Annotated in this window: 51 protein-coding genes and 3 rRNA genes (2 of these 54 running past the window's edge); 46 read left to right on the top strand and 8 right to left on the bottom strand. The window is 46.7% G+C overall.

The genetic code is table 11. From position 1 onward, the window contains the following. The 6 genes from DCC85_RS09780 to DCC85_RS09805 form a co-directional block, all read left to right on the top strand. Positions 1-823, top strand: partial view of a methyl-accepting chemotaxis protein gene (locus DCC85_RS09780; RefSeq protein WP_108465422.1) — the end only. Its footprint begins 1,229 nt before the window's first position; only the last 823 of its 2,052 coding nucleotides appear in the window; its start codon lies beyond the left edge, outside the window; the stop codon is at positions 821-823. 164 nt (positions 824-987) lie between these two features. Continuing rightward, positions 988-2,199 carry a GTP-binding protein gene (locus DCC85_RS09785; RefSeq protein ID WP_108465423.1) on the top strand — a complete coding sequence of 404 codons (1,212 nt, stop codon included), beginning with the start codon at positions 988-990 and terminating at the stop codon, positions 2,197-2,199. 92 nt (positions 2,200-2,291) lie between these two features. Then, entirely contained in the window at positions 2,292-2,456 is a 165-nt protein-coding gene (gene rpmG / locus DCC85_RS09790) for a 50S ribosomal protein L33 (protein WP_267896071.1), read from the top strand. 49 nt (positions 2,457-2,505) lie between these two features. Then, positions 2,506-3,225, top strand: coding sequence for a metal ABC transporter ATP-binding protein (locus tag DCC85_RS09795; RefSeq protein ID WP_108465425.1), 720 nt, complete (start codon positions 2,506-2,508; stop codon positions 3,223-3,225). Beyond that, entirely contained in the window at positions 3,159-4,013 is an 855-nt protein-coding gene (locus tag DCC85_RS09800) for a metal ABC transporter permease (RefSeq protein ID WP_108465426.1), read from the top strand. Before DCC85_RS09795 ends, DCC85_RS09800 begins: the two co-directional genes overlap by 67 nt. Before the next feature lie 24 nt (positions 4,014-4,037). Further along, positions 4,038-5,051, top strand: coding sequence for a metal ABC transporter substrate-binding protein (locus DCC85_RS09805; RefSeq protein WP_108465427.1), 1,014 nt, complete (start codon positions 4,038-4,040; stop codon positions 5,049-5,051). A gap of 85 nt (positions 5,052-5,136) precedes the next feature. Here DCC85_RS09805 and DCC85_RS09810 read toward each other — a convergent pair whose 3' ends face one another. Both DCC85_RS09810 and DCC85_RS09815 read right to left on the bottom strand, forming a co-directional pair. Further along, positions 5,137-6,159 carry a CobW family GTP-binding protein gene (locus DCC85_RS09810; RefSeq protein WP_159081836.1) on the bottom strand — a complete coding sequence of 341 codons (1,023 nt, stop codon included), beginning with the start codon at positions 6,157-6,159 and terminating at the stop codon, positions 5,137-5,139. 84 nt (positions 6,160-6,243) lie between these two features. Beyond that, positions 6,244-6,564, bottom strand: a complete 321-nt coding sequence (locus DCC85_RS09815; RefSeq protein ID WP_108465429.1) for a winged helix-turn-helix transcriptional regulator — start codon at positions 6,562-6,564, stop codon at positions 6,244-6,246. Between the two features lie 295 nt (positions 6,565-6,859). Here DCC85_RS09815 and zwf point away from each other — a divergent pair, with 295 nt between their 5' ends. From zwf to DCC85_RS09830, 3 genes are all read left to right on the top strand, one after another. Next, complete coding sequence (gene zwf / locus DCC85_RS09820) at positions 6,860-8,311, top strand: glucose-6-phosphate dehydrogenase (RefSeq protein ID WP_108465430.1); 1,452 nt, start codon at positions 6,860-6,862, stop codon at positions 8,309-8,311. A 35-nt stretch (positions 8,312-8,346) separates the two neighbouring features. Further along, on the top strand, positions 8,347-9,240 hold the full coding sequence (gene gnd / locus DCC85_RS09825; protein WP_108465431.1) for a phosphogluconate dehydrogenase (NAD(+)-dependent, decarboxylating): 894 nt from the start codon (positions 8,347-8,349) through the stop codon (positions 9,238-9,240). A gap of 156 nt (positions 9,241-9,396) precedes the next feature. Next, positions 9,397-10,776, top strand: a complete 1,380-nt coding sequence (locus DCC85_RS09830; RefSeq protein ID WP_108465432.1) for an MATE family efflux transporter — start codon at positions 9,397-9,399, stop codon at positions 10,774-10,776. Positions 10,777-10,860: 84 nt separating this feature from the next. On the opposite strand, the gene DCC85_RS09835 is transcribed toward DCC85_RS09830, so the two are convergent. Together DCC85_RS09835 and DCC85_RS09840 are read right to left on the bottom strand one after the other, a co-directional pair. Then, positions 10,861-12,369 carry a sensor histidine kinase gene (locus DCC85_RS09835; RefSeq protein ID WP_108465433.1) on the bottom strand — a complete coding sequence of 503 codons (1,509 nt, stop codon included), beginning with the start codon at positions 12,367-12,369 and terminating at the stop codon, positions 10,861-10,863. Beyond that, positions 12,366-13,052, bottom strand: coding sequence for a response regulator transcription factor (locus DCC85_RS09840; protein WP_108465434.1), 687 nt, complete (start codon positions 13,050-13,052; stop codon positions 12,366-12,368). Before DCC85_RS09840 ends, DCC85_RS09835 begins: the two co-directional genes overlap by 4 nt. Positions 13,053-13,319: 267 nt before the next feature. On the opposite strand from DCC85_RS09840, the gene DCC85_RS09845 reads away from it, so the two are divergent. From DCC85_RS09845 to galU, 4 genes are all read left to right on the top strand, one after another. Beyond that, positions 13,320-15,488, top strand: a complete 2,169-nt coding sequence (locus DCC85_RS09845; RefSeq protein ID WP_108465435.1) for an ArnT family glycosyltransferase — start codon at positions 13,320-13,322, stop codon at positions 15,486-15,488. After that, entirely contained in the window at positions 15,485-16,480 is a 996-nt protein-coding gene (locus DCC85_RS09850; RefSeq protein WP_108465436.1) for a glycosyltransferase family 2 protein, read from the top strand. Before DCC85_RS09845 ends, DCC85_RS09850 begins: the two co-directional genes overlap by 4 nt. Next, a complete protein-coding gene (locus tag DCC85_RS09855) occupies positions 16,473-16,787 on the top strand; it encodes a GtrA family protein (protein ID WP_325048410.1) in 315 nt (104 codons plus the stop codon). Before DCC85_RS09850 ends, DCC85_RS09855 begins: the two co-directional genes overlap by 8 nt. 88 nt (positions 16,788-16,875) lie before the next feature. Beyond that, complete coding sequence (gene galU / locus DCC85_RS09860) at positions 16,876-17,757, top strand: UTP--glucose-1-phosphate uridylyltransferase GalU (RefSeq protein WP_108465437.1); 882 nt, start codon at positions 16,876-16,878, stop codon at positions 17,755-17,757. A 74-nt stretch (positions 17,758-17,831) separates the two neighbouring features. Here galU and DCC85_RS09865 read toward each other — a convergent pair whose 3' ends face one another. Continuing rightward, positions 17,832-18,593 carry an SDR family oxidoreductase gene (locus DCC85_RS09865; protein ID WP_108465438.1) on the bottom strand — a complete coding sequence of 254 codons (762 nt, stop codon included), beginning with the start codon at positions 18,591-18,593 and terminating at the stop codon, positions 17,832-17,834. Positions 18,594-18,718: 125 nt separating this feature from the next. Between DCC85_RS09865 and DCC85_RS09870 the strand changes: the two genes are divergently transcribed. From DCC85_RS09870 to DCC85_RS09905, 8 genes are all read left to right on the top strand, one after another. Further along, positions 18,719-18,913 carry an H-type small acid-soluble spore protein gene (locus DCC85_RS09870; RefSeq protein ID WP_108465439.1) on the top strand — a complete coding sequence of 65 codons (195 nt, stop codon included), beginning with the start codon at positions 18,719-18,721 and terminating at the stop codon, positions 18,911-18,913. A 489-nt stretch (positions 18,914-19,402) separates the two neighbouring features. Then, the gene (locus DCC85_RS09875; RefSeq protein ID WP_234414405.1) at positions 19,403-21,184 is read left to right on the top strand and encodes an LTA synthase family protein; all 1,782 of its coding nucleotides are present in this window, start codon (positions 19,403-19,405) and stop codon (positions 21,182-21,184) included. Between the two features lie 424 nt (positions 21,185-21,608). Continuing rightward, positions 21,609-23,165, top strand: a 16S ribosomal RNA gene (locus DCC85_RS09880). A gap of 452 nt (positions 23,166-23,617) precedes the next feature. After that, positions 23,618-26,668 (top strand): 23S ribosomal RNA (locus DCC85_RS09885). 231 nt (positions 26,669-26,899) lie between these two features. Beyond that, positions 26,900-27,016: ribosomal RNA gene (rrf, locus tag DCC85_RS09890) — 5S ribosomal RNA — on the top strand. Together the 16S, 23S and 5S rRNA genes form the textbook arrangement of a ribosomal RNA operon. A 158-nt stretch (positions 27,017-27,174) precedes the next feature. After that, complete coding sequence (locus DCC85_RS09895) at positions 27,175-28,347, top strand: GNAT family N-acetyltransferase (protein ID WP_108465441.1); 1,173 nt, start codon at positions 27,175-27,177, stop codon at positions 28,345-28,347. Positions 28,348-28,461: 114 nt separating this feature from the next. Then, complete coding sequence (locus DCC85_RS09900; protein WP_108465442.1) at positions 28,462-29,430, top strand: aldo/keto reductase; 969 nt, start codon at positions 28,462-28,464, stop codon at positions 29,428-29,430. A gap of 40 nt (positions 29,431-29,470) precedes the next feature. Further along, on the top strand, positions 29,471-30,445 hold the full coding sequence (locus DCC85_RS09905; RefSeq protein ID WP_108465443.1) for an aldo/keto reductase: 975 nt from the start codon (positions 29,471-29,473) through the stop codon (positions 30,443-30,445). Between the two features lie 81 nt (positions 30,446-30,526). Here DCC85_RS09905 and DCC85_RS09910 read toward each other — a convergent pair whose 3' ends face one another. Continuing rightward, a complete protein-coding gene (locus tag DCC85_RS09910; protein WP_159081837.1) occupies positions 30,527-31,258 on the bottom strand; it encodes a class I SAM-dependent methyltransferase in 732 nt (243 codons plus the stop codon). 118 nt (positions 31,259-31,376) lie between these two features. On the opposite strand from DCC85_RS09910, the gene DCC85_RS09915 reads away from it, so the two are divergent. The 18 genes from DCC85_RS09915 to DCC85_RS09995 all read left to right on the top strand — a co-directional run bounded on the left by DCC85_RS09915 (position 31,377) and on the right by DCC85_RS09995 (position 46,379). After that, entirely contained in the window at positions 31,377-31,742 is a 366-nt protein-coding gene (locus tag DCC85_RS09915; RefSeq protein ID WP_108465445.1) for a hypothetical protein, read from the top strand. 143 nt (positions 31,743-31,885) lie between these two features. Next, positions 31,886-32,725, top strand: a complete 840-nt coding sequence (locus DCC85_RS09920; protein ID WP_108465446.1) for a hypothetical protein — start codon at positions 31,886-31,888, stop codon at positions 32,723-32,725. A gap of 293 nt (positions 32,726-33,018) precedes the next feature. Continuing rightward, complete coding sequence (locus tag DCC85_RS09925) at positions 33,019-34,821, top strand: hypothetical protein (protein WP_108465447.1); 1,803 nt, start codon at positions 33,019-33,021, stop codon at positions 34,819-34,821. A gap of 170 nt (positions 34,822-34,991) precedes the next feature. Continuing rightward, positions 34,992-35,189: a hypothetical protein gene (locus tag DCC85_RS09930; RefSeq protein ID WP_108465448.1), complete on the top strand. Its 198-nt coding sequence runs from the start codon at positions 34,992-34,994 to the stop codon at positions 35,187-35,189. An 85-nt stretch (positions 35,190-35,274) separates the two neighbouring features. Continuing rightward, positions 35,275-35,655: a GNAT family N-acetyltransferase gene (locus DCC85_RS09935; protein WP_108467798.1), complete on the top strand. Its 381-nt coding sequence runs from the start codon at positions 35,275-35,277 to the stop codon at positions 35,653-35,655. Between the two features lie 44 nt (positions 35,656-35,699). Further along, on the top strand, positions 35,700-36,191 hold the full coding sequence (locus DCC85_RS09940) for a GNAT family N-acetyltransferase (RefSeq protein ID WP_108465449.1): 492 nt from the start codon (positions 35,700-35,702) through the stop codon (positions 36,189-36,191). Positions 36,192-36,196: 5 nt separating this feature from the next. Further along, positions 36,197-36,373: a hypothetical protein gene (locus DCC85_RS22935; protein WP_159081838.1), complete on the top strand. Its 177-nt coding sequence runs from the start codon at positions 36,197-36,199 to the stop codon at positions 36,371-36,373. Positions 36,374-36,378: 5 nt separating this feature from the next. Then, on the top strand, positions 36,379-36,804 hold the full coding sequence (locus DCC85_RS09945; RefSeq protein WP_108465450.1) for a hypothetical protein: 426 nt from the start codon (positions 36,379-36,381) through the stop codon (positions 36,802-36,804). A gap of 37 nt (positions 36,805-36,841) precedes the next feature. Continuing rightward, positions 36,842-37,240, top strand: coding sequence for a DUF6508 domain-containing protein (locus DCC85_RS09950; protein WP_108465451.1), 399 nt, complete (start codon positions 36,842-36,844; stop codon positions 37,238-37,240). 82 nt (positions 37,241-37,322) lie between these two features. Continuing rightward, the gene (locus DCC85_RS09955; RefSeq protein ID WP_325048411.1) at positions 37,323-38,012 is read left to right on the top strand and encodes a GNAT family N-acetyltransferase; all 690 of its coding nucleotides are present in this window, start codon (positions 37,323-37,325) and stop codon (positions 38,010-38,012) included. 61 nt (positions 38,013-38,073) lie between these two features. Then, a complete protein-coding gene (locus DCC85_RS09960; RefSeq protein WP_108465453.1) occupies positions 38,074-38,631 on the top strand; it encodes a DNA-3-methyladenine glycosylase I in 558 nt (185 codons plus the stop codon). 140 nt (positions 38,632-38,771) lie between these two features. Further along, positions 38,772-39,707: a phosphotransferase family protein gene (locus DCC85_RS09965; protein ID WP_108465454.1), complete on the top strand. Its 936-nt coding sequence runs from the start codon at positions 38,772-38,774 to the stop codon at positions 39,705-39,707. Between the two features lie 39 nt (positions 39,708-39,746). Continuing rightward, positions 39,747-40,190, top strand: coding sequence for an acetyltransferase (locus tag DCC85_RS09970; protein ID WP_108465455.1), 444 nt, complete (start codon positions 39,747-39,749; stop codon positions 40,188-40,190). A gap of 23 nt (positions 40,191-40,213) precedes the next feature. Next, a complete protein-coding gene (locus tag DCC85_RS09975) occupies positions 40,214-40,753 on the top strand; it encodes an NUDIX hydrolase (RefSeq protein WP_108465456.1) in 540 nt (179 codons plus the stop codon). Between the two features lie 72 nt (positions 40,754-40,825). Continuing rightward, complete coding sequence (locus DCC85_RS09980) at positions 40,826-41,296, top strand: GNAT family N-acetyltransferase (protein WP_108465457.1); 471 nt, start codon at positions 40,826-40,828, stop codon at positions 41,294-41,296. A 286-nt stretch (positions 41,297-41,582) separates the two neighbouring features. Continuing rightward, entirely contained in the window at positions 41,583-43,541 is a 1,959-nt protein-coding gene (locus DCC85_RS09985; RefSeq protein ID WP_108465458.1) for an FAD-dependent oxidoreductase, read from the top strand. A 229-nt stretch (positions 43,542-43,770) separates the two neighbouring features. Continuing rightward, positions 43,771-45,741: an FAD-dependent oxidoreductase gene (locus DCC85_RS09990; protein ID WP_108465459.1), complete on the top strand. Its 1,971-nt coding sequence runs from the start codon at positions 43,771-43,773 to the stop codon at positions 45,739-45,741. Positions 45,742-45,788: 47 nt separating this feature from the next. Further along, positions 45,789-46,379 carry an AAA family ATPase gene (locus DCC85_RS09995; protein ID WP_108465460.1) on the top strand — a complete coding sequence of 197 codons (591 nt, stop codon included), beginning with the start codon at positions 45,789-45,791 and terminating at the stop codon, positions 46,377-46,379. Positions 46,380-46,441: 62 nt separating this feature from the next. Here the strand turns inward: DCC85_RS09995 and DCC85_RS10000 are convergent, their stop codons facing one another. Then, entirely contained in the window at positions 46,442-46,870 is a 429-nt protein-coding gene (locus DCC85_RS10000) for an SRPBCC family protein (protein WP_108465461.1), read from the bottom strand. A gap of 268 nt (positions 46,871-47,138) precedes the next feature. Here DCC85_RS10000 and DCC85_RS10005 point away from each other — a divergent pair, with 268 nt between their 5' ends. The 4 genes from DCC85_RS10005 to DCC85_RS10020 all read left to right on the top strand — a co-directional run bounded on the left by DCC85_RS10005 (position 47,139) and on the right by DCC85_RS10020 (position 53,151). Continuing rightward, entirely contained in the window at positions 47,139-48,062 is a 924-nt protein-coding gene (locus DCC85_RS10005; protein WP_108465462.1) for a PLP-dependent cysteine synthase family protein, read from the top strand. A gap of 2 nt (positions 48,063-48,064) precedes the next feature. Then, entirely contained in the window at positions 48,065-49,198 is a 1,134-nt protein-coding gene (locus DCC85_RS10010; protein WP_108465463.1) for a bifunctional cystathionine gamma-lyase/homocysteine desulfhydrase, read from the top strand. A 244-nt stretch (positions 49,199-49,442) separates the two neighbouring features. Continuing rightward, on the top strand, positions 49,443-49,889 hold the full coding sequence (locus DCC85_RS10015; RefSeq protein ID WP_108465464.1) for an Rrf2 family transcriptional regulator: 447 nt from the start codon (positions 49,443-49,445) through the stop codon (positions 49,887-49,889). Positions 49,890-50,043: 154 nt separating this feature from the next. Then, the gene (locus DCC85_RS10020) at positions 50,044-53,151 is read left to right on the top strand and encodes a PAS domain-containing hybrid sensor histidine kinase/response regulator (protein WP_234414406.1); all 3,108 of its coding nucleotides are present in this window, start codon (positions 50,044-50,046) and stop codon (positions 53,149-53,151) included. 106 nt (positions 53,152-53,257) lie between these two features. Here DCC85_RS10020 and DCC85_RS10025 read toward each other — a convergent pair whose 3' ends face one another. Continuing rightward, a complete protein-coding gene (locus DCC85_RS10025; RefSeq protein ID WP_234414407.1) occupies positions 53,258-54,886 on the bottom strand; it encodes a GGDEF domain-containing phosphodiesterase in 1,629 nt (542 codons plus the stop codon). Positions 54,887-55,054: 168 nt separating this feature from the next. Here DCC85_RS10025 and map point away from each other — a divergent pair, with 168 nt between their 5' ends. The 3 genes from map to DCC85_RS10040 all read left to right on the top strand — a co-directional run. Continuing rightward, the gene (gene map / locus DCC85_RS10030; RefSeq protein WP_108465465.1) at positions 55,055-55,813 is read left to right on the top strand and encodes a type I methionyl aminopeptidase; all 759 of its coding nucleotides are present in this window, start codon (positions 55,055-55,057) and stop codon (positions 55,811-55,813) included. Between the two features lie 170 nt (positions 55,814-55,983). Continuing rightward, a complete protein-coding gene (locus tag DCC85_RS10035; protein WP_108465466.1) occupies positions 55,984-56,949 on the top strand; it encodes a DUF5643 domain-containing protein in 966 nt (321 codons plus the stop codon). Between the two features lie 170 nt (positions 56,950-57,119). Continuing rightward, on the top strand, positions 57,120-57,671 hold the 5' portion of the coding sequence (locus DCC85_RS10040) for an SIS domain-containing protein (protein WP_199909993.1). It continues 420 nt past the right edge of the window; only the first 552 of its 972 coding nucleotides appear in the window; it begins with the start codon at positions 57,120-57,122; its stop codon lies off the right edge, out of view.

Raw genomic sequence — 57,671 nt, forward strand, 5'->3', positions numbered from 1 at the left:
TCAGGAAGTTGCGCTTGGGGCGGCAGCTCAGCAGCAGGGCACGGAGGAGAATGCCAGCACCATGGAAGAACTGGCGGCGGGTATTCAGCGAATAGCGGAGTCCTCTTCGGCTCTGCATGAGACGACTCTTGTTACGTCCAGCCGTGCTCAAGAGGGGAATGACACGCTTCAGCAGGCCGTCCATGAGATGAACGAAGTTGACCAGATGTTTGCGACCACAGCTTCGCTTATGCAGAAGCTGATTACAAGATCTGAGGAGATCGGAAATATTATTAATGTTATTGGCAGCATTAGTGCCCAGACGAACCTGTTGTCACTAAATGCTAGCATTGAAGCAGCCCGCGCTGGTGAACACGGCAAGGGATTTGCAGTAGTTGCTGCCGAAATCCGTCAGCTGGCCGAACAGACTAAGCAGTCTGCGCAGCAGGTAAAGGAGATCGTTGAGAAAATCCAGCAGGATACGAGTGCAGCAGCCACTTCTGTACAGAACGGGGCAGGAACTGTAAAACTGGGAACCCAGCAAGTGGAGCGGGCGGGATTAACATTTACAAATATTTACAATGAAATCCAGCAAAATGTTCTTCACATTCAGGAGGTATCAGCAGTTGCCGAGCAGATGTCTGCAAGCGCTGGCCAGATCAACGCCACGGTACAGGAGATGTCCCGCATTGCTGAAGAGGCTTCGGATGGCTCTCAGAATGTGGCGGCAGCCAGTGAACAGCAGCTTGCATCGATGGAGGAGGTGGCTTCATCCTCACAAGCACTAGGGGCGATGATGCTGGAGCTTCAGGAGCTTCTTACAAAATTTAAAATAAATTCATAATGAAAAGACTATTCTTGAAAGATACTGCAGTCATTCTCTAAAAAGCGGTATCTTTCAAGTTTTTTTAGGGCCAAATGTTGACAAATAGCGGAAGAACAGCGTATATTACTCTTTGTTAATCGTAATAATTACTATTAAGCAAAAGAGGAGGTTGGTCGTTTCTTATGGAGAAGTCTAAAATACCTGTAACTGTACTAAGCGGTTACTTGGGGTCAGGCAAGACTACTGTGCTAAATCATGTGCTCCGGAACCGGCAGGGGTTGAAGGTGGCTGTTATTGTGAACGACATGAGTGAAATCAATATTGATGCTGGACTAGTTCGAGGAGAAGCGATGCTATCCCGTACAGAAGAGCGACTTGTTGAGATGTCTAACGGCTGTATCTGCTGCACGCTTAGAGAGGATCTAATTCAGGAGGTTGCCGCTTTGGCGAAAGAGGGACGCTTTGATTATATCCTTATTGAGTCAACGGGAATTAGCGAACCCATCCCCATTGCGCAAACTTTTAGCTATATAGACGAGAGTACGGGGATCCATCTTGGAGAAACTTCCCGTCTGGATTGTCTGGTTACCGTTGTAGATGCATACCGGTTCTGGCACGATTTGGCGTCAGGACAAAGTCTTGTTGATCGGGGAGAGGCTTCCAAGAAGGAGGATACCCGTGATATTGTAGACCTGCTGATTGATCAGATTGAAACCTGTGATGTTCTCTTGCTGAATAAATGCGATTTGGTTGAAGCGGAGGAGCTAAGCAAGCTTGAAGGCATTCTTAGAAAGCTCCAGCCTAATGCAAAACTGATTCGGACCATACAGGGGCAGGTCAATCCTTCAGAGATTTTGAACACCGGCTTGTTTAGCTTTGAGAAGGCTTGTATGTCTCCCGGCTGGATTCAAGAATTGCAGGCAGAACATCATACACCTGAAACGGACGAATACGGCATCGGTTCCTTTGTCTACAGAAGAAGGGCTCCCTTTCATCCGGAACGGCTTAGTCATTTTATGGACAGATGGCCTGAGGAGATTGTTCGCGCTAAAGGCCTGCTATGGCTTGCCGCCGAGGAGGATCTGGCAGCTTCTATCAGTCAGGCAGGACCTTCTATTCAATTCGGTCCGGCCGGCAGGTGGGTTGCCTCACTGCCGAAAGCGATGCAGCAGGAGATCATTGCAAGTGAGCCGGATGTTCTGAAGCGCTGGGATCCTAAGTGGGGTGACCGCTTGAATGAGCTCGTACTGATTGGCATCGGCTATAACCAAAGCCAGATCGAGAATCAGCTCGATGCATGCCTTCTAACCGAGCAAGAGCTTGAGCAGGATTGGTCTCAATTTAGGAATCCGCTGCCTTGGATTGATTCATCTGAAGCTGCTGATTTTCAATAGATTATTGGGTTGACAAAGCTATTCATAGTTCGTTATTATTGGAACATTCGTAAATATTACGATTACGTACGAGATAGGTATGTTTTTCATAGATGGAGGTGACACTAATGCGAGTAGTTGTTACTCTGGCATGTACCGAATGTGGTGATAGAAATTATACGACAACCAAGAATAGAGAAATCATACAGAACGAATGGAACTATCGCAAATATTGTCTCCGGTTAAGAAATTACACGATCCACCGGGAGACCCGTTAATTATTTCTTCTTTTTTAATCGTAAATATTACGGAAATGAGTGAATAGCTTTGATATTATCATCTATGCAGGATGTGGTATTCGGATATGGTGATGAGCCTGTTGTCGAGAATATTACCCTTGACATTCATGTCGGAGAGTTTCTAGGTATCACAGGGCCCAACGGAGCAGCAAAAACAACAATTCTGAAATTGCTTCTTGGTCTGCTGAAGCCATGGAGTGGCACGGTGCGCATTCATGAGGAGGCGCTTGCGGGCCGCAAGCTTGTTGTAGGATATGTACCGCAGCAGGTAGCTTCGTTTAACAGCGGCTTTCCGAGCAAAGTGATCGAGCTTGTGCGTTCCGGATGTTATTCCCGTCTTGGACTGTTCCGGCGGTTTACAGAGGAGCAGGAAGCGGTAGTGGAGCGAAGCCTTAAGCAGGTTGGGATGTGGGAATTCCGGAACCGTAAGATCGGCGAATTATCGGGCGGCCAGAAGCAGCGTATCTGTATAGCTAGGGCGCTAGCACAAGAGCCGAACGTGCTTATATTGGATGAGCCTACCACAGGGATGGATCAGGCCAGCCGCATCGGATTTTATGAATTAATGAAGCATTATGTACAGGTTCACCGTCTTACAGTCATTATGGTTACCCATGGGCTGGAGGAGACAGGAGCGTATTTGGACCGAGTGATCTCGCTAGAGCGAAAGGAAAGTGAAGAATGGAAATGTTTGACTACGAGTTTATGCAGCGCGCGTTTTGGGCCGGAGGGTTCCTTGGAATCATAGCTCCGATTCTGGGCGTGTATTTAATGCTGAGACGACAAGTCCTCATGGCCGATACCCTTTCTCATGTGTCTTTGGCAGGTGTTGCGCTCGGGTCAGTGCTCCATTTCAGCCCAGTTATCAGCGGATTTGCAATTGCAATTATCGGCGGCCTTGTTATAGAACAATTACGGCGTACTTACAGGACTTATAGTGAGGTCCCTGTTGCTATTATAATGACCTCTGGACTTGCGCTTGCCGTGGTCCTGATGAGTCTGAAAGTGAACTCAAATAAGAGCTTTACCTCTTATTTATTCGGCTCAATTGTAGCTGTAAACAACACCCAGCTGTGGATGATCGGAGCAGTTACTCTTATTGGCCTGCTGTACTTCATTTTGCTCCGCAGACCGTTATATAATCTAACCTTCGATGAAGAGACAGCGCAAATCGGAGGCGTCCATGTAAAATGGCTATCATTCTCCTTCGCCGTGCTAACCGGGATGACCGTTGCTTCGGCAATGCCTGTAGTTGGTGTGCTGCTGGTCTCTTCGCTGATGGTATTACCGGCAGCCCTTGCGCTTCGTCTGGCTGGAGGCTTCCTAGCTGCTATTATTATTGCTGTTGCGGTAGGCTTGACAGGTATTTTCAGCGGCTTAACAGCATCCTACTATATCAATACACCACCTGGGGGAACGATTGCCTTGTTCTTATTAATCTTCCTGATTATCGGTATTGCTGCGCAAAAGCTTCTTCTTCGAGGCAAGCGGAAAAACCGCCGTTCAGCAGCCCAGTCTGTGAGAGAAATATCTTAATTGATCATAAGGAGACTTATTTGTATGGTGATAAATAAAAAAAAGTTCAGCTTTGCGGCTTTGCTGCTTAGTCTCAGCCTTGTATTTGTTACGGCTGGCTGCGGTTCGAACAATTCGAACACGCAAAGCTCTGACAAGACGAATACAGGAGGCTCCAACGCGAAATCCGAAGGCAAGCTGAATATTGAGGTCAGCTTCTATCCGATGTATGAATTCACAAAGAATGTAGCTGGTGATCTGGCCGACGTACATACCTTGGTGCCCGGATCGGTAGAACCTCATGATTGGGAGCCCACGCCGCAGGACATTGCCAGTATCGAGAAAGCGGATGTCATCGTATATAATGGTGCAGGAATGGAAGGCTGGATCGATCAGGTATTGGCCGGAAGCGGCAATGACAAGCTCGTAAAGGTAGAAGCGAGCAAGGGGATAGAGGTAATGGACTCTGCGGAAGAAGAGGAGCATGATCACGAACATGCTGCCGATGAAGAAGAACATGATCATGATCACGGCGGATTAGATCCTCACGTATGGTTGTCTCCTGTTCAAGCGATTAAAGAGGTTCGCAATATTGAAGCAGGGCTAGTGCAGGCAGCGCCTGCTCATAAGGATGAATTCAAGAAGAATGCGGATGCCTATGTAGCTAAGCTGGAACAATTGGATCAAGATTTCAAAGATACATTCAACAACGCGAAGCGTAAGGACTTTATTACACAGCACGCTGCGTTCGGGTATTTGGCTAGAGATTATGGCCTAGAGCAGGTTGCCATAGCGGGCTTATCCCCTGAGCAAGAGCCGTCTGCTTCGAAGATGGCGGAGATTGTTAAGTTCGCCAAGGAGCATAATACCAAAACCATATTCTTTGAAACACTTGTATCTTCTAAAGTAGCCGAAACCGTGGCTAACGAGATAGGAGCAAAATCGGCAGTACTGAATCCTATCGAGGGGCTGACTGAGGAAGATAAGGCAAAAAATCTGGACTATATTGCATTAATGAGACAGAACCTGGAGGCGCTTAAGCAGGCGCTGAACGAATAGGTCTATATATGCTAACAAGCCGGGCACGCGTTCTATGCGTCCTGGCTTGTTTTTTGATGTATAAGAAGTCAATTTAATCTAGATTTCAGGCTTCTGAATAAAGGTGGTTCCAAGCCTCGGTCAGTCTCGGTTCATCGAGGTCTGCACCGATCAATACTAAATAAGAGCTTCCGGGATAACTGGAGCTTTCCCAGTTTGTTCTTCCCCCTGCATGCTGCACCAGTTCAGTCCCGTGGTCCTTGATCGTCAAATATCCTTTGGCACGTACTAATCCATCAGCACAGTGCTCCAGGAAGGCTTCGATCTGTTCGCGAGTCACGGAGGTTGAGGAACAAGAAAGGGTCAGCGTTCCAAGCCCGCCAAAAGAGGCTTCCGCTGGCTCCTTCTCAAGCCCAGATAAGGGGCGCCGTTCTACTGTTAGACGTTGTCCGCTCGTTGAAGCGGCAGATAAGGATGAGGAAACCCTTGGAGCTGAATCGGCATTAGAGGGGGGCGGAAGTTTTTCGAATAAAAGGTTCGCATTCAGCTGGCTGTGTTGTGTGTAAATTACTTCAGCTTGCGGGTTGTGCTTGGCAATTAGCGCAGCTAACTTGCTCAAGGTAGACGAAGGAGCCAAATCGGTCTTATTCACGAGCACCATGCTGGCCGATTTCATTTGCTGGCGAAGGGTATGAATCAGCTGTTTGTCCGAAGCAAATCGGCTGTTGTATTCGAGGGTACGCTCTGCATCAAGCACGGTGATCACATGCTTCAGCTGAAGCTTGTGGAGGAACGGGGCGCTGTTTAGCAGCTTGATAATTTCATCGGGATTGGCCACCCCGGTGAGCTCCATCAGAATTAAATCAGGCTGCTCGTTAAGCAGCTCTGAAAGAGAACCGGAAAGCTCTTCAATTTTGCCGCAGCATACGCATCCATCTAGAAGTTTCTGAACGGGAAGGCCGGTCTGTTCCTCAAGCAAGACACCGTCCACATCCTGCTTGCCTAGCTCATTCATAAGGATGCCGGGGCGCAGCCCCAGACTGGAGGCTTCTTGCAGCATGCGGAGAAGCAGTGTTGTTTTTCCACTCCCTAAAAATCCGCTGATGATCACCACGGGTATACGGTACATTACGGGAATCCCCCTAACCATAAAGGTTGTTTCCTCTATATATATGTCTGTCCTAGGGAAGGATATGACGAGAGCGGGAGGAGACTACAGCCATTTATTAGCCCAGGATTCCATCTGATTCAGAGCTTCAGCCAGCTCGTGGCCTTTCCGAGTCAGCGAATATTCAATCCTTACAGGTCGTTCGGAAATCACATTCCTGACAATAATTCCGCTTTGTTCAAGCTCTTTCATGCGCTCGTTCAGCATGCGCTTGCTAAGATCGGGGATATAGTTATGAATTTCACTAAATCGCTTAGGCTTGTCAAGCAAAGTGTGTATGATCGGGCCGCTCCATTTCTTGCCTATGATCTGATAAAACCGGTCTACCTTTACACACATTTGTTTGGGCTTTGGGTCTTCAGACATATATGGAACTCTCCTCTACAGAAAATCAAATTTGGTTATTAAAAGTAACTTTGCTGCGAAGGCGAAGCACTTGAAAAGGGCAAAGGATACGCACATTAACTAAAGAAAACGTTAACTATAGCTCTAATATATTAACAAAATCACTTTAATAAAGAAAGGGAATGAAAAAAGTATGTCAATATTTAGACATTTTTGTTGACGAATTTTGACGAAAGGTGTACGATAGGTAAGTCGCTTTCGGTAACAATAGGTAACCATATGTATTTAAGGAAGTCAACTGTGGAGGGGTTTTACGATGGAGGCTATGACATTTGTCTTATTTGGTGCGACGGGGGATTTGGCAAAACGAAAAATCTATCCCGCCCTTTATAATCTATACTTGAATCATAAAATGCCGGAGGCATTTTCCGTAATTGGGCTTGGCCGCAGAGAAATTCCAAATGCGGATTTCCAGGCAAGTGTGAAGGAATCTCTGAAGCAATTTTCCAGACGCTCCATTGATGAATCTAACATTGATTCATTCTTGAGCGCATTTAATTATACAGCATTGAATGTAAATCAGGTGGATGATTTCCGTCATTTGCTTGAAGTTGTGAAGAAACGTGAAAGCGAATTGGAAATTCCTGAAAATCGCTTGTTCTATCTTTCCGTGTCTCCTGAGTTTTTTGAGACGATTGCCCATAATATTACGGAGAGCGGTTTGGGCGATACTAAAGGCTGGAAACGTCTGATTATCGAGAAGCCGTTCGGCCACGATCTTGCATCTGCACGCGCGCTTCATGCCAGCTTGAGCGCTTCTTTTTCAGAAGAGGAAATTTACCGGATCGACCACTATCTTGGCAAACCGATGGTACAGAACCTGGAAGTGTTCGGATTTGCTAATCCCATGCTGCAAGCGCTGTGGAGCAACCGCTACATAGCTAATGTTCAAATCACTGCTAATGAGCTGGTGGGTGTAGAAGAGAGAGCGGCATATTATGATCATTCTGGTGCTATACGCGACATGTTCCAGAATCATATGATGCAGCTGCTGATGATGACCACGATGCATCTGCCTCACCGCAGTACGCCGGATGAAGTTCGGGCGAAGAAGAAGAACATTGCGCAGTCGTTGCGCCCTATTGCCAAAGAACAGGTGCATACTGAGGTTATTCGGGGACAATATGGACCGGGTACGGTGCAAGGTAAACCTGTAAATGGGTATAAAGAAGAGAAGGATATTGAAACTGACTCTCAGAACGATACTTATATTGCAGCCCGTCTGTGGATTGATACGCCGTTCTGGAATGATGTTCCCTTCTATATTCGCACAGGTAAGAGAACCGGTGAGAAGTCCACACGTATTGTGGTGGAATTTAAGGAACCGCTCAAAATGTCTTCCAAATCGGATGCTACAGCTGTTCCGAATCTTCTTACCATTGAAATTAATCCCGAGGAGAGAATTTCTCTCCAGCTAAATAGAAAAAATAGTGAGAACGTTGGTGAACTGGAGCCAATCCGTCTGGAGTTTGCTTCAAGCTCCAAGGAAACACCTGAGGCATATGAAAATCTCATTCATGATGCCCTCCGCGGGGATTCCACGTTCTTCGCTCACTGGGATGAAGTTGAATTGTCTTGGGCATGGGTACAGCCTATTCTCGAAGCATTCGAAGAGAATCTCGCGCCGCTGCATACTTATGCTGCTGGCAGCGATGGACCAGAAGCAGCTCATGAGCTGCTGGCTCAAGACGGGCACAAATGGTGGTAAGCAGTAACATTTATTACATTATAGGAGGCTGACACATGCAAGTAGGATTAGTTGGTTTGGGAAAAATGGGTCTAAATTTAGGGAAGAATCTGATTGATCATAAGCACGAGGTAGTTGCTTTCGATTTGAATGCAAATGCTGTGGCAGAAATGAAGGAGTACGGAGCCCAAGGAACTTCCGATCTGAAGAACTTGGTAAGCTCCCTGAGCACTCCGCGCATTCTGTGGATTATGGTTCCGCACAATGTGGTTGACTCGGTGCTGAGCGACATTACTCCGCTGTTGGACAAGGGTGATATCGTCATCGAAGCGGGGAATTCTCACTATAAAGAATCCATCCGCCGTGCGAACGAACTGAAAGAACAAGGCGTTCATTACATGGACGTAGGTACATCCGGCGGTATGGAAGGCGCACGTAACGGCGCTTGCTATATGATTGGCGGAAATGCTGAGGCTTGGGCAATCGTTGAGCCGATTTTCCGTGACACAGCTGTAGAGAACGGCTATCTGTATGCAGGGGAATCCGGCAGCGGCCATTACCTGAAAATGGTACACAACGGCGTTGAGTACGGCATGATGGCGGCGATCGGTGAGGGCTTTGAAGTGCTTGAGAAGAGCCCATTCGATTTTGACTATGAGAAGGTTGCACGCGTTTGGAACAATGGTTCAGTTATTCGCTCCTGGCTGATGGAACTCACTGAGAATGCATTCTCCAAAGACAGCAAGCTGGAAGGCATCAAGGGCGTTATGCATTCCTCCGGCGAAGGCAAATGGACGGTGGAAGAAGCGCTTGACCTGCAAGCAGCAACTCCTGTAATCGCAATGTCCCTGTTGATGCGTTATCGTTCTCTGGATAACGATACGTTTACAGGTAAAGTGGTAGCAGCACTCCGCAATGAATTTGGCGGACATGCCGTTGAGAAGAAATAATTGATTTGTTGATTATAGCAACAAGCCCGGGCAGCAGATGCCCGGGCTTGTTTTGTTATAAAGGTTCCATAATAAGCCGTCTATAACGTATAATGTTACTTTGGGTAGTTATTAGCTTCAATCTTTTGCTTCACCAAAGGGAGGATACATAATTTTATGCTTCAGGGGAGTAAGAAGGCCAAGACAATGACGGTGTTTGCCATTACCTGGCCGATTTTTGTGGAAATGCTGTTTCATATTCTGATGGGGAATGTAGACACATTTATGCTGAGCCATGTATCGGATGATGTTGTCTCAGCAGTGGGGATTTCCAGGCAGCTTATCGAGTTTACAATTATTCTGTTTAACCTTTTAGGCCTAGGTGTCGGCGTTATCATTGCACAGCTGCTTGGAGCCGGTAAGCATAAGGAAGCTAGTCAAGTTACAGCCTCTGCCTTAACTTTTAATTTGGTGTTCAGCTTGGCTATCAGCATTTTGTTCATCGTAAGCAGAGATCTGCTGCTATCGTTCTACCATATTCCGTCATCCATTAAGGAGCATGCGGAAATCTATATGATGCTTGTAGGAGGCTCATTATTTCTGGAAGCCTTGATGCTGACAGCAGGACCGGTGATCCGCTCCCATGGATTTACCCGGGATACGATGATGGTGGGAATTGGCATGAACATCATTCATGTTGGCGGAAATGCGCTGCTGATTTATGGCTGGATGGGACTGCCTCAACTAGGAGTGATGGGTGCTGCGATTTCCACGATTATCAGCAGAATCATTGCTTGTGTTTGGATATTTATTTTGCTGTACAAACGTACAGAAGCACCGATTAAGCTTAAGTATTATTTCCAAATGAAATGGCGTGAACTTACTGCGATTTTGAAGATCGGGATCCCTTCCGGCCTGGAATGGCTCTCCTATCAGATGAGTCAGATGGTAGTTACACGGATTGTAAGCTTCATGGGGGCAACAGCTATTGCAACTCATGTCTACGCCAACAGCATTGTATATTTCTTCATGATGTTTGGTATGGCGATAGGAGACGGCACCGAGATCGTGGTGGCCAGGCTCGTTGGGTCAGGACAGAAGGAGAAGGCTTATCACCAGCTCTTAAGAAGCTTGCGCTGGGCATTGGGGATTACAATTGTTGCCATTCTCTCGGTATCCTTCTTCCGGCAAGAGATCATGTCGATCTTCACTGAGGATGCCAGTATCATAAGCATGGGTGCTACCATTCTTATGTTCTGTATCGTGCTGGAACCGGGCCGGGTCTTCAATCATGTAGTTATAAACTCGCTGCGTGCAGCCGGTGATGTGAAGTTTCCTTTAATGATGGCAATAATCTCTATGTGGGGCATCAAGTTCCCTCTAGCTTACTTGCTCGGCATTCATTTTGGATATGGCCTTATTGGGGTATGGATCGCGCATGCCTGTGACGAATGGGTGAGAGGGGTTTTCCACTATTTCCGCTGGAAGGGAAGACGCTGGCAGAACAAATCGCTGCTTTCCCCGGCAGCCCTGGGGCAGGAATCGGTATCAGGGTAAAATAGCATAGCTCTAGCAAAAAAAAAAGAGGACAGCTGCTGGCTGTCCTCTTTGATATGATATGATGATGATTCTACAACTTGGTCAGCTGCCTTCCTGCTGTAAGGGAAGCCTTACCCAGAAGGTGCTGCCGGAGCCGGGTTTACTGTCAACGCCGATCCGTCCTTTGTGGGCTTGAACAATAGACTGGCTTATGGAGAGTCCAAGACCCGCTCCGCCCTGTCTGCGTGTTCGAGAGCTATCGCTTCGGTAGAAGCGCTCGAAGATATGCTGAGCATGGTCTTCTGAAATTCCAGGACCATTGTCACGCACTGTGAGGAAGGCTTCATGGTCCACTGTGACGAGAGACAGTTGGATCAAGCCCTCTTTCGGATCCGTATGCTGGATCGCATTGCTGAATAAATTCAGAATTACCTGTTTGATCTGGTCCGGGTCATAGTTCCCCATCAGCCCTGCCGTTAAGTCAAAACGCACGGTGCGTTCTCCTGCAAGCATTCTTAAATGAGGCTCCATTTCCAGAATAAGCGCGTCAAGCCGGCCTCGGGACAATTGCAGCTGGGGAGCCCGGTCTAACTTGGCCAGAAGCAGCAGGTCTTCAACGAGCTTCTTGATTCGGGTGGATTCCCCATGCATGCTGTTCAGCGCAGTGTACAGCTGATCACGATTATCGGCAGCTCCTCGAAGCAGTACTTCAAGAAACCCGTGTATTGAGGTCAAGGGTGTGCGAAGCTCATGGGAAGCATCAGCAATGAAACGCCGCATTTGCTCCTTGGCCTCTCTCTCGGCCTCAAAAGAATGCTCCAGTCTCTCAAGCATCCCGTTGAATGAAACGGCCAGACGCTCTATTTCCTCCTGACCAAGCTTATCTGGAACTCGCTCGGCCAGGCTGCCCGCATCTGTTTGTTCAACGGCTTGGATCATCCTGTTCAGAGGAACCAATGTTCTGCGAAGTACGGGCAGATAGAGCGCAAGACCGCCAGCCATAGCCAGCAGGGAGAGGACGAGGAAAATCAGCAGCTGCTGCATGGCAATGTCACGAAGAGGCGCGGTCTTATATCCCATTTGCAGCAGAGTCCCATTTATACTGTCCGGTCCTCCTGCTGGTTTGAAGATGACAAGCTGTTCGTCACCTTGATCGTCGATGACAAGTCTGTATTTTACCTTATCGCGTTGTGGAAGTTCTCCCTTAATCTTGTTATACTCCGCCGAAGATAAGACAGGGGAACCGATGCTGTTCTCCTCATTAAGCTCAGTGTACTTATTCTCCGCACTCACTGTGCCTAAGGAAGTGTCAGGGAACAGCAGAAAAGGAGCTTTAGGAGCGGACTGACCGGTGCTGTCCGTTCCGCTATCACTACTCATGTTGTTTCTCCAGCTATGCCATGGCAGAAGATCACGCGGGAGAGATCTAAGCTGTGCTTCCATACTTTCAGCTTTATTCTGATAGAGAAAATTTTTCATTAGCACATACTGCAGTGCGCCAATCAGCAGCAGCAGCGCTGCAAGTATGAAGAGAGAGCGGGCAAGCAGCTTGGACTTCAAGGAGTGTGGTAACAACGTCTTAAGTCTGCTCAGCAATGACTTGCGTTTCATGGTAGGTCTACCCGGTAGCCCGCTCCTCGAAGCGTTCGGATTAAGCGATGATCCTTATCTTTCAGCTTATCTCGAAGCGAACGGATATACACCTCAACGATATTTTCTTCCCCGCCAAAATCATATCCCCACACCTTGTCCAAAATCATAGTCTTGCTGAGCACAAGGCCATGATTAAGAACGAGAAACCTGAGCAGCTCATATTCAGTAGGAGATAGCTCCATTACAGTATCCTGGTACTGGATTTCTTTGCGCCGGTCGTCGATCCGGAATGGCCCAAGCACAACCTCCCCGAACAGGCTTGGGAACTGATTGCGGAGCCTTGCTTGAATTCTTGCCAGCAGCTCTTCAAAGCTGAATGGCTTAACAACATAGTCATCAGCCCCCAAAGTAAGACCTTTCACCCGATCTTCAACTTCATCTTTAGCCGTCAGCATAATTACTGCAACGTTGTTGCCGCTTTTCTTCAGCATTCGGCATACTTCAAACCCGTCGATTCCCGGCATCATTACATCCAATATGACGACATGGGGCTGGAATTCGTTCGCTATATTTACGGCGTTCATCCCGTCAGGAGCTGTACGCACTTCAAAACCTTCATTGACCAGACCTAGTTCAAGAAATTGAAGAATATGCGGCTCATCATCCACCAGAAGAAGTTTAATCCCATTTACGATTTTCATGTTAGTACCACCCACTCCAGTATGTTCAAATGTGATTTGCGATTATTCCTTATGAAATAGATTATCTGCCGCCTAGCTGAACGTTAGCTGAACGGCGGCTGAGACCATGCTGAATTTATAAGAAGGGATAGGGCCTTTCAGCAAACATTCAGCTTACGCTCATGGTGTCTTCAGGCAGCAACTTCACAATGTAAACAAGCCAAAGGTAATCGTAACGCAAGGACGTTATGAAGTAAATTATAAAGTATATGGGAGTGGAAAGAGCCTATGAAAACAAAGTGGATCAAGCGTATTGACGTCCCTCTCGTCGCAGTTATGCTGCTGACGGCCTTTTTGAACGGGTACAACATTTGGACGGAAAAATACGTAAATACCTATTACACATCAGCGGTAGCGAGCATGCTGCAGAGCTTTCACAATTTCTTCTTCGGTACCCTGGATTCAGGAGGGTTCGTTACAGTAGATAAGCCGCCAGTCACCTTCTGGATTCAGACGCTATTTGCCTGGATCTTCGGACTGCATGGCTGGAGTGTGATTCTGCCACAGTCGCTGGCCGGAGTGGGGTCCGTACTGCTGATTTATTTACTGATTAGGCCGAGCTTCGGCAAGACAGCGGCCCGGCTTGCTGCACTGGCTATGGCTTTAACGCCGGTAGCTGTAGCTATAGCCCGCACGAACAACATTGATAGTATGTTGGTGTTTACCCTGCTGCTCGCAACATGGCTTCTCTTCCGAGGTGTTAGACAGCAGAAGATTTGGAGCACGATTGGCGCTTTTGCCATGATCGGGATTGCTTTTAATATGAAAATGCTTCAAGCCTATATGATCCTTCCGGCTTTCTTCGTGTTCTACTGGCTGGCATCCAAGCTGAATTGGAAGAGAAAGGCTGCCAATCTGGTTGCTTCAACAGTGGTATGTGCCTTGATCTCCGTATCTTGGGCTGTGATTGTTGATTCTATTCCAAAGGATCAGCGACCTTATATCGGCAGCAGCGAGAACAACTCCGTGCTGGAACTGGCTTTTGGATATAATGGCGTCTCACGTTTGACTGGTAATCAAGGGGGCGGGGGAGGAGCTCCTGGCGGCTCTTTTGAAAGACCCGAAGGAGGCATGAATGGCCAGATGCCACCAGACGCACCTGGGGACAATTCCACATCCGGCAGTACTTCTGGGCAAGCTCCAGCTTCGGTTCCAAACGGACAACCATCTATGATGAACGGCGACAATAACGATGCAAATACGCCGGTTGGCGGACCCAATAGACAAATAGATATGAACTCAGATACATCCAGTGGTAACGGATTTACGGGCATGGACAGAGACCGCGGCGGTTTTGCAGGCGGACCCGGTGGAAATGGCGGGGGAGGCGGAGGTGCGTTTAATACAGGCACCAAAGGGCCGCTTCGACTCTTCCAATCCTCTCTCTCTGGACAGGCGAGCTGGCTGCTGCCTTTCGCGCTGATCGGTTGTGTAGGGTTATACGCAAGTGTTAGGAGAAGAAATGTAACACAGAAGCACAAGGAAGCTCTCTTCTGGGTGTTGTGGCTGCTTCCTGTCGCGGGATTCTTCAGCGTAGCAGGCTTTTTCCATCAATATTACTTGATTATGTTAGCCCCTCCGATTGCGGCGCTGGTAGGAACGGGCTGGTCAGAGATGTTAGACAGGTTCAAGAACTGTAAGGGGTGGACTGCATGGCTGCTTCCGGCAGCAGTGCTTATTACAGCGGTATTTCAATGGTATATCGTACATCCGTATGACCAAGTGATCGGAGCGGGGTGGTCTATAGCGATTCTAGTGCTTGGAATTGCTGCAGCCTTGGCGCTGGTGGTGGTAAGGCAATTCAGAATAAATCTGGCTCGAATGACAGCTTTAGCAGCATTATTTATTCTTCTGATCGGGCCGCTCTACTGGGCGGCCACCCCAATTACCTACGGTCAGAACAGCATGATTCCGGCGGCAGGTCCTACAGAAGGCAATGGGTCTATGAGGGGGCCTGGCGGAGAGAACAGCAGTGTGGATGAGGAGCTTTATAGCTATTTGAAAGAACACAATACAGGTGAGAAATATCTGTTTGCGGCAACAGATTATACTACGGCAGCTCCTTATATTATTGAAAAAGGCGAGAAGGTCATCAGCCTTGGCGGGTTTAGCGGTAACGATCCTGTGCTGAGCGTGGAACGTCTGGAACAAATGGTGAACAGCGGGGAGCTGAAATATTTCCTCATTTCCGGCGGACGGGGCGGCAACAGCGAAGTTACAACCTGGATTCAGCAGCATGGCACAGAAATATCGAGCGATCAGTGGAAGGGTACCAGCACAGCCGCTGAAAACAGTAGCGACAACGACAATAAGGATAGCCGAGGTATGATGGACAGATTTGGCGGCAGTGCGACACTCTACGAACTTACGCCGGGTGAAGGAGGAGATACAGAATGAGTAGATCAGAGCAAACCCGCTACTCAATTATCATTCCAATGTATAACGAGGAAGCGGTCATCCAAGAAACCTACCGCCGGTTGAAGAAAGTAATGAACAGTACAGATGAGAATTATGAGCTGATCTTTATTAATGATGGAAGCTCAGACCGCAGTGCTGAGATTATTCAAGACTATGCAGAGTGGGATGAATCGGTCAAATTGATCGATTTCTCTCGCAACTTTGGCCATCAGATTGCAATAACGGCTGGGATGGACTATTCCTCCGGAGAGGCAGTCATCATTATTGATGCCGATTTGCAGGATCCTCCAGAACTGATTCTGTCTATGATTGATAAATGGCGTGAAGGATATGAGGTGGTTTACGCCAAACGGATTAAGCGCAATGGGGAGACCTGGTTCAAGAAATGGTCTGCAGGCGTATTTTACCGGATTCTCCGAGCATCCACAGAAATTCCGATTCCGGTGGATACCGGTGATTTCCGGCTGATGGACCGGAAGGTCTGTGATGAGATGAAGCGTCTTCCGGAGAATAACCGATTTGTCCGTGGGCTGGTCAGCTGGGTTGGCTTCCGTCAGACAGCGATTGAATATGAACGGGATGAGCGGCTTGCGGGCGAGACCAAATATCCACTGAAAAGAATGATCAAGCTGTGCCTGGATGGGATTACTTCCTTCTCCTATAAGCCGCTCAAGCTGGCAGGCTATGTAGGGGCTCTATTGTCTGGGGCGGGATTTCTTTACCTGCTGTATGTGATCTACTTGGCGCTGTTCACAGATTCCGTCACCAAAGGCTGGCCTTCCATGATTAGTTTGATGCTGATCTTTAACGGATTTGTACTATTGATGCTTGGTGTTCTAGGTGAATATGTAGGTAGAATCTATGACGAGACCAAAGGCAGACCTCTCTATATTGTAAGAAATACTTATGGAGGCCTTCAGGCAAGGGAGAAAGCCTCGGGCACAGGCAAGCAGCTGATCAACCATGATTAAGCGCTGGCTTCCTCTGATCCGGTTTGGCTTGGTGGGCGTGCTGAATACCGCTGTAGATTTTATTGTGTTCGCACTGCTCACATATGCTGGGCTGCCTTACTTGGCTGCTCAGTGTGTTGCTTACAGCTGCGGTATCGCCAATAGCTATATTGTCAATCGGAGCTGGACGTTTAAGGCGAAGTCCCAGAGAACGGGACGGGAATTAGCGAGCTTTGTGCTTGTTAACTTAGGGACGCTGGCCCTCGTTTCGGCTTTGCTTGCGGCACTTCATACTTATACAGACTGGCTATGTTGGTCTGTAAGCTGATAGCTACTCTAGCAGGAGTTCTGTTAAATTATGCAGGCAGCAGATACTGGGTTTTTAAATATACATCAATAAATAGGAGTGATTCGCCATGAAAATCAGAAAAGCTGTGATTCCGGCTGCGGGACTTGGAACGAGATTCCTACCAGCCACCAAAGCTCAGCCCAAAGAGATGCTTCCGATTGTCGACAAGCCGGCGATTCAGTATATTGTCGAAGAGGCGATTCACTCAGGAATCGAGAGTATTATTATTGTTACGGGACGCAACAAAAAGTCGATTGAGGATCACTTTGACAAGAACATGGAGCTTGAACAGCTGCTGCTTGAGAAAGGTAAAGTGAGCATGCTGAAGCAAATCCAGGAGATTAGTGGGGTGCCGGGAATCCATTTTATCCGTCAGAAGGAACCGCTTGGCTTGGGACATGCGATCTTGTGTGCTCAGCAATTTATCGGGAATGAGCCATTTGCGGTATTGCTTGGAGACGATATTATCGAATCGAAGGTTCCGGCCCTGCGTCAAATGATCGAGCTCCACGAACAGACCGGCAAGCAGGTGCTCGGTGTTAAGCCTGTTGCAGCTTCAGAAGTGGATAAGTACGGGATTGTGAATCCTGCGGAAAATGATGAGGAAATCTATCAGGTGAGGGGGTTGGTTGAGAAGCCTCCTGTCGGATCGGCCCCGTCCAATCTGGCCATTGTCGGAAGATATATATTAAGTCCCTCAATTTTCTCCATGCTTGAGCAGATTGACCGAGGAGCTGGCGGAGAATACCAGCTAACGGATGCTCTTCAGCTGATGAACGAAATAGAAAGTATGCTGGCGTTAGAGCTTGACGGCGAACGGTATGACATAGGTGATAAGCTCGGTTATTTAAAGGCCGTTCTTGAAATTGGACTGCGGCGGGAGGAGCTTAAGCCCCTGCTGGTTCCTTATTTGCACGAACTCGTTGGCCGTGAGAAGGCGGCACTATAAATAGAAGAAAAAAAGTACAGCCCTCATAATCTTCTTGCCGATTCTGAGGGCTGTGTTCTTTTGCAGATCAGGAGTCAAAATCCTGGTGTCCGAATTAAGAAATGGTCCCATGCTTGCCGCGTATGTTCGTCCAGTTCTTCTCTTGAAGCCTTTAACCTCTGCTCGGTTCCGCCATAGCCAATTTCGGTTTGTTCCTGCTCAATTCCTTGAATTACAGCGTCTGCGAAATCATCCAGCGGAGCGCCAAAAGTATGAAGTCCAGGACCGCCTAAGTCAGTATTGACAGCTGGAGGAAGGACTTCGATTAATTCGATAGAGGTGTCTTCCAGCTGGTGTCTTAAGCTGATTGTAAAAGAATGAAGTGCCGCTTTGGTGGCACTGTAGATCGGTACCCAGACGCCCGGAGTAAAGGCGAGTCCTGAGGATACGTTGATAATCGCCGCTGACGGCTTCGCCATCAGACTTGGGAGCAGGCGGAGTGTCAAATGAACGGGTGCCTCCAGGTTGCTGGTGATCTCTTGCTGATAATAGCTCCAAGGCTCCTTGGCATTCTTAACATTGACTCGCTGCTGGATTCCTGCGTTATTAACGAGAACATTAAGGTTGGGAAATTCAGCCGTAGCCCATTCTATAAGAGCTTCCCGATCGGATTCTGAGGACAGGTCACAGACCTTGGTGTGAAGGGATGGGATTTCAGACTTGGCTTCATTCAGCTTCGTTTCCCGTCTCCCGCAGATAATAACTTCATTACCTGCCGCAACAAACCGCTTAGCTAAGGCAAGGCCGATTCCTGAACCTCCGCCTGTTATAAGGATGGTATTGCCGGATAGTTTCATAAGTACGCCTCCCGTTACATGGCTTCGCTGTCTTATTCTGCACGCTCGTATAAAAGTTCATTCATCTAACCAAAATATACCCGTTACTTCCGCTTGTACATCATAGTGTGAAAGGGGAGAAGGGTTTGAATATTCAACGAGCACGAGAAATTGCTGCCTCGCCAGTTATGGCAGCTGTATTTTGCGATGGGATCGAAGTGTACATTCAGCATGTGGATGAGCAAAAATTAACCGCACGGGTATTCCCATTAGGCGAGACAGAGAACGAGCGTGAAGTCTCTTTGGATCAGCTGGAAGAAAACTTAAGTGCCTTCGAATAGGGGCGTTTTGATGGATTAGATGATAGAGTGGCTTTGCTTCTATTATATGGGCCAACAGGTAATTTATCAGTTCAGCCTGAAGGCGGATGAATTGTTTCATAGGCTGTCTGGTTAGTGAGCCTTTCCAAAAGGCGGAAAGAAAGTAGGGGCCGCTTAAAGCTTCTCTGAGCTTTAGCGGCCCTTGCAAGTTCGTTTACATATGAGTCTTTCCGGGAGGGCTATTTAAGTTGCAGGATTGGGCCTAAAGTAGTGACAGCTAAACCATTTTACTCCGGATTTACACTTTTACAAACTCGTGCGGTTTCCCTGAACGTGCTATAATTAGACATTGTGATCTCATTATAGATTTGGAAGTGAACGCAAATGAATAGATTTGTAAACTGGTTGTTAAAATCAAATGGGAAATATCGAGGTACACTTTTTTATATTGTTTTTGGTCTGCTTTTTATAAAGCTCGTTTTACTTCGGCATTTCTTATTTAATGATATTATGTGGGACAGGTTAGCTACGGATGGTCTAGCCATCCTCGTAATTATGTGTTTGATCGAGCTTATTGTTCCTTCAAGAGCTAAGGGACCCGTGATGTGGGGCTTTAATCTTGTATTTTCACTTATGCTGTTTGCCTCGACACTGTACTATGCCCATTTTGGCTCTGTCCCTACCTACACGGCTCTTCGAGAGTTGCATCAGGTACCTCAGATTAAGGGAAGTGTAGAGTCCTTGATTGAACCTGAGTACTTTTTATTCTTTATTGATCTTCTTGTGCTGGCGATTCTATGGGGCGTGACTCTTTCTAAGCCTAAATCGATGCGTCTTGGCCGCAGACCTGTATGGAAAATAGGTGTTGCGGCTGCGGGGGTAGTCTCCCTTATTTTGTCTGGGTGGTATATTCATAATGGCGGGAAAATTGAGAACGAAATCGTCCAAGCAGAGAATTTGGGATTTCTTGATTATCAGGTAGCTGCGGTTCTGAAGGAGAACCGGCAGAATGATGAAATTACCGATGGAAACTTGGGAAAGACGAAATCAGAGGTAAAGAAGCTGCAAGCTACATTTGCATATAAAGATGCTTCTTCTGGTAAGGGTAACCTTCAGTATTTTGGAGCAGCGAAGGGCAAGAATCTGATCATTATTCAGATGGAAGCTTTTCAGAATTTTCCGCTGCATCTATCACTTAACGGCCAAGAGTTGACCCCTGTGCTGAACAAGCTTGCGGCGGAGGGTTTGTATTTCCCTAATTTCTATCAACAGATCGGGCAAGGAAATACTTCGGATGCTGAATTTATGTCTAATACCTCCATTTATCCTACAGGCACTATTGCCATGTCAACAGGGTATGGAGATAGGGAACTTCCCAGTCTGCCGAGACTGCTGGAGAAGTATAATTACGAATCATCTACATTTCATGTGAATGATGTGAGTTTCTGGGATCGAAGCAAAATGTATCCCGCTTTGAACTTTACTCATTATTATGATAAGCCGAGTTACACGAACGACCATTTCAATGCTTTCGGAGCTTCGGATGAAGAGCTATACCGTGTGGGTGTTGAGAAGCTATCCGAGCTTCATAAGCAAAATAAGCCTTTTTATGCCCAGTTCGTAACGGCATCAAGCCATGCTCCCTTTAATGTTCCAAAGGACAGACAGCGGATCACTTTGCCGGACAGTCTACAAGGAACAGAGTTAGGGGACTATCTGACAGCTATTAACTATACGGATTATGCAATAGGTACTTTGGTTGAACGACTCAAGCAAAATGGAATGTGGGATGACACTGCACTTGTGGCTTATGGAGATCATTTTGGCATATTGCCTAAGCTTGCATCTGAAGAGTTTATCAGCTCCGAGCTCGGCATTAAGTATAATGACCAGGTTAGCAGGTATAACATTCCTTTACTTATTCACATTCCAGGACAATCTTCGGGTAAAGTGGTGGAGCGAGTAGGGGGGCAGCTTGATATTTTGCCTACCGTCGCTAATATTATGGGGGTATCCCTGGCTAAAGAGGGTTTCACAGCCTTCGGTCATGATTTATTAAATGTCGATCATAACATTTTTGGCATGCGCTATTACTTGCCGACAGGTTCTTTCTTTAACGATGATGTATTATTTGTTCCAGGCAAGGGATTTGATGACGGAACTGCGATTTCACTGAAAACATATGAGCCAGTTACTGATATCACAAAATATCGGGCGGACTATGACTATATTCTGAAGCTGATGAAGCTTTCTGATGCGTATGTCAAGCAGCTCCCTAAGCGGGGGCCGTAAACTTATAGAGAGTCACCTATTTGTGAGAATAGGGTGGCTCTTATTTTTTATTGGGTGCATTTACCGGTTGTAAGTGTATCAGTGGCGTGATATATTATAAATTCGGTCGCTTGATAAGACTCAGTGATTCGGTAAAACAGTCGGCTTGGAAAAAGATAACACTTGCTAACAAGTTAGGTAATGTGATATGATATAAAAGTTGACGCCGACGAGTTCGGTTGAGACGAAAGAACAGTTTGATCTTTGAAAACTGAACAACGAGTGAGATATAAATGAGAATTAACGGATGAATTTCAAGTCCATCTCGATTTGAAATTCGATCCTTTCTCGTCAGTTTCAAAATGAGTCATCAGCTTATTCAATACATTTTCGGATGGTTATTTTCTCGAAGCAATTCGGGTAAAGATGTCACCTCGGAAAAACCTTATTGGAGAGTTTGATCCTGGCTCAGGACGAACGCTGGCGGCGTGCCTAATACATGCAAGTCGAGCGGAGTTATTTAGAAGCTTGCTTCTAAATAACTTAGCGGCGGACGGGTGAGTAACACGTAGGCAACCTGCCTGTAAGACTGGGATAACTACCGGAAACGGTAGCTAATACCGGATACACAAGTTCCTCGCATGAGGGGTTTGGGAAAGACGGAGCAATCTGTCACTTACGGATGGGCCTGCGGCGCATTAGCTAGTTGGTGGGGTAACGGCTCACCAAGGCGACGATGCGTAGCCGACCTGAGAGGGTGAACGGCCACACTGGGACTGAGACACGGCCCAGACTCCTACGGGAGGCAGCAGTAGGGAATCTTCCGCAATGGACGAAAGTCTGACGGAGCAACGCCGCGTGAGTGATGAAGGTTTTCGGATCGTAAAGCTCTGTTGCCAGGGAAGAACGCTTGAGAGAGTAACTGCTCTTGAGGTGACGGTACCTGAGAAGAAAGCCCCGGCTAACTACGTGCCAGCAGCCGCGGTAATACGTAGGGGGCAAGCGTTGTCCGGAATTATTGGGCGTAAAGCGCGCGCAGGCGGCCATTTAAGTCTGGTGTTTAATCCTGGAGCTCAACTCCGGGTCGCACTGGAAACTGGGTGGCTTGAGTGCAGAAGAGGAGAGTGGAATTCCACGTGTAGCGGTGAAATGCGTAGAGATGTGGAGGAACACCAGTGGCGAAGGCGACTCTCTGGGCTGTAACTGACGCTGAGGCGCGAAAGCGTGGGGAGCAAACAGGATTAGATACCCTGGTAGTCCACGCCGTAAACGATGAATGCTAGGTGTTAGGGGTTTCGATACCCTTGGTGCCGAAGTTAACACATTAAGCATTCCGCCTGGGGAGTACGGTCGCAAGACTGAAACTCAAAGGAATTGACGGGGACCCGCACAAGCAGTGGAGTATGTGGTTTAATTCGAAGCAACGCGAAGAACCTTACCAGGTCTTGACATCCCTCTGACCGGTACAGAGATGTACCTTTCCTTTACGGACAGAGGAGACAGGTGGTGCATGGTTGTCGTCAGCTCGTGTCGTGAGATGTTGGGTTAAGTCCCGCAACGAGCGCAACCCTTAACTTTAGTTGCCAGCAGGTCAAGCTGGGCACTCTAGAGTGACTGCCGGTGACAAACCGGAGGAAGGTGGGGATGACGTCAAATCATCATGCCCCTTATGACCTGGGCTACACACGTACTACAATGGCCGGTACAACGGGAAGCGAAGGAGCGATCTGGAGCGAATCCTAGAAAAGCCGGTCTCAGTTCGGATTGCAGGCTGCAACTCGCCTGCATGAAGTCGGAATTGCTAGTAATCGCGGATCAGCATGCCGCGGTGAATACGTTCCCGGGTCTTGTACACACCGCCCGTCACACCACGAGAGTTTACAACACCCGAAGTCGGTGAGGTAACCCGCAAGGGGGCCAGCCGCCGAAGGTGGGGTAGACGATTGGGGTGAAGTCGTAACAAGGTAGCCGTATCGGAAGGTGCGGCTGGATCACCTCCTTTCTATGGAGAATCGTCTTCGGTGGTGAAGACATTCAAATATCGGTTAACCTGGAGTTAACCAAACCATCTCACTCGTTGGTCAGTTTTGAGAGCTCAAACTCTCAGGACTGTCGCTTCCAGAACTTGCTTGTAGTTAAGTGAGTATGGATGTGATAAGATGATCTTCCGGCTGATTAAGCTGGCAGGTTGACAGAAATTTTGAACAGCACCTCAAGGTGATTGTCCCAAAATTTCGTCCTTGATCCTTGAAAACTGGATAACGAAACGAAATTGCGTTTTAGAAACATCTCTTTAGCTGAAACTTGTGATCGAAGAGAACAAGTGAAGTGATAGCTACAGAGCGAGGTATTTTGGAGACGATCGATCCTTTGTGAGTGGGTTTCAACCTTGATTCATTTCAATCGAGAAACCAAGGAACAACAGAGCGTATCGGCCCAAAATCCGAGCGATTAGGTTAAGCTATTAAGAGCACACGGAGGATGCCTAGGCGCTAGGAGCCGAAGAAGGACGTGGCGAACAACGATACGGCCTCGGGGAGCTGTAAGCAAGCTTTGATCCGGGGATGTCCGAATGGGGAAACCCGGCTGGTGTAATAGCCAGTCACTCATACCTGAATACATAGGGTGTGAAGAGGCAGACCAGGGGAACTGAAACATCTAAGTACCCTGAGGAAGAGAAAACAAGAGTGATTCCGTCAGTAGCGGCGAGCGAACGCGGAACAGCCTAAACCAGAGAGCTTGCTCTCTGGGGTTGTGGGACGTCTCACATGGAGTTACAAAGGAACAGGTTAGTTGAAGAGGTCTGGAAAGGCCCGCCAGAGAAGGTAAAAGCCCTGTAGGTGAAAATGTGTTCCCTCCGAGACGGATCCCGAGTAGTGCGGGGCACGTGAAACCCCGTATGAATCTGCCAGGACCATCTGGTAAGGCTAAATACTCCCTAGCGACCGATAGCGAAGCAGTACCGTGAGGGAAAGGTGAAAAGCACCCCGGAAGGGGAGTGAAACAGAACCTGAAACCGTGTGCTTACAAGAAGTCAGAGTCCTCTATATGGATGATGGCGTGCCTTTTGTAGAATGAACCGGCGAGTTACGTTCCCGTGCAAGGTTAAGGTGAAGAGCCGAAGCCGCAGCGAAAGCGAGTCTGAATAGGGCGAGTTGAGTACGTGGGCGTAGACCCGAAACCGTGTGATCTACCCCTGTCCAGGGTGAAGGTGCGGTAACACGCACTGGAGGCCCGAACCCACGAACGTTGAAAAGTTCGGGGATGAGGTGGGGGTAGCGGAGAAATTCCAATCGAACTCGGAGATAGCTGGTTCTCCCCGAAATAGCTTTAGGGCTAGCCTCGGAAGAAAAGAGTCGTGGAGGTAGAGCACTGATTGGGTGCGGGGCCCGCCAAGGGTTACCAAGCTCAGTCAAACTCCGAATGCCATGGACTCATATCCGGGAGTCAGACAGTGAGTGCTAAGATCCATTGTCAAAAGGGAAACAGCCCAGACCATCAGCTAAGGTCCCCAAGTGTGTGTTAAGTGGGAAAGGATGTGGAGTTGCACAGACAACCAGGATGTTGGCTTAGAAGCAGCCACCATTTAAAGAGTGCGTAATAGCTCACTGGTCGAGTGACTCTGCGCCGAAAATGTAACGGGGCTAAACACACCACCGAAGCTATGGCTTGAATCGACTTCACTGCTTCTTTGAGGCGTGGAGCCTGAGAGTGACATTTTGGCCGAAGACAGACCTTATGAGGGTCTGAGGCTAAATGCTCTCCAGGGGATAGACACACTTCGAAGGCGGAGTGAAGTCGATTCAGGGGTAGGGGAGCGTTGTATGTAGGTTGAAGGTGTACCGTAAGGAGCGCTGGACAGCATACAAGTGAGAATGCCGGTATGAGTAACGAAAAGATCAGTGAGAATCTGATCCGCCGAAAGCCTAAGGGTTCCTGAGGAAGGTTCGTCCGCTCAGGGTAAGTCGGGACCTAAGGCGAGGCCGAAAGGCGTAGTCGAAGGACAACAGGTGGAAATTCCTGTACCACCGTAAACCGCTATGAGCGATGGGGTGACGCAGCAGGGTAGTGACGCGGACTGATGGATGTCCGTCCAAGCAGTGAGGCTGGTGTGTAGGCAAATCCGCACACTTTAAGGCTGGGCTGTGATGGGGAGTGAAAATTACAGTAGCGAAGGTCATGATCTCACACTGCCAAGAAAAGCCTCTAGCCAGGTGAAGGTGCCCGTACCGTAAACCGACACAGGTAGGCGAGAAGAGAATTCTAAGGCGCGCGGAAGAACTCTCGTTAAGGAACTCGGCAAAATGACCCCGTAACTTCGGGAGAAGGGGTGCCTCGGTAGGGTGAATAGCCCGAGGGGGCCGCAGTGAAAAGGCCCAAGCGACTGTTTAGCAAAAACACAGGTCTGTGCGAAGCCGCAAGGCGAAGTATACGGGCTGACGCCTGCCCGGTGCTGGAAGGTTAAGGGGAGCGGTTAGGAGTAATCCGAAGCTGTGAACCGAAGCCCCAGTAAACGGCGGCCGTAACTATAACGGTCCTAAGGTAGCGAAATTCCTTGTCAGGTAAATTCTGACCCGCACGAATGGCGTAACGACTTGGGCGCTGTCTCAACGAGAGATCCGGTGAAATTTTAATACCTGTGAAGATGCAGGTTACCCGCGACAAGACGGAAAGACCCCATGGAGCTTTACTGCAGCTTGATATTGGACTTTGATACGATTTGTACAGGATAGGTGGGAGCCTAAGAAGCCGGAGCGCCAGCTTCGGTAGAGGCGACGTTGGGATACCACCCTGATCGTATCGGAGTTCTAACCTGGTACCGTGAACCGGTGCGGGGACAGTGTCAGGTGGGCAGTTTGACTGGGGCGGTCGCCTCCTAAAGAGTAACGGAGGCGCCCCAAGGTTCCCTCAGAATGGTTGGAAATCATTCGAAGAGTGCAAAGGCAAAAGGGAGCTTGACTGCGAGACTGACAAGTCGAGCAGGGACGAAAGTCGGGCTTAGTGATCCGGTGGTACCGCATGGAAGGGCCATCGCTCAACGGATAAAAGCTACCCTGGGGATAACAGGCTTATCTCCCCCAAGAGTCCACATCGACGGGGAGGTTTGGCACCTCGATGTCGGCTCATCGCATCCTGGGGCTGAAGTAGGTCCCAAGGGTTGGGCTGTTCGCCCATTAAAGCGGTACGCGAGCTGGGTTCAGAACGTCGTGAGACAGTTCGGTCCCTATCTGTCGTGGGCGTAGGAAATTTGAGAGGAGCTGTCCTTAGTACGAGAGGACCGGGATGGACGCACCGCTGGTGCACCAGTTGTTCCGCCAGGAGCACAGCTGGGTAGCTAAGTGCGGAAGGGATAAGCGCTGAAAGCATCTAAGCGTGAAGCCCCCCTCAAGATGAGATTTCCCGAGTTAGTAAGACCCCTTGAAGACGACGAGGTAGATAGGCTGGGGGTGGAAGTGCAGTAATGCATGGAGCTGACCAGTACTAATCGGTCGAGGGCTTATCCTAAAATGACCCCACAAAGTGAAGAAGAGGCTTCGAGGCTGATTCCGAATACTTTGCGGGAACCCCGAGAAGATCTAAATCACAATTTCGTTTCGTATCCAGTTTTCAGGTGATCAAACATCTGAACAATTGTGGGTTGATATCATGATTTGATATTTACTCGCAGGCTGTTTTTGAAGGTGGGTTATTTTCCTTGATGAATTTCAGGGAGCGATAGCGACCGGAAAAAACCTGTTTGGTGGCGATAGCGGAGGGGTTCCACACGTACCCATCCCGAACACGACCGTTAAGCCCTCCAGCGCCGATGGTACTTGGACCGCAGGGTCCTGGGAGAGTAGGACGCCGCCAAGCGAATATAAAGAGCATTGCTGATATTACATCAGCGATGCTCTTTTTTTGCTGCTATTGCAGCTAAGTTGACAACAACTTCTTCTTTTGTAACACTTTACTTATACTACATTCATAATTATTATTGAACAATTACATATTTGTGAAAGCGAGGGACACCAGTGGAGATAAGAAATCTGTTACCAGAGGAAATTGACAAAAGCTTGGATCTGTCGGAATATGCCTTTCAATATAAATTAACAGAAGAGGCTAGGAATCAGCGAAGGGATACCTATAAGCTAGATTGTGCTTGGGGAGTATTTGAGGAGGGGCAGATGCAGGCCAAGCTGCATTTATTTCCATTCCAAACCTATGTTCAAGGCAAAATCTACGAAATGGGGGGAATTGCGGGGGTAGCCACATGGCCGGAGAATCGGCGTAAGGGTCATGTTCGGGCTCTCATTAATCACGCTTTACGCGTAATGAATGAGAAAGGCCAATGGTTATCTTTGCTTCATCCTTTCTCCATACCGTTCTATCGGAAGTTCGGATGGGAGGTCCTGACAGAAGTAAAGCGCTACACCTTGTATACAGCTGAATTTCCAGAAAAAAAGGAAACGGAAGGTGTAGTCCGCAGAGATGTACAGCATGTGGAACATCTGGACCAAGTTTATCAGCAATTCGCTCAGAACTATAGTGGCATGCTGGTCCGCAGTGAGTCCTGGTGGAAGGATTCCGTATTAGACGAGGAGATTCATAATGCTGTTTATTATTCTAAAGAGGGCCATCCCGAAGGATACCTATTATACAAACTAGAGAATAAAGAACTCATAGCAGATGAATTTGTCTTCCTTCATGAGACGGCACGGACTGCGCTATGGACGTTTTTGGCTAACCATGATTCCAGGGTTAACAAGATAACCGTTATGAATGTGCCGCAGGATGATATATTCCCTTTCCTTTTGGCAAATCCTAAAATAAGCCAAGAGATCTCACCCTTATTTATGGCGCGAATTGTAAATGTTCAGCAGTTTGTTCAGCAGTATCCTTTTGTATCCGTGGGCCAAGAAGTAAATCTCACGATCCAGATTGAGGACCAAACGGCGGCCTGGAATCAAGGGAAATGGCAGCTTCGAGTTTCAGCGGAAGGAGAAGGGCTGCTTACCCCCGCTGCATCTTCGTCAGGTGAGCCGGACATTCTATTAAACATTAATTCGTTAACAGCCTTGTTAATTGGTTATATGCGTGCTGAAGTGCTATTCCGGAGCGGTAAATTAACGGGAAGTGAAGAGGCTGTTCAGCTCATAGACAAGGTTCTGCCTCATAAGCCAACCGCCTTCTTAGATTATTTTTAAAAATGACCTCACAAAATACTCTCTTATTTTATGAAGAGAGTATTTTTCTTTGGACTATAGATTGTGGTATACTCTCCAACGAAAACGCATCCATTGAATAGGAGGGCTCTGCAGATGCAATACAGGAAGTTAGGCAATACAGGACTCAAAGTCTCTGAAATCGGTTACGGAGCCTGGGGCATTGGCAATAGCGGCTGGCAGGGCGCTGAGGATGAGGAGTCACTTCGGGCTCTTCACCGAGCGGTGGATTTAGGACTGACATTTATTGATACGGCTCTAGTCTATGGAGATGGCCATAGCGAGAGGCTAGTAGGCCAAGTGGTCCGAGAGCGAAGTGAGCGCATTTATGTAGCTTCTAAAATTCCACCAAAAAATATGAAATGGCCGGCTCCTTCAGGAATTCATGTAAATGATGCCTTTCCTGCTGAACATGTTATACGCTGTACCGAGCAGAGCCTAAGCAATCTAGGGCTAGATACTATTGACGTACAGCAGTTTCACGTATGGAGTGATGAATGGGTAGGACAGGGAGATTGGTTGGAGGCTGTACTGAAGCTCAAAGAGCAAGGGAAAATTCGCAGCTTCGGCATATCGGTAAATGACAATGAACCTACGAATGTCTTAGAGCTGATTGAGACCGGGCTCATTGATACTGTTCAAGTTATCTATAATCTCTTCGAACAAATTCCAGAAGATGAGCTGCTGCCGCTCTGTGAGAAGCACCAGGTGGGCGTTATCGTAAGGGTTCCGTTTGATGAAGGAGGCTTGACCGGGCGAATCGACACAAATACTACTTTTCCTGAAGGAGATTTTCGTAACCACTATTTTCGAGGGGATCGAAAAGAGCAAGTTGTCGAACGGGTTCAGGGCATTGTGAGGGATATGGAAATCGACTTGAATGACCTGCCAGAACTTGCGCTGCGATATATTCTAAGCCATCCTGCTGTCTCGACGGTGATTCCGGGAATGCGTTCCCTTAGAAATGTTGAGAGAAACTGTGCGGTGAGCGATGGCAGGCTGCTTACGGGGGAACAGCTTCAGAAGCTGCATCGTCATCGGTGGGTGCGGAACTTTTATAAATGATTGATGATAATTAATTTCTAATCTTAAGGAGGCAATCTATATGGAATATTCATATCTGGGCCGGTCAGGTTTGAAGGTCAGCCGTTTATGCTTAGGAACGATGAACTTTGGGCCGGAAACCGAGGAGAAGGAAGCATTCAAGATTATGGATGCGGCGCTGGATGCAGGCATTAACTTTTTTGATACAGCAAATGTCTATGGCGGTAAGGACCATCCCGGCTGGACAGAAGAGATCATCGGAAGATGGTTCAAGCAGGGCGGGGGACGCCGCGAGAAAGTCGTTCTGGCTACCAAAGTATATGGTACTATGCAGGATGAGCTCGGCCCTAATGCGGAACGCGGATTATCTGCGTATAAGATTAGACGTCACCTGGACGGCTCGCTTCAGCGATTGCAAACCGATCATATTGAGCTTTACCAGATGCACCATATAGATCGCAACGTATCCTGGCAGGAGATTTGGGGCGTATTCGAGTCTTCCGTGAACCAAGGCAAAATTGGTTATGTGGGATCGAGTAATTTTGCAGGCTGGCATATTGCCGTTGCCCAGGCGGAGGCCAAAGCGCGCAATTTCCTTGGCCTTGTCTCCGAGCAGCATCTATATAATCTGCTTCAGAGAACGGCAGAGCTCGAAGTTCTTCCTGCGGCGAAGGAACTCGGACTAGGAGTGATCCCTTGGAGCCCATTGTCCGGAGGTTTGCTCGGACGTAATGCATTAGCAGGAACAGGCTCCCGAAGCGCTCGCGCTAAAGAAGGTGTGGAGAAGCACCGCACCCAGCTTGAACAATACTCCGAGCTGTGTAAAGAGCTTGGTGAGAAGGAAGATGTGGTGGCTCTGGCATGGGTGCTGTCCAATCCAGCGGTAACTGCCCCTATTATAGGGCCGCGTACGCTAGAGCAGCTTGAGGCATCTTTAAGAGTACCTGAAGTTCAGCTGACTGAGGATGTGCTCAAGAAGCTAGACGAGATTTTCCCTGGCCCCGGTAAACCAGCACCAGAAGCCTACGCTTGGTAATTAAGAACCAATAATGATATCAGAGGAAGCCCGCCTTGAATTTTTGATTCAAAGGCGGGCCTCTTGTTGGTGATACAGATGCTACTTAGGCTTATCTGCAATAAATACGGCATAGTTGAGTTCACGTTCATGCTCGCGAATAAACGTGTGGTTGCGTTCAAGAAAACGTATAACACGTTCATCATTCAGTGCTTCCACATCGATCATTTGATTGTAGTCAGCATAGGTGCTCTGAAACAGGCTGGAACTGAATGTGGAATGCGTATCCTCACCCGCCCAGATCGAAATCGGAGCAAAGTGGTTATTTTCAAAATACTGAACCCATTCTCCCAGCAGAGGAAGAACTCTTACATTGTACAGATCATTCATTTTCTGCTCAAGCAAATGATTCTTTCTTCGAGAGAACCACTCTCGATCCAGCAATCTTCCCCCCGGCTTCAATACCCGGTAATATTCCTGAATTGCTTGCTCCGGTTGTACAAAGATCGTAACAGATTCAATAAACAGGTAGTCAAAGCTATGGTCTTCAAAGGGTAGGCAGGCAGCATCGCCATGTACCCATTGAACTTCTACGGCTTCTCTTTTTGCCCGAGAGCTTGCTTTGGCCAGCATTTTCCGGTTTAGATCCAAACCGGTGACCTCGCAGCCTAGTTTGGCTAAATGGCAAGCGGTACGTCCTGTTCCGCAGCCAATTTCAAGTACTCTGGATTTGGGATGTAAGGGGTAACGCTCCAGCAGCCGCGCAGTTCCTCCGAACCCTCCAGGATGCGCGGCCCCTTCGCCCAAGTGTGCGAGAATATCTGAATAATTCACCAACAGCCCTCTTTTCTCTGATTCATGTAACTAATGTGTATGGGCAGGAGCATCATTAACTTATTGGTCGCTTCCGAATATAATGGACCATCTATGATTTCGGAAGGGAGGGATAAATGTGCAAATGATTTATCCGGTGACCAAAGAATCCTGCATGTCGCACATTGGCAAGCGTGTTTGTGCCGTTCTTCACGATGGGACACAATGGGTAGGGGTGTTAAGTGGAGTTACCGACAGAGGTCTTCAATTTAACGGAGATATGTCTCATGCAGCTGTCACCTCCAAAAAACAATCCCAGACAAACAAGCAGACTCAGCCAAAGGGGAAACTCAAAAAGGCTAAGACTCAAGCATTAGGCTATAATGCAGCGGAGAACGGTGGGAATTATAACTATGGAGGGTACGGTGATAACGCAGGAACAGCTTTTTGGCTGGATTGGGCGGCGATAGCGCTATTATTCCTACTGCCTTTCTTCTGGATCTAATCCTGAATTATACTAGCGATAGGTGTAGACTTATCGCTTTTTTATCTGTCCAGTATCAGCTTCTCCGGTCTTTTTATCCCGTTAATATATATACATGAAGTAGCGGCAAATCATGCGCTTAATTATGGTTCAGGAGGGGAAATATGCTGGACAAATTTGAAATTCGGGAGAGACATGTGGAAGAGGCTGGGGAAGAGCTTTACGTATATCAAAATGATCTTCGACGTTTAAGCGGACTTCCACAGCTTCATCCTTTGTTCAAGGAGCTGTCGAGTCATCCGGGCGGCCTCGAGACAGCCTGGACCCATATGCGCCTTCAATTGTATCATCCTGAGACTAAGCTCCTAATTCATCAGCTGCAGCAGCCATACCTCTCTTGTCATCCTCCACGGATTGACTGGCGCGGTATGTATGGGCCAAGACAATTCGAGAACCTGAGAGGGGTTATTCAAGGTTTTCTTACAGCGAATTGCCGACTGCTGTTTTTCGTCACGGCATGGCTTGAAGGTGAACTTTCTTACAACTTGATTTTAAGGAAGCAAGGGAGTTTTGGCCTGCAAATCACTCAGCCTTCGCTCAGCCTCCAAAAGATGAAATTCATCGATATATCTGAAACCGCTTTACCGCTGCGTATGCTTTTTGATGAAATCATGGCTGCTTACGAGACGACGGCGCTGCCTTGTGATTATTTAGCTCTGGCCAGCTTTCCCGACTTCTTAACTATTAATTGGGCTTACTTGAAGCAAGAAATTCAAGGGGAAGAATATCGGACATGGAGAAATAAGCTTATACAAGATACAAAGCAGGCGGTTCAGCGGTTCTCATGGAGAGAAGAAGACGGGATTAATGAGGAGCCATCCGAATCTTTACAGAAGAAGCTATCAGACCATACAGAGGTGCATAGCATCTTAGTTCGCTATCAGCAGCAGCTCGCTTCATTGGTCCTGACTCATGGATTTTATAAGGAGGGCCTGGAGAGGTAGCTTATCGCATCAATACTGCAAGAATCTTGGGATTAGCATGCGCATCCAAATTTAATCTTGTCATGATTAGGCCGTTATGCATTTATAACGGCCTTTTTTTCGCAGCATGATGGACGAGCTAAAGTGTACAAGTTTTTTTATATCATCGTTATCAGATACATATTGAATCAAGCTATTAGAAGAAAATTGTAGAAAAAACGCCCAATTTACAAGAAAATGGGTTAACAATTAGTGGAAAAATCCAACAAAATGATATATCGTATTAAAAAACTACGAGAAAGCAGGGGATGCGTTTGAAAAGGTTAACATCTTGTGCCTTTGTTGTCTTGTTGTGCTTAAGCAGTGTGTTCTTAACCGGTTTTGAGCAAGCGAAGCACCCGGTCAAAGCGACCTGGGTTTGGGAGACGGATTTGATCCGGGACGGCGGCACCAGATTATTGAATTTTGCTTCTAAGCAAGGCGTGAATGTTTTGTATTTGAAGCTGGATCGGATGCTTCCAAACCAAGTGTACAGTGATTTTATCGCGGGCGCTTCCCGCAGAGGAATCGATGTATATGCTCTGGATGGTAAAGATGATTGGGCTTTACCGCAAAACCAGGGAGAATTAATAGCGCTTGCTAAGTGGGTTCAAGCTTATAATCAAGGCGTTTCTGCTGAGCAGCGCTTTAAAGGCATTCACCTAAGGATTGAAGCATATCGTCTGCCGGAATGGACGCAGAACGCTTCTAACATGACTTCTTCCTGGAAGGAGAATCTGCAAGCTTTTGTTCATGAGGTACGAGCTAGACAAGGAACTGCCCGAATGGAGTTAGGATTAGATCTTCCTTATTGGCTGCAGGATAACAGGCTGCCAGGCGGAGAAGCCACATTGAAATGGCTATTTGAAAGTTTTGACCATGTGGCAATTCTTGACTATCGGCTTGCGATTTATGGCAAGAACAGTATCATTGACGAGGCTCAGTATCCGGTTAAATTGGCATCAGACCTGGGGAGGCAGGTGCTAATTGCGATCAATACCGACCCGGTAACTACAGCAGAGGATCAAACTTTTGCGGGGAGCGATCCTCAGCTCATAGACGATGCCTTATGGGAAATTAATGATCAGTTCTCTTCATTCCGCGGCTTTAGCGGAGTAGCGGTTCACGACGTGAGCAGCTGGGCTGAGATGATGGGAGAGCCATTAGCGGTTCATGAACCGCCGGCTACCGTTCCTTCGCCAAGTCCAGATCCTGTCCCAACACCTGATCCTGTGCCAGCGCCTTTACCGGTGCCTGATCCCGCGCCAATTGATCGGACCGTTCCATTCCGGGGAACTTATATCTGGGAAGACCGGGCCGTAGTCAACCAAAGTGAAGAGGTGCTTTCGTTTGCCAAGCAAAAGAACATTAATTTGATCTACCTTCATATTGATATAGACCGCCCTTTCTCGGCCTATGCTCCTTTTATGAAAAAGGCTGCGGAAATGGGGATTGAAGTTCATGCTTTGGCAGGCAATGGGATTTATGTGTATGAAGAATACAGGCCGTGGATTGAGCGATTGATTAATTACGTGAAGGATTACAACCGATGGGCAGAACCCGAAGCGAGGTTTCATGGGATTCACTATGATATAGAGCCTTGGGTGCTCCCCGAGTGGAATACAAATAATGATCACATCATTGAGCTATGGGTCAACACAATGAGTTTCTTCATTGATGAAGTTAAGCGCGACTCGAACCTTCAAGTGAGTGTAGATCTCTCTGTCTGGCTCGATCGCTTCATGTATAAACGCGAAGGGATCTCGGTAACAAAGTGGTTTATTCAGCATATGGACCATGTCACCTTGATGGACTTCCGCAACTTCGCTGCCGGCAGCGGAGGCATGGCCGATATGGCTAAGGAAGAGCTGGCCATGGGAAATGAGCTGGGAACCCCAATCATATTGGGTGTTGAAACCAAACAGAATTTTGAATCGTCCTATGTTAGTTTTTACAGCTTAGGAAGCAGGGTTCTGGAACGTGAGTTGGCGAGGCTGCCGGAGCTGATGAAGAACGATCCCTCATACGCAGGCATTGCCGTTCACTCTTATGAATATTGGAGAGTATTGCGGCCTTAAGAAATTGAAAATTGGAACATGTAGAGGGGACAGGCTCAGAAATGCAGGGACGGACTGTCTTAATAATTATCCAAAATATTGAAAATGGTATATAATTTTTAGACATAAAGTAGCGAATCATCCAAGGTAGCAATATTTATTTTAGCGAGGGTAGAAGAAGGAATGGCCATATGTATAGAGTTCGAGCTTGCTTAAGATCCAGGGAACCGCAGCCGTATATAAATACGGCTCTTCTTAGTGATGAGAAGGAAGGCCTCGTCGGCTACGATACCGGAGGACTTCTTATGAAATGGGTGCAGGCTCCAGCAGCTGAAGCGTTGAAAATAAGTGTTAACAACATTCTAATTGGTGCAGGTTTGACAAGATGATGGAAAGGGGACGCGTGTTTTGCATCAGAAAATTATTATCAGGTGGGCAGTGGGGGAAGATGCTCCTGCTCTAGCAAAACTAAATATGAGCTTTAACAATGTCAGTAGAGAAGTAGCTAAAATCGAGGACAGCTTGAAGCGTTCTTCGGAGCTGGTTGCCATTGCTGAATTTGACGGAGTTCCTGCAGGATTTGCCTGTGCCCAAGCACATCAGTCATTTTGTTATGACGGCTCCGAGGCAGAGATTACGGAAATGTTTGTTGAGGAAGAATTTAGGCGTAACGGTATTGCTTCAAGGCTAATTGAATTTTTGGAGGATGGCCTACAGCAGCAGGGAGTCCAGTCCATCAAAATTCTGACGGGGCATAAAAATCAAACCGCCGTGATGACTTATGAAGCAGCCGGATATGTACAGGAACAGCATTTAGTTTTAGCAAAAACGCTATTTCAGGATAAACGGAACTAGGATGTAAGGTCAGCGTATTAATTGTTAGGCAATTGGAGGTTTTTATGAAAATCACGGTAACCCCGGTTTTAATTACAGAGAAATCAGTTCTGCGTAACTTGTTGGAGCTTTACAAGTATGATTTTAGCGAATTTGATCCAGAGGATGTTAATGAACACGGGTTATATGATTATCCTTATTTGGATTATTACTGGACGGAGGATGGCAGGCATCCCTTTTTTATCAAGGTAGATGGAAATCTCGCGGGGCTAGCGCTAGTACGGACAATCGACGGCATGTACGCGATGGCAGAGTTTTTTGTAATGAAAAAGTATAGATGTTCTGGTGTCGGCAGATATGCTGCAGGCTTCTTGTTTGATCAGTTTCCTGGTGAGTGGAAAGTTTCTGAACTTGATAGTAATTTTCCAGCTCAGGCCTTTTGGCGAAAAGTGATCGGCGAATATACCGCAGGCAGCTTTTATGAAATATGTGAAGCAGATTGGGATGGGCCTATCCAGCGCTTTAATTCGCTTCATAAGAAGCACATAAAGGAGTAGTTATTATGATGAACAGTACCACTACGGTAGCCGTGACGCTCCCGCTGCTCTATATGCTAGGCTACTTTGCAATAATCGGCGTGGGAATCTATGCGTTAATCCTATTTATTAAGCTCGCTCGCCGGGGAATCCGAGCCCTTGATATGTACATCGCAGAGAAGGAAGATGGGCAAAGCGTTTAGCGAACTTGTCAGCACCTGGATTTGGACGCTTAAGGCTGGATTTGAAATTAATAGAAAATGAATCGAGTATTACCTTCTATGATGGAATTTCCTTAACTCAATATTACGATTTAGCTAAAAGATGGAGTGAAATGTTATCAATCATTCACAGAGAAGTGTCTAAATATGTTAATGATGATAGTTTGTGCTTTGACGGTGAAGATTCAAACTTATTTCCAATCCTTTGCAATTTAACAGGTAATTACTATATTGATAAAGTTGCTTATACTAAGTACCTAAACCCCATTGGGTTTCAGATCATGATTAGCACCATACTTACAGAACGTCTGTCAACTGGGGAGGATGATTACTTGGGGTTAGAAGTAACTTTGTTTACAAAGTCTATAAATGCAAATTTTGAGGTTTGGGGTGTTGATAGTTCTGTAGTTTAGTATACATTAAAATTAATTAGAAAGAAGACAGATCATCATGGAGAATAATACTAAATCTTTGGGACAGGCTGATCTGCTAAGGTTGCTGGAATACAGAGTTTATTTCAATAATCCAAATCATGAATTCGGGCGCTTGGATGAGAGAGGTTATGCTGTAGAGGCTACTGGAGTCCAGAGTTTCAGGGAACTTCTATACGAGATGGAGTTTCTGATAAGCCCGTTTGATTGGAGAACTTGGTTGAACGGACAAGAGAAATTGAGGGATTTAGACCAGCCTATTGAAAAAGTACTTCAAACATTCGATATCGAGGATTTGAGAAAGCTAATGACTGCCTATATTAGAGGCGACAGATATGTGGAGGGGGCTTTTCTCAAAGCGTGTTCAACCGGGAAAATCGGCGCAATTCTTAACCGGATTGCAGAGCTGCTTGGATAAGGGGGGAATTATGGATTCAATTGAATATTTACAACTGACTGAAGATAATTTGGACTCCACCGGCTGCCATTGTATGAGAAGCATGAGTAAATATCCAGGATACGGCAACAAAAACCGATTCTTAACGTTAAGATTAGGGGAGGAGCTTAAGTACATCCATGCAAAGCAGGGGAAGAAATCCCTCGGGTTTATTGAGTATATTCCGGAGGAGTACTCTTGGAGAGTACTTCACGCCCCCAATTACTTAGTCATTCATTGTTTGTGGGTAAGCGAGACTGGACTAGGGCTGGGTACTCGGTTGATAGATCAGTGTATAGAAGATGCGAAGCGAAGGAATAAGGAAGGCGTGGTGGTAGTTACAAATAACGATACATCCTGGGCACCGAGCAAAGATATTTTTGTGAAAAAGGGGTTTGCTTGTGTTGGTAAAGCCCCGAACTCGTTCGAACTGTATGCTTATAAATTGGGAAGCGGACCAGATCCTTACTTTCCTAATAATTGGGCTGAGCGCCTGGCCCGATTCGGTCAGGGCTTGACCGTGCTTGTCTCAGGACAATGCCCTTATTTACATATTGCTGCAGAGAATGTGGTAAAAGTGGCTAAAGCAGCAGGGATGGATCCTGAGATGATAGAGCTCACGACTAGAGATCAGCTTATGGAGCTTTCGCCTACTCCTTATGGGGTGTATGGCGTTGTCTTTCAAGGGGAATTGATCAGCTACCATCGACTTACTTCACATTCAGTACTTAAACGAATTAAAGCCGTGCTATGACTTGTAATGGTCAAACGACTGATGAAACTTGGGAACACATGGACGGGGAGGTGAAGCTGAGATGAAGCAACGCTGCGGATGGGTGGATAAGGACCCGCTTTATATAGACTACCATGATCAGGAATGGGGAGTTCCCGAACATGATGATCTTAAGTTATTTGAACTTCTGATCTTGGAAGGGGCTCAGGCGGGATTAAGCTGGTACACAGTGCTTAAGAAGCGTGAGAATTACCGGGCTGCGTTCGATGGATTCGATCCGGTCAAGATAGCGGTTTATGATGCAGACAAAATGGAGGAACTGCTGCAAAATCCAGGCATAATTCGGAACCGCCTTAAAATCCAGGCTGCTGTAAATAACGCAAAAGCGTTCCTGCAAGTTGCTGAGGAATATGGGAGCTTTGATCAGTATATATGGTCGTTTGTGCAGCATAAGCCGATCATTAACCATTGGACAACCCTGGCAGAGGTGCCGGCACGAACTGAAATTTCGGATCAGATGAGCAAGGATTTGAAGAAGCGAGGATTCAGCTTTGTTGGCACAACTATTTGCTACGCCTTTATGCAGGCCACAGGTATGGTGAATGACCATATCACCGATTGCTTCCGTTATGGGCAATAGTATGAATTGGCACAGGCTGCTGCGATTGGCATGAGTAAGCCCAGGTGGACATGAGAGGATCAAGTTATATTCAGCATGATGGAGGGTGAGAAGGCGATTAGGCTTCATCCTTGATATATTTTTCATGGTGGGGGGAATGAATGATGAACGAGGATTTGGCTCAGGCAGTTAAAGCTGAGGTTCCTCTGCTCAGGAAGCTTGCAGAGCTTCGGGAAATTCACAAAGGCTATTCACCGGACCGGAAATTTGAAGCTGCAGCAGACGGAAGGCGTTACTTGCTAAGAATCTATGAGCAGAGGCTTGTTGCCAGAAAGCAAGAAGAATTCAAAATATTGCAGGAACTGCACGAACGCCATGATGTTAGATGTTCAAGACCTCTAGGGATAGGAATGCTCTCTGGACTGGGACTTGGATATATGCTGCTTACTTATATTGAGGGAGAAGATGCTGTCGATGAGCTTCCTAGGCTGTCGAAGGGGCAGCAGTATGACATTGGCTATGACGCTGGCAGTCAGTTAAGAAGAATGCACCAGATACAAGCACCGGACTCGGTCGCGGCTTCCTGGGCTCAGCGGAGCCTTGCCAAGCACCGCAAATATGTCGATGAGTACAGCCAGACAGAAACTAAGATTGAACGGGGTGACAGAGTCCTGGGGTTTATTGAGGAACATCTTCACCTCCTGCAGCACCGTCCGGTTAGCTTACAACATGATGACTTTCATACAGGGAATTTGATCATAAAAGATGGATGTCTGGCGGGGATCATCGACTTTAATCGGTTCGATTGGGGTGACCCCTATCAAGAGTTCATGAAGACTGGGATGTTCAGCTCGGAGGTCAGTATTCCATTTGCTGTCGGGCAGATTCGGGGGTATTTTCAGGGCCGTGAGCCTGATGAGCTGTTCTGGACGCTGTACTCTATGTATATTGCCATGTGCCTCATCTCGTCCGTAGTGTGGATTAAGAAGGTGAAGCCGGAAGAGACGGGGATTATGATGGAGAAAATTAATCGTGTTCTTGCTGATCACAATGATTTTCAAGCCGTGATTCCACAGTGGTATAGTAACTATCAATAAAGAAATCAATGGATGACTTAATCAGGGAGAGGGCATAAGATGCAGATTAGACCTTATCAACCGGAGGATCATTTGCAGCTGGTTCAGATCTGGCGGGAAGCCGTGCAGAAGACCCATCATTTTTTAAGCAAAGAGGATTTTAATCATTATGAACAAATCGTTAGCGCATATGCCTTTACTTCCTGCGATATTTGGGTTGCCCAAGGTGAACTCGGACAGCCTGTAGGCTTTATAGGGTTAAGCCACGATAAAGTGGAGATGCTCTTCGTGGACCCCAAGTATCATGGACAGGGAATTGGAAGGAACTTGTTGAATCATGCATATAGCCTCTGTGGGGCGGGACTGAAGGTGGATGTGAACGAACAAAATTCTCCGGCCCATCAATTTTATAAGAAATATGGCTTTGTGGATATCGGCAGATCTGCTCTTGATGAATCCGGACGTCCTTATCCGCTGATACATATGATGCTTCAACAAGAATAACAGCAAAGATAGGAGTAGACACCATGTTAAAATACAATCTTTGTCTGATCCGCCGCGCGGATGAGATCTTGCTCCTTAATCGTGAGAAGTCAAGCTGGATGGGCTGCTGGAACGGGATCGGGGGGAAGTTGGAACCGCGGGAGTCTCCAAGAGACTCCATGGTGCGAGAGATGTCCGAGGAGACGGGAATCATAGAATGCGATCTTCATTTTAAAGGAATTGTCACCTGGAATGATGGGAGTGGGGGAATCGGCGGAATGTATGTCTATGTAGCTGAGGTGCCGGAGAACTTCGATTATGCTGCCCCGATCAAGACGCGGGAGGGCATTCTTGACTGGAAAAAAGTAACTTGGGTGCTGGATCCCGAGAACCTCGGTATAGCTGCTAATCTGCCGAAGACGCTGAAGTTCTTGTTATATGATGAGCACTGCTATAATCATTATTGCATTTATCAAGGAAATGAACTCATACAGTGTACCCCATCGCTCCTTGCTCCGCAATTTGAGTGGGATCAAGAGCTGAGAAATGCTTATTTTGAGGAGTTTGCTCAAGGTGTAATTTAAGCCCTTTAACTAAGCTGGTTGAAGATGAAGATCCAATATATTAAGTAATCTAAGTGAGGAGTGGAACAGGCAATGCGTGAAGTTACATATAGAGAACTTGCTGCGGGAGAGGAAGCGCCTATGGAGCTGCTGCTTCTGGCAGATCCGTCGGAAAAATTGGTGAGAAAATACTTGGACGAAGGCCAATGTATCATTGCTGAGCTAGACAATGAGCTGATTGGAGAATTTGTGCTGCTGCCGCGAGCAGACCATACCCTAGAAATTATTAACGTTGCTGTCCGGGAACAATGGCAGGGACAGGGATACGGGAAGCAGCTTGTTAAGCAAGCTATTCTTATGGCCAAGCAGCGGAACATGAAGTGTATTGAAATCGGAACCGGAAATTCCAGCTTGAATCAGCTTAGATTATACCAACGCTGCGGCTTTGAAGTTTATACAGTCATCCGAAATTTCTTTGTGGATCATTACGAAGAAGAGATTATAGAGGATGGCATTCCCTGTAAGCATATGATACGGTTGCGGATGCAGCTTGAAGAAGAGTAGACGTAGAGTTCTCTTGTCTGACAAGCTGTGTGCCGTCTCCGAAGTGATCATGCTGCTGAATTTGTAAGAAGAACAATTCCATCAGATTTGATTAGAGGTGCATGTAGTTATCAGTTTTCTTTGGACAAGTCTGTGACCCCGAAGTTTAACGCTTTCGGGGTTTTATTATGATCTTCTTAAATTATCTTAAGAAATCATTAAGAAAATTCTCACAAGAACATGATCATTTCGTTAAGACAATTGCGGTAATTTTAGAATATTAAGTCATATCGAGAGGTGCAGAGAATTGAAAAAATGGAAATGGGTAATAGTTCTCCTATTGATACTATTAGCCGGGGGATATTTAACAGGTTATTACTTACATCATGAATGGAACTCGCAAAATAAAACCAACAAGCATGAAGCTCTACAAGAAGTTAAACCCGTTGAACAACTAAAGGATCATTATGATGTCATTGTAGTAGGGACTGATCCTGAGGGAATTGCAGCTGCGGTCTCCGCATCCCGAAACGGATTACAAACTTTATTGATTGAAAATAAGCCAAGAAATTTATTGGGTGGACTGGTCACACTTGGTTGGCTGAACAGTATTGATATGAACTGGGATAAGACCAAGGATAAAGTGAAGGCAAATGGTGTCTACGAGCATGATTATTTTAACAAAGGAATATTTAAAGAATGGTATGAACGAGTAGGCGGGCATTCGTTTAATGTGACTAACGCTGCCAATGCGTTCTATGAGCTTGTCGAAAAGGAGCCAAATATTGACTTGTTCATGACTGCTGATTCTGTAGAGCCTATTGTCATCAAGAAAGAAGGCGCGTCTGATAAGGTCACAGGCTTAAAGGTTAGATTGAAGGATGGAAGTGAAAAGACGGTTGAAGCTAGCTCAGTCATTGATGCAACGCAGGATGCTGACATTGCTGCAGCCTCAGGTGTTGAGTTTACAGTCGGCCGGGAGGATTTGGGAGATAAGCATTCCAGAATGGCAGTGACCTCTGTGTTCCGAATTAAAAATATGGATTCCGGCGTTTTGAAAAAAATGTTTGAACGACTGGATGCATCTGAGGATCCGGCTACAGGCGGAATGAATGGTCAGACCGCTTGGGGATATAATGAAGAGATGCAGAAGTATAAACCGGTAAATTATAAACGAACCGCGGTAAGAGGGCTAAACATTGGCATACAGGATGGAGATACAGCATTAATCAATGCTATGTATGTTTTTAATGTTGATGGACTAAGCAAATCTTCTAAGGAAGAGGCGATTGAAATCGCCCGCCAAGAAGCTCCACATATTGTGGCATATCTTAAAAAGGTAGTTCCTGAATTTAAAAATATCGAGTTTGATGATGTAGCTCCAGAACTCTATGTACGCGAAACTCGTCATATGGTAGGGCTTTATAGATTGAATATTATTGATCTATTGGAGAATCGGGATCAATGGGATCGTATCGCCTTTGGTTCCTACCCGGTAGATATTCAGAGAATCTCGCCGAGTGATTATGGTTCAGTAGTCCTTCAACCTCTCAAATATGCAGTTCCATTCAGAAGCTTGGTTCCTAAAAAGGTCGATGGTATTCTTGTCGTCGGGCGTTCGGCAAGCTATGATTCCCTGCCCCATGGCAGTGCCCGAGTCATACCGGTAGGAATGGCCGAGGGGGAAGCCGCTGGAGCTGCAGCGAAGCTGATTAAGGAGAAGGGAATAACTTACCGGGAGCTTGCTGCAGATCGCTCACTCATTGAAGAGCTTCAGCGGAGGTTGAATGCAGGTGGAATGGAACTTCAGCCTTATAAGGTCCGGCCGGAGAAATTCGCTGGACACAAAGCTTATGAGGGTCTTAAGGTGGCCGTATATATTGGTGCTGTTAATGGCGGCTATCATAATGTTCAAATTGATTTGGATAAGGCCAGTATGCCAAAGCGGATGCTTAATTTAATTAAAGCTGCGCAGCGAAAATACCCAGCTGCTTTCCCAGCTGATTTAAAAACGATAGTTCCAACTGATGATGATAAGCTGACACTCAATCAAGCTTGCTCTATGATTGAAGCTGCAGCTGGAATCAAAGCGAATCCGCAAGACCCTGCACAGACATTAGTCGACAAAGGTTTGCTCTCTCGTCAGACATTAGATTTGATCCAAAATTCAAGTCAATTGACGGATGGAGATACTTATATGATTCTTAAAGACGTTCTAAAGACAAACCTTAACCAAGAGATATCGGAAAAGGGAATAGATTTTTAAAACTATGACTTAAATTTGATATTTCTCATATAAAAACTGGTATGGTTTATCCTGCCAGTTTTTTATATATCGGCCATACTCACAATTTATCATTACAAAATATTAACTTTCCGGCTAGCAACTTTTCCCTTACGATATTCGTTAGTTAAGGTTAGTGATTATTGCATTATTAGAGAATCAGCTATAGGTTTCTATAGGACGATTAAGTAGAACGTTGAAGAGGTGTAGTATGTTAAAAAGATGGCACAAGCTTGTTATGTCAGTATTATTGATTGTGGGATTATGCGGAGGGTATTACGGATACAAAGAGTGGAAGCATCATCGGAACTACTCGCAGCCGGCAATGGAAGAGCTTGAGAAAGTCAGCACTGCCAAGTCTGTTAAGGATCAATATGATGTTATTGTCGTAGGGACTGATCCAGAAGGCATTGCAGCAGCTATATCGGCTTCCAGACAAGGTCTCCATACTCTTCTAATTGAGGATAAGCAGAGACCGATTCTTGGTGGATTGATGACACTTGGCTGGTTGAACAGCATTGACATGAATTGGGACTCTACGGGGAAATCTTCGGATTCTAAGAAAAAACCACATCCCGATTATTTAAATAAAGGAATATTCAAGGAATGGTACGAACGAGTGGGAGGCCATTCGTTTAATATAAATAACGCAGCTAACGCTTTTAATGAAATGGTCAAGCATGAGCAGAATCTTGATTTGTATATGTCTGCCAAAGCTATTGAGCCTATTGTCCAAAAGATTGATGGCTCTCCCCGTGTCACAGGGATTACAGCAACTTTGGCTGATGGATCTACTGAAAAGATTACAGCCAGCTCATTAATTGATGCCACACAGGATGCTGATATCGCAGCTGCCGCCGGAGTGAAGTTTACAGTTGGCCGGGAAGACTTGGGCGACAAGAACACGAAGATGGCGGTTACCGCTGTGTTCCGTATCAAGAATTTCGATGCATCGGTTTGGAAGGCCATGAAGCAGCGGATGCTATCCTCGGATAATTCGGCCGAAATGGGGATGAATCAAAGTACCGTATGGGGTTATAACAAGGAGATGAAGGGTTATCAGCCTGTGAACAAGGAGCGGACGGCTGTACGCGGGTTAAACCTTGGGAGACAGGGGAACGATACCGCACTAATCAATGCAATGTACGTTTTTGGTGTGGATGGCTTAAGCAAGGAATCTAAAGAAGAAGCCCTAAATTTAGCGCGCCAAGAGGCTCCGCATATTGTGAGCTATTTAAATAAGAAGATTCCTGAGCTTAAATCTGTGCAGTTTGATGCAGTAGCACCTGAGCTCTATATCAGAGAAACCCGTCATATGATCGGTCTTTATAGACTGAATATTATTGATCTGCTGGAGAACCGGGATCAGTGGGATCGTATTGCGTTCGGTTCCTACCCTGTTGATATTCAGAGAAGCACACCTAATGATCATGGTGCGATTGTCCTGCAGCCTGTCAAATATGCTGTTCCGTTTCGAAGTCTGGTTCCTCGGGATGTTGATGGGATCTTGGTCGTTGGCCGTTCGGCGAGCTATGATTCTCTTGCGCATGGAAGTGCCCGTGTCATCCCTGTTGGGATGGCGGAGGGTGAAGCAGCAGGGGCTGCAGCTAAGTTGATTAAGGAGAAAGGAATCACCTACCGCGAGCTAGCAGGCTCTCGCCCACTTATTGCGGAGCTTCAGGACCGATTAAATAAGGGTGGAATGGAGCTTGAGCCTTATTCCCTGCCGTTAGAGCCATATATGAAGCATAAGGACTATGCTGGTTTAAAAGCTGCAGTATATATTGGCGGCGCGAACGGGGGCTATCACAATCTCCACTTTCAATTGGATGATCCGAGTACTCTAGAGCGAATGGTTCAGATCATGAAGCTGGCGGCACGTAAATATCCAAAGGCATTCCCCGGAGATCTTCAACAGCTTAGCCAGCTGGCGAGAACAGAAGGGAAGAAAGCACTGACTCTTGATGATGCTTGCTATACAGTAGCATTAGTCTCTGGGCTTAAGATCGAGCGAGAAGAGGCAATGCATGAGCTTCTGGCAAAAGGATTCCTAAGCAACTCAACCGTCACTGCCATCTCTGATAGTAAGAAATTAACGAATGGAGAGAGCTACCTTATTTTAAAAGATGCACTAAACAAGCAGGCTGGCGTTGAGCTTCAGGAAATGGGCATCAAATTTTAAGATACTTGGAATTGACTCATAGGTGTAGTAAAGGCTAGAGGTGGATTATGATTTGGATTAATGGCGCCTTCGGATCTGGCAAGACAACGGCTGCATATGAGCTGCATCGCAGACTTCCCGGCTCTTATGTATATGATCCTGAACAGATAGGATATTTTATTCGCCGTAATGTTCCTGAAACAACTAAAATAGATGATTTTCAGGACTATCCAATGTGGCGGGAAATGAATTATTCCATGCTTCGATATATTGATTCCGCTTATAAGGGGCAGCTTATCATCCCGATGACTATTACCAACCCTAAGTATTTCGAGGAGATTGTGGGGAAATTGAGGGGAGATGGGATCGAAATTCATCACTTCGTACTGTTTGCTTCCAGGGAAACGCTGCTCAAGCGATTGCGATCGCGTGGTGAAGGAAGGAACTCCTGGGCAGCAAGTCAAATTGACCGTTGTCTGGAAGGGTTCAAGGATGAACGGTTCGAAGTTCTTCTGGATACAGATAACCTGTCTATTGACGAAGTGGTTAAGCAGATTGCCGGGATGAGCGGAGTTTCGCTGGCAGAGGACTCTAGGGGGAGAATGCGGAAGACATACGACCGACTGCTTACCAAGCTCAAGCATATCAACCTTCGCTAAAATAACTAGACCGTCAGCCTGAGTCAGGCTGACGGTCTTAAGTTAGAACAGTTTTTATTTTTCTATTTTTCTACATAGGACTTAAGCGCAAGAATCAATTTGGACCAGCCTTGTTCCATAGTCTCCCGTACCTGTGTGTGCGGTGCACCGAACTCCGTGGATTTGGAACTGTCCCAGCCGGAATGAATCAATGTTACTTCTGTGCCACCTTCGGCTTCTTCGATCTCAAATGCCAGGGTCCAGTCTTTCCCCCAGCGGAAGGCAAAGCGGCGCTCTGACTCGACCTCGGTTACTTCACAGGGAGACTTGCCGAATGCTGCGGCATTGAGATGAAACCGGTACCCTTCTATAGGCTCAAGGTCGTTTGGCATGAACCAGGCTCCTAGTCCTTCAGCCGTAGCCACCGCTTGCCAAACGTTCTCTTTTGAGCTGGCTATGGTAGTACGAAAACGGATTTCGGGAAGAGGGGAAAGCTTACTGCTATCTGTCATTAGTGCACCTCCATGATGTACCTTCCCAAAAGGGAAGGGTCGTTCCTCTCTAGTATACCTTAAGATTGACATTGTTTTCTTATTTCGATAAAATTAACAAGGAAAATCTATAAATCCAATGTGTATGCTCAGTGATTAAATATGAGCTTTTCTTTTTATCATAATTAACCCCTGGTTAATAACGAGATTTCTGTATTGCTATTCACATAATTATTACTCATCCAAGCAAAGCTAGAGATGATTGTTAACCATGCAAAGGAGCCGGATCATGAACGTTTACCGCAATACTTCTGAGTTAATAGGAAATACCCCGCTTATTGAAATTAACAGTTATCATTTACCGCGAGGTATCCGGCTGTTTGCTAAGCTGGAATTTATGAACCCGGGCGGCAGCGTTAAAGACCGGGTCGGGAAGGTGTTGCTTGAAGATGCTCTGGAGACAGGTAAGATCAAGCCTGACGGCACCCTGATTGAAGCGACTGCAGGCAATGCAGGAATTGGGCTGGCTATGGCGGCACTACACCATGGCATATCGGTTATTTTTGCAGTCCCTGAGAAATTCAGCCAGGAGAAGCAGGAGCTGATGAAGGCCCTTGGTGCAAAAATTGTACACACCCCGACTGAGTTAGGAATGAAGGGAGCCATTGAGAAGAGCATAGAGCTTGCTGCAGAAATTGAAGGCTCTTACCGTCCTGGCCAATTCTCGAATCCGAGTAACCCGCTGGCATATTATAAGACCATGGGGCCGGAGATTTGGAATGATCTTGATGGGAAAGTAGATGTATTTGTGGCAGGAGCCGGCTCTGGCGGTACCTTTATGGGAACTGCGCGTTATTTGAAAGAGCAGAACGCTAAGGTGAAGACCGTGATTGTAGAACCCGAAGGTTCTATTCTTAACGGTGGTCCGTCCGGCCCTCATAAGACGGAAGGAATCGGGATGGAGATGATCCCAGAATTTATGGATACGTCTTATTTCGATGCGATTCATACGATCCGTGATCAGGACGCTTTTGACCGTGTAAAGGAGCTTGCAGCCAGAGAGGGCTTACTGGTCGGGAGTTCTTCGGGTTCCGCGCTGCATGCGGCTTTACTTGAAGCCGAGAAGGCACCGGATGGGGCGTTCATTGTAACCATATTCCCGGACAGCAGTGAACGGTATTTAAGCAAGAAGATTTACGAAGGGGGCATTTAATCGTGAAGCGCAAAACGAAGTTGATTCATGGTGGCATTCAAGGTGATCCGCATACGGGTGCCGTCAGTGTACCTATTTATCAGGTTAGCACTTATAAACAGGAAGAAGTCGGCGTTCATAAAGGCTATGAATATTCCCGTACCGGAAATCCAACAAGGTTCGCTCTCGAAGAATTGATCAAGGATCTGGAAGAGGGAGTGCGCGGATTTGCCTTTGCTTCTGGTATGGCTGCCATAAATGGTGTGTTCACGCTGTTTAACTCCGGTGACCATGTACTCTTAACCGATGATGTGTATGGCGGTACTTATCGTATTGTCAGCAAGGTGTTGAACCGCATGGGCATTAGTGCCACTTTTGTAGATACGACAGATCTGGAAGCGGTAAAGAAGGCAATTCAGCCCAATACCAAAGCGCTGTATATTGAGACTCCAACCAATCCGCTGCTCAAGGTTACAGATCTTAAGGCGGCGGCTGCCTTGGCCACAGAGCATAATCTTCTCATGATCGTAGATAACACCTTCAGCACGCCTTATTGGCAGACCCCGCTGGCACTGGGAGCGGATATCGTTCTTCACTCTGCTACCAAATATATTGGCGGTCACAGTGATGTCGTTGCAGGTCTAGTTGTTGTGAATTCAGAAACACTGGCAGAGGATCTGCATTTTGTGCAAAATTCCACGGGTGCTGTACTTGGGCCTCAAGATTCTTGGCTACTCATCAGGGGAATAAAAACACTTGGCCTTCGTATGGAAGCTCATGAGAAGAATGCCGCTCAGATTGCTGCATTCCTTGAGAATCATCCTGCGGTGAGTAAAGTTTACTATCCCGGTTTGAAGAGCCATGCCCAGCATGAGCTGGCAAAACGTCAGTCCGGCGGGTTTGGAGGGATGATCTCCTTCGATGTCGGCAGTGCAGAGAAGGCAGATGAAGTGCTGAGAAGGGTGCACTACTTCACGCTTGCCGAGAGCCTCGGCGCTGTGGAGAGCTTGATCTCTGTTCCGGCAAGAATGACACATGCATCCATTCCAGAAGAGCGGCGCGCTGAGCTAGGGATTACACCTGGCCTCATGCGGATTTCGGTTGGGATTGAGGATGTGGAGGATCTGATTGCTGACCTGACAGAGGCTTTGAAATAGAACTATAGCTACAGCAGTCTGCGGTACCATACCGCAGGCTGCTGTTTTTATTTATGGAAATGATCTAAATCCTGTAGCAAAGTTGTGATATAATAATGAACAGTCTTTATTGCAGCTATATAGAATGAACTAAAGAAATGAATGTCATAGGCCTTATTGCGCCGTTATAACAGGAATTTAACGTAAAACTTTAGTTCAATCAATATAGCCTTAGCTGTATTTCTGCTTAGGAGATGACTAATGCATGATTAGTACGCGTGTATCCGTCGCGGTTCATATTCTGTCACTGCTCGAAGTGAATAAATCCGGAACCAATACTTCTGAATATCTAGCCAGCAGTGTGAATACTAATCCGGTTGTTATTCGGCGCATCACAGGCATGCTCAACAAGGCGGGTCTGGTAGATGTGCGACCGGGTATTGCAGGTGCTAAATTAGCCAAAAGCCTTAAGGATATTACACTTCTTGACGTCTATAAAGCAGTTCAGGCGGTAGAGGAGAATGGGTTATTCGCTATGCACGACAAGCCTAATCCTGCTTGCCCTGTAGGAAGGAATATTCAAAGCTCCCTGGAGCCTGCCTTCTCAGCTGCGCAGCAGGCTATGGAGAATAAGCTTGAGCAGATCGTCCTGGCAGATTTGGTTGAGAATATGGCTGAAGAACCAGGGCAAGAGAAAATGGATTGTCTTTAATCTAATAGTAAACCTATTATAAGAGCAGCTCCTAATGACAGGGGCTGCTCTTTTTGAACAGATTCCAGCAGAATAGATCTAGTTTTTTTGATGCAGTGCCTTTATGATTATCTGTACAAATAAGATGCATGAGAGCATAAGGAGAGGGAAGGAATTGGATCAATACCCTAATCAGCAAGAGTATTTCTCATCTAAGAGCGGTGTTCATGATTCCCTTTTTGAACATCATCCGAATGCGATGTGGATCGTGGATCCCTGTGGGAATATTCGAGACCTGAACCCGGCTGCCCGCCAGTTAACGGGATACCAGTTAGAGCAGCTTCAGGCGCACTGCTGGACGGACTGGCTGCAGGAGGCCGATGTTGAACAGCATATGCAATTGCTGCATCAGGCAGGTCTAGGGGTTCCTGGTCGCGGCCTGGTTCAGCTGCTTCATGCACAAAGCGGGATTCTGGTGCTGGAGCTTGCTTATATTCCGATGAAGATCGGCAGAAGTATTTCTTCCATCTACATTGTCGCCCAAGACCTTACACAGCAGCAGCAACTAAAGAATGAGCTTCATGAGCTCCAACATACCCATACTCTAATGCAGGAATTCGTGCAAATCGCAACCTGGAGCTGGGATCTCAAGCGCAGACAGCTGACTTGCTCCGAGGAATTTTATAAAATCCTTGGGATGACCCCTACGAATCAAAGCTGCACCTTTGATGCCGTTCTTGCTCGTGTGATTCCTGAGGATCGGGTTAGAGTAGAGCAGGCTGTTCACCGGGTTCTGCAAGGAAGAGCCTATCAGATTGAATACCGGGTGAAAGACGAGAATACTGGAGAGACCAAAGTGCTATTCTCTGAAGGCAGACTTTATCATGATCTTGAAGAAAAGGAGCAGCGGCTGTTCGGCACCGTTCAGGATATTACTGTACGGAAGAAGATAGAGAATTTGCTGCGCCAGAGCGAGAAGGAATTTAGAATGATCTCCGATCATTCGCTTGATTTCATCTCCAGACATACGGCCGATGAGCAGGCTTTATACTTATATGCCTCACCTGTGTGCCAGTCTATTCTCGGCTATATGCCAGAGGAAATGATCGGGAAGAGCGCTTATGACTTTTTTCATCCAGAGGATGCCAAGCTGGTTACAGGATACCTTCAGGATATATTGGAGGTGGAGGGCGTATATACGGTAGCATACCGCATTCGAGCTAAGGACGGGCATTATGTCTGGTTTGAGAGTACGGGACGCTATACCTACAATGAAATGACGGGGGAAGTTGAGGAAATTATTGCCGTATCGCGCGATATTACCGATCGTAAAGCGGCCGAGCGTATGTTGCAGGAGAGTGAGCAGCGCTATAAATCACTGTTTGATAACAACCCAGCCAGCGTGTATTCCTTTGATATGAATGGAAATTACGTGTCCTGTAATGAGAACCTGGCCAAGATGCTTGGATATCCGGCTAGCGAATTGATAGGTACGTCATTCAAGTCTATCATTCAGCAGGATTTCTTGGAGCTCACGACTAAACATTTTGAGAAAGCGAAGCAGGGAATCCCTCAGCATTATGAGACTACGATTCTGCATAAGGAAGGACGAGCACTGGAAATCAGTGTAACGAATGTTCCGATTGTTGTAGACCGGCAGGTGGTGGGAGTCTATGGCATCGCAAATGATATCACCGAGCGGAAGCGTTATTTAAGACAAATTGAGAAGCTAAGCTATGAGCATGCGCTGATCCTCCAATCTGTATCTGAGGGGATTTTCGGGCTGGATAATGAAGGCAGGACGATGTTTACGAATTCCGCCGCTCTCCGCATGCTGGGCTATAATCATGAGGAGTTTATAGGACAGCTTAATCACTATGTTATTCATCATTCAAGAGTTGATGGGCAAATGTATCCTATTGAGGATTGTCCAATTTGCCGCTCGATTCAAGATGGGGTATCCCGCTCTGTTCAGGATGAAATATTTTGGCGGAAGGATGGCTCCAGCTTTCTGGTAGAATACAACGTTAGTCCAATTATCGATCAAGGCGAAATTCGCGGTGTTGTTGTTGTATTCCGGGATATTACCAATGAACGTGAGATTATTAAGCAGAAGGAGCTTGCCGAGCAGGCTGCTTCAGCGAAGTCAGATTTCCTAGCCATGATGAGCCATGAGATCCGCACTCCGCTGAATGGGGTAATCGGCATGACGGATCTGTTGCTGGATTCGGAGTTAAATGAGAGCCAGCGGGAATTTGCTAAGATCATTAAGGAAAGCAGTGATTCCCTACTGCGTATTCTGAATGATGTTCTGGATTACAGCAAAGTTGAAGCAGGCAGACTTTCTTTGGAGCCGGAGGCATTTCATCTATGGTCAATGGTGGAAAGCACGGTGGAGCTATTCTCTCCGAAGGCTGTTGAGAAAGGGCTGGAGATTAGCTTCCATATCGATCCTGATGTTCCCGAGGAAGTGGTTACAGACCCAGTAAGGCTTAGACAGATTCTTAGTAATTTAATCGGCAATGCCATTAAGTTCACAGAGCTGGGAAGTGTAGAGATCCGGGTAGGCGCCAGACCGACAGCTTCCAAGACAGGTATACTGCTTGAGATTTCTGTAATCGATACAGGAGTTGGCATTCCTGAAGAGAAGCAAGGCCTCCTGTTCAGGTCTTTCTCCCAGCTGCATCCCACACTGAATCGGAAATATGGCGGGACAGGCCTCGGTCTCTCCATCTGCAGGAAAATGGTTGAAATGATGGGGGGAACAATCGTTGTAGAAAGTATGGAAGGGGAGGGGTCCACCTTCCGCTTTACCGTGCTTTGCAGCAGCAAGGTGGAAGCAGAGGAGAATGTTCAGGGTGGGGAGCTCCAGACCGTGAATGTTAATCTAGGGAGATACCTATCCTCACTTCACATTCTTGTTGCTGATGATCACCCTGTGAACCGCAGATTGTTCCAGGAACAGCTTGCTAAACTCGGATGCCAGGCCGATACAGCTGTGAATGGAATCGAGGTATTTGAGGCGTTAATGCGGCAGTCCTATGACATCGTATTTATGGATTTGCAAATGCCAATTATGGATGGCATGACTACGGCGCGTTTAATTAATCAAATGCTTCCAGCAGAACGTAGACCTAGGGTCATTGCTGTATCAGCCTATGTAAGAGAGGAGACCAAGAAGCAGGCAGAATTAGCTGGAATATATGGTGTCATAGAGAAGCCAGTTATGTTGTCTGAAATTCGGAGGAACCTTGAAGATGTTACTATGACTCAATTAAAGTGATGTCTAATTCCTTGGAACAATAACTATAAAGAGAACTGTTCTCGGGCCAGCTAAGGCTGCAGAGTACGGTTCTCTTTGTGGTTTAAGATGACAGCAATTAAGCGGTCTATGGAAGCTCTGTCAGAGGCACAGGCTTGCAAATCAGGTATCCCTGAATTTCCGGACAGTTCATCTTGGTTAAGAAATTTAGCTGTTCTTCATCCTCAACGCCTTCCGCGATAACCCCTAAATGAAGGGCGGCAGCCATATTCAGTAATGAGGCGATAACTGGCGGATTCATCTGAGTGATAAAAGAACGATCCATCTTTACCTTATCAATAGGCAGCTGGGTCAGCATACTCAGCGAGGAGTAGCCGGTTCCAAAGTCATCTAGACTCACAGTAAATCCTTGTTTGCGCAGGTGGTGGAGAATTTGGCATACCTTCTCTATATTATGCATAACTACAGATTCAGTAATCTCAAGATCCAAACGAGATGGGGGAGTATTCTGTTCTGAAAGGATCCCCAGAAGCCGGTCCGAGAAGCTGGGATCATTCAGTTGGACACGTGAGATGTTCACTGCGATCTTCACTCCGGTGCCATATTTGTCAGCTATGGCAGGATAGTCACGGCAAGCCTGGCGGATCACCCAATCTCCAATAGGATGAATCCAGCCGCTCTCTTCGGCAACTGGAATGAACAGATCAGGGGGGATCACTTTCAAGTGGTCCTTATTCCATCGCAATAGAGCTTCTACGGAAACAATTTGTTTGCGTTTGGTATCATAAATGGGCTGGTACAACAGCTCTAATTCTTGGTTAGCCAGACAATTGGACAAGGCGATCTCATAATCATATTTGATGACTTGTTCATAGCTATGTTGCTCGTTATACGTATGAAATTGGTTTTTGCCTAAGGATTTGGCATGATACAATGCAATGTCAGCTTGACGGAGCAGGGTGGATATCTCAAGATCACCTTGACCGATGGATACCCCTACCGTCGTGGTAATATGCATAAACCTTCCACTCAAAGGAAAAGGAGGAGTAAATGCATCCAGAATGGTCCCAGATATTTTATCCGGCTCAGCGACCACATGATCAACAGCGATCAGAAACTCATCTCCTCCTAGACGGATGGGGATAAAGCTGGTCTCAAGCGATTGCTTGAGCCGTTCCGCTACGGTTATTAGTAGAATGTCTCCTACATCATGTCCTAGCGTATCGTTAATATTCTTGAAATTATCTAGATCAATAAGCCATATCGCCCAAGGCGTTGTGGCGAACTCATATAGAAATCTGCGATTCAGTAGATTAGTCAGCTCATCATGATAGGCATAGTAGCGCAGCTTGTCTTCATATTCCTTACGCGCAGTAGAGTCCCTTGTAATACACAGGATATAAGAAACTTCACGGTTCTTATCAAATATTGGGGACATAATACTCTCACCACTTAATAGCCCATTGGGCAGCAGGAAGCCATCCTCAAATCGGAAGCTTCTTCTTGCTGAGCGGACTTTCTGGTACTTATTCTGGAGATAATAAGCCATGGATAACTGTTCTTTGGCTGTATAAACTTCATAAAAGGTTCTGCCATAATCTTGTGAGGTAATGCCGCTTGCCTTCTGGGCTGCTTGGTTAAGGTAGGCATATTTGAACTGATCGTGCTCTACGGCCATAATATAGATTAAATCTTCTGCAGCATCCAAAATACTGGGCAGCAGCGAGCAGCACATATCGTTAATTTTAGGTTTCATCCGGGGTGTACTCCTTGAGTGCTATCTTCTGGTTAGTATTCTTATAATAGCCGGAAATTGGCTGTCCGCCAAGAGGTTTTGCATAGCGCCCCAGGAGTTTGATATACAAGGCCTTGGAAACAAAGTACAATAACATTAGAGATATTGTGAAAGGGGCACGAAAGCAGTATGATTGTTAAATCTGAAGAGGATGTACGGGGACTTAAGGAAATTGGCAGTATCGTTGCCAAAACGATTCACCTAATGAAGGAACTGACGAAGCCGGGGATGACCACGAAAGAGCTTGATGAGATCGGCGGAAAGATCCTTGCTGAGCATGGTGCTTTTTCAGCGCCTATGCGGCATTATAACTTTCCTGGGCATGCCTGCATCAGTGTCAATCAAGAGGTAGCACATGGCATTCCCGGCAACCGGGTGCTTAAGCCAGGAGATTTGGTGAATATTGATGTGACTGCGGAGAAGAACGGATATGTCGCAGATTCAGGGTATTCTTTTCAGCTGCCGCCAGCAGACTCCAAAATTACGGATTTATGCGATTTTACACATCAAACGATGATGAAGGTTATCTCGTCTTTGAGAGCTGGCGTAAGGCTAAATGAGGTCGGCAGAATCATAGAAGCGGAGGCAAAACGGGGAGGATATACCGTCATCGAGAATTTATGCAGCCACGGTGTTGGCCGGGCCATCCATGAATCCCCTAAACAAATACTGCCAACGTATGAGAAAGGGGATACCCGGGTACTGAAGGAAGGCCAAGTTATTACGATTGAGCCCTTCTTAGCTATTGGCGGCGCCGAGTATGTGGTAGAGGAGCTGGATGGCTGGACATTAACCATCCCAGAGCATTGCTTTGCTGCCCAATTCGAGCATTCGATTATCATCACTAAGGAAGACCCTATTATACTGACTGCTTACGAACAACAATAACAAGAGAGCGGCATATTGTAATTAAAGAAGCTTCGGCCTTGGTGGCTGGAGCTTTTTTGCGCTTCATATAACATTTTGAGGTACTGGCCCATCTAATCTTATAGAGGGCCCTCAAAAGAGAAGAAGTAGATGTTTTTGGATTAGAAAAACAATAATTAGGAGGAATTAAAATGAAAACAGTATATAAAGTAATGAGTTCCGTAGCTTTGGCGGGTATGATTGTGGGTGGTGTGGCTTGGAGTAATGTGCAAGCGGCTAACCAAGCAACTTCCAAAACAGAGGTGTCACAAAGTGCTGTGAAATCTGCTCCAGAGGCAGCCCGTGTTACCCAAAATGGGATTACACTGGAAATATCGAATGTGATCTACGATGGCAATCTTCTCAGCATGAAGCTTGACCGTAGCGGCAGTGGTTTTGAGGGAGGTTTGAACAGCGGGAAGCTGGATGAGAAGACCGGCTATTATGTGATGAATAAGGGTGCCATATCCGAAATTGATGTTCTCATCAATGGTAAGCCGATTGAGCAATTCAGCGGAAAGTCTATATCCAGCAGACCAAGTTTAGGGATGGCTCCTGGTTCTAACGATAACAGCTGCTATATTCAATTGAGTGATGCTTCGCAGCTTGGAGGGAATCTTGCGGCATTCCCGGATAAATTCCAAGCGACTGTTAGCATCCATCTCGAAGGTATTGAGAAACCTTACACCATGAACATCCCGGTTGAAAAAACAACCGAAAAAGCAACGGTTCTGCAGCCAAACCTAACTCGCACATCCGGCAATTTCAGCATGACCCTAAAAAAAGCGAACCTTGTGTCCACATCATCCAGATTGCAGTTTGTTATTAAAGGTTGGGAACAGAATCGGAACATCCTCTTTGATTTCGTAGATGATCAAGGCAACAAGATAGAACGTTTGGGAGGAAGAGGAACAGACGAGAACAATAGTCAAGGCGATTATTATTTCGATTATATTCTTGGAGGCCTTAGCAAGGAAACTAAATCGATCACGATCAAGCCTTTCACCCCAGAGTTTGAGAAACCGAATGCTACTTCTGGAGCATTTAAGGTAGATAGCAATGGCGACCTAATCAAGCATTATGTTAAAGAACTAGAGATGACATTACAAGTAAAGTAATTTGCAGCTTGAATAAGATAAAGTTAGAACTAGCCCCGCAGGCGTTAAAGATGCAGGGCTAGTTTTTTTGTAGATTTTTGCAAAAAAAATGACTTGACTCTGTAAATGAAAGCGTTTATATTAAAGATGTCAACAATACGTTATATAACGTCATATAAGGAGAGATGAACATGAAGAGTGTTACCGAAACAATTAAGAGTATTGCAGGACTAACTGAACAGGGGATTACAGAGGTTTATTTGGTAGCTTGTGGCGGCTCTTTGGTGGATATGTATCCTTCGAAATATTTTTTGGATAGTGAAGCTAAGAAGATCGCAGCCGGTATGTATACGGCTAATGAATTTGTACACGCAACACCTAAACGCCTGAACACTAATTCGGTCGTTATCGTCTGCTCGCATGGCGGAAACACCCCGGAATCCGTTGCCGCTGCTAAGACAGCTAAGGAGCACGGGGCGCAAACCATTGGATTGACTCATAATCAGCAAGCGGATCTTCTTCAGTATTCGGATCATTCTTTTCTGTATGAATGGGGCGAAGACAGTGATGTCAAGAACAATCCTATGGCGATTATTATGGAGCTGACAGTTGAGATCCTTAGGGTAACTGAGGGTTATGAGCACTATGAAGCCTTTCAGCAGGGCATCAACAAAATCAACGGCATTATTTCAAGCGGCAGAGCATTGGTTGCAGAACGTGCCAAGGCTTTTGCAGACAAATAT

It is taken from the genome of Paenibacillus sp. CAA11 (assembly GCF_003060825.1).
In the GTDB taxonomy this organism is placed as follows: Bacteria; Bacillota; Bacilli; order Paenibacillales; family Paenibacillaceae; genus Fontibacillus.

Excerpts from the sequence above, each read along its gene's own strand:
- DCC85_RS09785 (WP_108465423.1), top strand. The coding sequence starts at position 988 with ATGGAGAAGTCTAAAATACCTGTAACTGTACTAAGCGGTTACTTGGGG.
- rpmG (WP_267896071.1), top strand. The coding sequence starts at position 2,292 with ATGGAGGTGACACTAATGCGAGTAGTTGTTACTCTGGCATGTACCGAA.
- DCC85_RS09800 (WP_108465426.1), top strand. The coding sequence starts at position 3,159 with ATGGAAATGTTTGACTACGAGTTTATGCAGCGCGCGTTTTGGGCCGGA.
- DCC85_RS09805 (WP_108465427.1), top strand. The coding sequence starts at position 4,038 with ATGGTGATAAATAAAAAAAAGTTCAGCTTTGCGGCTTTGCTGCTTAGT.
- DCC85_RS09810 (WP_159081836.1), bottom strand. The coding sequence starts at position 6,159 with ATGTACCGTATACCCGTGGTGATCATCAGCGGATTTTTAGGGAGTGGA.
- DCC85_RS09815 (WP_108465429.1), bottom strand. The coding sequence starts at position 6,564 with ATGTCTGAAGACCCAAAGCCCAAACAAATGTGTGTAAAGGTAGACCGG.
- zwf (WP_108465430.1), top strand. The coding sequence starts at position 6,860 with ATGGAGGCTATGACATTTGTCTTATTTGGTGCGACGGGGGATTTGGCA.
- gnd (WP_108465431.1), top strand. The coding sequence starts at position 8,347 with ATGCAAGTAGGATTAGTTGGTTTGGGAAAAATGGGTCTAAATTTAGGG.
- DCC85_RS09830 (WP_108465432.1), top strand. The coding sequence starts at position 9,397 with ATGCTTCAGGGGAGTAAGAAGGCCAAGACAATGACGGTGTTTGCCATT.
- DCC85_RS09835 (WP_108465433.1), bottom strand. The coding sequence starts at position 12,369 with ATGAAACGCAAGTCATTGCTGAGCAGACTTAAGACGTTGTTACCACAC.
- DCC85_RS09840 (WP_108465434.1), bottom strand. The coding sequence starts at position 13,052 with ATGAAAATCGTAAATGGGATTAAACTTCTTCTGGTGGATGATGAGCCG.
- DCC85_RS09845 (WP_108465435.1), top strand. The coding sequence starts at position 13,320 with ATGAAAACAAAGTGGATCAAGCGTATTGACGTCCCTCTCGTCGCAGTT.
- DCC85_RS09850 (WP_108465436.1), top strand. The coding sequence starts at position 15,485 with ATGAGTAGATCAGAGCAAACCCGCTACTCAATTATCATTCCAATGTAT.
- DCC85_RS09855 (WP_325048410.1), top strand. The coding sequence starts at position 16,473 with ATGATTAAGCGCTGGCTTCCTCTGATCCGGTTTGGCTTGGTGGGCGTG.
- galU (WP_108465437.1), top strand. The coding sequence starts at position 16,876 with ATGAAAATCAGAAAAGCTGTGATTCCGGCTGCGGGACTTGGAACGAGA.
- DCC85_RS09865 (WP_108465438.1), bottom strand. The coding sequence starts at position 18,593 with ATGAAACTATCCGGCAATACCATCCTTATAACAGGCGGAGGTTCAGGA.
- DCC85_RS09875 (WP_234414405.1), top strand. The coding sequence starts at position 19,403 with ATGTGGGACAGGTTAGCTACGGATGGTCTAGCCATCCTCGTAATTATG.
- DCC85_RS09900 (WP_108465442.1), top strand. The coding sequence starts at position 28,462 with ATGCAATACAGGAAGTTAGGCAATACAGGACTCAAAGTCTCTGAAATC.
- DCC85_RS09905 (WP_108465443.1), top strand. The coding sequence starts at position 29,471 with ATGGAATATTCATATCTGGGCCGGTCAGGTTTGAAGGTCAGCCGTTTA.
- DCC85_RS09920 (WP_108465446.1), top strand. The coding sequence starts at position 31,886 with ATGCTGGACAAATTTGAAATTCGGGAGAGACATGTGGAAGAGGCTGGG.
- DCC85_RS09930 (WP_108465448.1), top strand. The coding sequence starts at position 34,992 with ATGTATAGAGTTCGAGCTTGCTTAAGATCCAGGGAACCGCAGCCGTAT.
- DCC85_RS09935 (WP_108467798.1), top strand. The coding sequence starts at position 35,275 with ATGAGCTTTAACAATGTCAGTAGAGAAGTAGCTAAAATCGAGGACAGC.
- DCC85_RS09940 (WP_108465449.1), top strand. The coding sequence starts at position 35,700 with ATGAAAATCACGGTAACCCCGGTTTTAATTACAGAGAAATCAGTTCTG.
- DCC85_RS22935 (WP_159081838.1), top strand. The coding sequence starts at position 36,197 with ATGATGAACAGTACCACTACGGTAGCCGTGACGCTCCCGCTGCTCTAT.
- DCC85_RS09950 (WP_108465451.1), top strand. The coding sequence starts at position 36,842 with ATGGAGAATAATACTAAATCTTTGGGACAGGCTGATCTGCTAAGGTTG.
- DCC85_RS09955 (WP_325048411.1), top strand. The coding sequence starts at position 37,323 with ATGAGTAAATATCCAGGATACGGCAACAAAAACCGATTCTTAACGTTA.
- DCC85_RS09960 (WP_108465453.1), top strand. The coding sequence starts at position 38,074 with ATGAAGCAACGCTGCGGATGGGTGGATAAGGACCCGCTTTATATAGAC.
- DCC85_RS09965 (WP_108465454.1), top strand. The coding sequence starts at position 38,772 with ATGATGAACGAGGATTTGGCTCAGGCAGTTAAAGCTGAGGTTCCTCTG.
- DCC85_RS09970 (WP_108465455.1), top strand. The coding sequence starts at position 39,747 with ATGCAGATTAGACCTTATCAACCGGAGGATCATTTGCAGCTGGTTCAG.
- DCC85_RS09975 (WP_108465456.1), top strand. The coding sequence starts at position 40,214 with ATGTTAAAATACAATCTTTGTCTGATCCGCCGCGCGGATGAGATCTTG.
- DCC85_RS09980 (WP_108465457.1), top strand. The coding sequence starts at position 40,826 with ATGCGTGAAGTTACATATAGAGAACTTGCTGCGGGAGAGGAAGCGCCT.
- DCC85_RS09990 (WP_108465459.1), top strand. The coding sequence starts at position 43,771 with ATGTTAAAAAGATGGCACAAGCTTGTTATGTCAGTATTATTGATTGTG.
- DCC85_RS09995 (WP_108465460.1), top strand. The coding sequence starts at position 45,789 with ATGATTTGGATTAATGGCGCCTTCGGATCTGGCAAGACAACGGCTGCA.
- DCC85_RS10000 (WP_108465461.1), bottom strand. The coding sequence starts at position 46,870 with ATGACAGATAGCAGTAAGCTTTCCCCTCTTCCCGAAATCCGTTTTCGT.
- DCC85_RS10005 (WP_108465462.1), top strand. The coding sequence starts at position 47,139 with ATGAACGTTTACCGCAATACTTCTGAGTTAATAGGAAATACCCCGCTT.
- DCC85_RS10015 (WP_108465464.1), top strand. The coding sequence starts at position 49,443 with ATGATTAGTACGCGTGTATCCGTCGCGGTTCATATTCTGTCACTGCTC.
- DCC85_RS10025 (WP_234414407.1), bottom strand. The coding sequence starts at position 54,886 with ATGAAACCTAAAATTAACGATATGTGCTGCTCGCTGCTGCCCAGTATT.
- map (WP_108465465.1), top strand. The coding sequence starts at position 55,055 with ATGATTGTTAAATCTGAAGAGGATGTACGGGGACTTAAGGAAATTGGC.
- DCC85_RS10035 (WP_108465466.1), top strand. The coding sequence starts at position 55,984 with ATGAAAACAGTATATAAAGTAATGAGTTCCGTAGCTTTGGCGGGTATG.